Consider the following 56154-nt stretch of genomic DNA (forward strand, 5'->3'; position numbering starts at 1 on the left):
CTCCCTCCCCCCTTGCGGGGGAGGGTTGGGGAGAGGGGTGAGCCACGAGTCGCGACGGAGAGATTCCGCGCGCTCGCGCCCAACGGCTTTTGGCGCCCGCCTTTGGCCCGATTGCGGGCCCGGGGCCGCGTGTGCTTGATATCGGGCAGGATCAGTCACGCGGACCACGATGCGGCTTGCACTCTTTGCCGATATTCATGCCAACCGGCAGGCCTTCGCCGCCTGCCTGGATGCCGCGCGGGCGCGCCGGGCCGAGCGGCTGATCTGCCTCGGCGATATCGTCGGCTACGGCGCCGATCCCGAATGGGCCGTCGACACGGTGACGGACATGGTCGCGAAGGGCGCAATTGCAGTACGCGGCAATCATGACAATGCGATCGGCGTTCCCAGCGACAGCATGAATGCCGACGCGCAGGCTGCCATCGACTGGACCCGCAGCCGGCTCAGCGGCGAACAGAAGGCGTTCCTCGCGGGCCTGCCGATCATGCGCGAGGAGGACAATCGCCTCTACGTGCATTCCGAGGCCTCTGATCCCGCGAAGTGGCGCTATGTCCGCGACACGTCAGATGCCGCGCGCAGCCTGATGGCGACCGAATTGCAGATCACGTTCTGCGGCCACATCCATCGTCCCGGTCTCTACTCGATGTCTTCGACCGCGAAGATGACGAGCTTCGTCCCGACCTCGGGCGTCGCCGTGCAATTGCTGACGGGCCGGCGCTGGCTTGCGGTGCTCGGCTCGGTCGGTCAGCCGCGCGACGGCGATCCCGCCGCGTCATTTGCGATGTTCGACACCGCGAGCCGCGAGATCACCTATCACCGCGTGCCCTACGACGTTGCGACCGCGGCGGCGCGGATCAAGGCGGGCGGCCTGCCGGTCTGGCTCGCCGACCGTCTGTCGCTCGGCAGGTGACGCCGGTGGCGGCGCTGACGATGCAGGCCGGCGCCGAGCTCGATGGCTTCACCATCGGCGAGCGGGTGCACCGCGGCGGCATGGCCACGCTGTGGACCGTCACCCATCCCGGCATCAGCGTGCCGCTGCTGATGAAGGTGCCGTTGACCTCGGAGGGCGAGGATCCGGCCGCGATCGTCAGCTTCGAGATGGAGCAGATGATCCTGCCGCGGCTGTCGGGGCCGCACGTGCCGGCCTGTTTCGGCACCGGCGATTTCGAGCGCCAGGCCTACGTGGTGATGGAGCGCGTCCCCGGCCAGACGCTCTACAAGCGGCTCGACGCCCTGCCGTTGCCATATGAGGAGGTAAGGGTGATCGGCGGCAAGGTCGCGACCGCGCTCGCCAGCCTGCACCGGCAGAATGTCATCCATCACGACATCAAGCCGAGCAGCGTCATGTTCCGCGAGCGCGGCGAGGCTGTGCTGATCGACTACGGCCTCTCGCACCACCAGCATCTGCCCGATTTGTTGCAGGAGGAGTTTCGCCTGCCTTACGGCACCGCGCCCTACATGGCGCCGGAGCGCCTGCTCGGCGTGCGCGACGATCCGCGCAGCGATCTGTTTTCGCTCGGCGTGCTGCTGTATTTCTTCACCACCGGCGTCCGCCCGTTCGGCGAGACCGAAACCCTGCGCGGCATGCGCCGTCGGCTGTGGCGCGATCCGTATCCGCCGCGCGAGCTCAGGCCGGACTATCCGCCCTGGCTGCAGGAAATCGTGCTGCGCTGTCTGGAGATCGACCCCGCGGCGCGTTATCCGACGGCGGCGCAGCTTGCCTTCGATCTCGGCCATCCCGAGCAGGTGAAGCTCACCGCGCGGGCGCAGCGGCTCAAACGCGATCCGCTGCTTGCGGTCTGGCGTCGCCGGTTCAATCTCGGCGCGGCGCCGCCGCAGCCGAAGTCCAATGTCGCAGCGCAGCTCGCATCGAGCCCGATCGTTGCCGTCGCGCTCGATCTTGGCGAAGAGGCCGAGGCACTGAACGATACCATCCGCGTCACTGCCGAGCAGGTGTTGTCGACGTCGCCGTCGGCGCGGCTCGCCTGCGTCAATGTGCTGAAGCTCAATCGCCTCGCGATCGATCGCACCCTCGACGAGCAGGGCCAGAACAAGCATGTCGACCGTCTGGTGGCGCTGCAGCACTGGGCTCGGCCATTCAAGCTGGATGAGAACAGGCTGACCGTGCATGTGCTGGAGGCGATCGATCCCGCCTCCGCCATCCTGGAATTCGCTGCCGTCAATCTGGTCGACCACATCGTCATCGGCGCGCGGCAGAACTCGATGCGGCGCGCGCTGCTCGGCAGCGTATCCTCGAAAGTCGCTGCGGAGGCGCCATGCACGGTGACCGTGGTGCGGCCGTCGCGGCTGACGCCGCAAGCAGACGGCGATGAGGCGGCGGACGCGGTCACGCCGCCCGCAGTATTTTAGCTTCGCCGGATAATCAGATCGCTTCGCCGCGCGCCTCGGCCGCCGCATGGCGGATCGCGGCGATGTTGGTCTTGTAGGCCTCGACCGTGCCGCCCTTGAACACGGCAGAGCCCGCGACAAAGGCGTTGGCGCCGGCGGCGGCGAGCTGGCCCGCGACGTCGGGCGCAACGCCGCCATCGACCTCGATGTCGATCGGACGGCCCGCGACCATCGCCCTGACGTCGGAGATCTTGCCGATCGCCGAGCGGATGAAGGCCTGGCCGCCGAAGCCGGGATTGACCGACATGACAAGCACGAGGTCGATCAGGTCGAGCACATATTCGATTGCGCTCGCCGGCGTGGCCGGATTGAGCGAGACGCCGGCTTTCTTGCCCAGCGCGCGGATCGCCTGCAACGAGCGATGCAGATGCGGGCCGGCTTCGGCATGCACCGTGATGTGGTCGCAGCCCGCCTTGGCAAAGGCCTCGAGATAGGGGTCGCAGGGCGAGATCATCAGATGGGCGTCGAAGATCTTCTTGGTGTGCGGCCGCATCGCCTTGATGACGTCGGGGCCGTAGGAAATGTTCGGCACAAAATGTCCGTCCATCACGTCGAGATGGATCCAGTCGGCGCCGGCCTGGTCGACGGCGCGGACCTCCTCGCCGAGCTTTGAGAAATCCGACGCCAGGATCGACGGAGCGATAACGAGGGGACGCGGGGTGAATGACTGAGTCATAGCGCAGTTCCGAAAGACTTCAGGGGGCGACGGGTGATCCCGCCTAACATGCACAGGCGCGGCGGGCAATGCGAGCCGACGGCGTCTCCGAGCGGGAAAATTCTGCCGTCGGCGGCAGCTCTTGCCGGGTGTGCAGAGCCCGTATCGATACGCCAAGGCCTGGTTTTATTGGGTTTTTGCCATGGCACACCCTTTGCTCAGCCACTGATCAGCGTCTGAGCCGCCAGGCGCGGCCTTGTTGGAGTATTGCCATGTTATTTGCCATTGGCGCTGCGTCATCCGCCATCGATCTTTTGAGCTCGCTGATGTCGTCGAAGTCGACGACCCAGACCGGCAGTTCCAGTCAGGGCAGCCAGTCGACCGGGCTGTTCGCCCCCTCGGCCACGACGTCGACCAGCAGCAGCACCAGCGCCGGATCGGGCTCTACCACCCAGCAGATTTCGCCGCAGACCATGAGTGCGCTGCTCGACGCGCAAAGCCAGACGCAGGCCACGGCGTCGACCAGCACGGCTTCGACCGGCGCGACGTCGACCAGCCGGTCGGCTGCGCTGAAGGACCTGTTCTCGCTGATCGACGCCGACGGCAACGGCCAGATCACCAAGACGGAATTCGAGAAGGCGCTCGGCGCCGGCGGCACCAACGTCGCGCAGGCCGACGACGTGTTCTCCAAGCTCGATAAGAACGGCGACGGCAGCGTCAGCCTCGACGAGATGTCGCAGGCGTTGCAGGGCCACAAGGGCGGCGGCCATCACCGCCACCACATGGAAACCGGCTCGAGCGATGGATCCGGCTCCAGCAGCGGCTCGGGCGGATCGAGCTCCGATCCCTTGATGCAGGCGCTGAACGGCGCCACCTCGACGTCGGTGACCAACAGCGACGGCTCGACCACGACGACGACGACCTATGCCGACGGCTCCAAGGTGTCGATGACGACGCCGGCCACGGCGTCCACCACCAGCAGCACGAATTCGTCCTCCGCCGGCAACAAGGCGACCTCGTCGTACAACTTCATCGAGCAGCTGATCCAGCGCCAGTCGCAGGCGATCTCGGCGCAGGCTTCGTCGTCGCTGTCAGTCAGCGCCTGAGGCGAGACTGGCAATTTCCGTCATTGCGAGGAGCGGAGCGACGAAGCAATCCATCTGTCCACGATGGATTGCTTCGCTTCGCTCGCAATGACGTCAGCGCGATGATCTAACCGAATCGATCCTGCCAGCTCGGCAGTGCGCCGGGGAAGGGCAGCGCGGTCGCTGAATGGACGCCGCGTGCGATCGCGCGCGCCACCGTATTGGCCGCGATCGCTCCGAGCTTGGTCAGGCCGAACAGCGGATCGACCGGCTTGGCGCCGGTCGCCGCGGCAAACACCACATCGCCATCGAGCGGGGCGTGCACCGGATAGATCGCGCGCGCCATGCCGGTCTGCGCGATCATCGCAAGCCGCCGCGCCTGCGGTTTTGTCAATTGCGCGTCGGTCACGACCACGACCAGCGTCGTGTTCTCGGCCGCCGTTGCGTCAGCGCCGCCCTTCAGTCGCGGCTTCAGCATGTCCGGCGTGAACGCCGGCGGCAGGCCACGTCCGCCGAACTCGCCGCCGATCTCGAACGGCGCCGCCCAGAACCACGGACCGTTGCCGACCGTGACGGTGCCGACCGCGTTGACCACCGCAAGCGCTGCGACCTTGACGCCGTCGTCGGTCGTGGCCGACGCCGACCCGAGCCCGCCCTTCAGATTGACAGTGGTCGCGCCCATGCCGGCGCCGACGCTGCCGAGCGCGAAGTCATCGGCGGCCGCGTTCGCCGCGGCATAGCCGAGATCGCGATAGGGCGGGAAGCGCCCCCATGCCTTGCTGCCGCCGTTGAGCAGATCGAAGCAGATCGCGCCCGGCACGATCGGGATCACCGCGTCGCGGATGCGGAAGCCGCGGCCGCGCTCGGCAAGCCAGGCCTGCACGCCGCCGGCCGCATCGAGCCCGAGCGCGGAGCCGCCGGACAGCGTAATGGCGTCGACCGCCTCGACGACATTATGCGGGGCAAGCAGTGCGTCCTCGCGGGTGCCGGGACCGCCGCCGCGGACATCGATCGAGGCGACCGCCGGCCGCTCGAACAGGATGGCGGTGACCCCGGAGGCGATCACGGTGTCGTCGGCGTGGCCGACGCTGACGCCGGCAATATCGGTGAGAAGGTTTTTCACGATGCGTCCATCCGCCTGCCGTCCGATCGATCCGGTATAGCAGCCGCGGCGGATGCATCAACCGTCGCTCGCGCGTGAGCCGCGACTTGCGGTATGACTTGCAGGCATCAGCTCAAAAAAACGCCCCGGCGAACCGGGGCGTTTCGTTTCTCTGATCGCATCAGGCGCGAGAGGCTCAGGAGCCCTTCGGATTGATCTCGGTGTAGTTGCCCTTGGCGTCCCACTTGTAGACGACATAGTCGATCGCCTTGATGTCGCCCTTGGCATCGAAGGCCATCTTGCCGAGCACGGTGTCCCACTCGCCGGCCTTGATGGTGTCCATCACCTTCTTGGCGTCGGTGGTGCCGGCCTTGGCGACGGCCTGCGTCCACACCTGCATCGCAGCGTAGGTGTAGAGCGTGTAGCCCTCGGGATCGATGTTCTTGCTCTTGAACTTCTCGACGATCGCCTTCGCGGTCGGCTTGTTGCGCGGATCGGGACCGAAGGTGAACAGGGTGCCTTCGGCGGCCGGGCCGGTGATCGAGGCGAACTCCTTGTCGTTCATGGCGTCGCCCGCCATCAGCACGGTCTGCAGGCCCTGGTCGCGCATCTGGCGCAGGATCAGGCCGGCTTCCTGATGGTAGCCGCCGACATAGACCAGATCGATGTTGTCGCGCTTCAGGCGCGAGACGATCGAGTTGAAGTCCTTGTCGCCCTTGTTGTAGGACTCGAACATCTTCTCCTGGAAGCCGGCCTTGTTCAGCGCCTTCTTGGTCTCGTCGGCGAGGCCTTTGCCGTAGGTGGTCTTGTCGTTCAGGATCGCGACGTTCTTGCCCTTGTAGTTCTTCATGATGTAGTCGGCGGCGACCAGACCCTGCTGGTCGTCACGGCCGCAGACACGCGCCACGTTCCAGAGCTTGCGTTCGGTGAACAGCGGGTTTGTCGAGGCCGGGGTGATCTGCAGCACGTTGGCATCGGCATAGGCCTCGGAGGCCGGGATCGACGACGACGAGCAGAAATGGCCGGCCACGAACGGGATCTTCGACGAGCCGATCTTTTCCGCGATCGAGCGCGCCTGCTTCGGGTCGCAGGCGTCGTCGTCGGCTTCCAGCGCGAGCTTCTTGCCGAGCACGCCGCCGGCGGCGTTGATGTCGGCGACCGCCTGTTCGGCGCCGTTCTTCATCTGCCGGCCGAAAGCGGATTCGGAGCCCGTCATCGGGCCCGCGACTGCGACGGTGATGTCTTGCGCGAATGCGCTCGCCGATAATGCGAACGAAGCGCCCAATGCCAGGCCGATCAGCTTCAGTGATTTCATGAGACGTCCCTCGTGGTCGTTGCCTCTTGCGGAAGGGCCCGGCACGCCGGGCCCCAAAACCGCCGGCATTCTCGGCTGATTTTGCAGCGAAGTCACCGGCAATTTTCAGGCAAATCGACGCTGCATTAGCCGCGGCGGCCGCCTTCCAGATAGGCGGCGCGGATTTCCGGGCGCTGCAGCAATTCGGCGCCGGTTCCTGCCAGCGTGATCAGGCCGTTGACCATGACATAGCCGCGATGGGCGAGCTTCAGCGCGTGGTTGGCGTTCTGCTCGACGATCAGCACGGTGAGGCCGTCCTGCCGGTTCAGTGTGCGGATGGCATCGAAGATCTGCCGCGCGATCAGCGGCGCGAGGCCGAGCGACGGCTCGTCCAGCATCAAGAGCCGCGGCCGGCTCATCAGGGCGCGGCCGATCGCCAGCATCTGCTGCTCGCCGCCCGACAGCGTGCCGCCGCGTTGTGCGACGCGCTCCTTCAGGCGCGGAAACAACGCAAACACGCGGTCCAGCCCAGCTTCGCGCTCGGCTTCCGTGCATTCGGTGGCGTCGGCGCCCATCTGCAGGTTTTCCGCGACGCTCATGCGCGGAAAGATCCGGCGGCCCTCGGGCGATTGCGCGATGCGCAGCCGCGCGATCTCGTGGGTCGGCACGCCGGTGATGTCGTGGCCATCATATTCGATGGTGCCGGCGCGGGCGCGCGGCCGGCCGAAGATCGTCATCATCAGCGTCGACTTGCCGGCGCCGTTGGCGCCGATCAGCGCGACGATCTCGCCGGCATTGATCTCGACGTCGACGCCCTTCAGCGCCTCGATCTTGCCATACGCCGCGCGCACGCCGCGCACCGCGAGCAGGGGTGTGGTTGCCTGCGCCGCGCTCACGTGCCGCTCTCCATCACGGCGATCGCCTCTTCCTCGTCGGCGCCGAGATAGGCGGCGATCACCTTGGGATCGTCGCGCACGGCCTGGGGTGTGCCCTCGGCGATCTTGACGCCGTAGTCCATGACCACGACGTGATCGGAGATCTCCATTACGACGGACATGTCATGCTCGATCAGCAGGATCGAGGTGCCCTGTTCGTTGCGGATCGACAGCAGCAGCTCGTTGAGCCCGCCGCTCTCGCGCGCGTTCAGTCCGGCTGCCGGCTCGTCGAGGCAGAGCAGGGCGGGCTCGGTGCACATCGCACGCGCGATCTCGAGCCTGCGCTGGTCGCCGTAGGGCAGATTGCCCGCGGCATCGTCGGCGCGGTCGAGCAGCCCGACGCGGTCGAGCCAGGCCCGCGCCAGATCGATCGCGCGGCGTTCCGCCTCGCGCCATGACGGCAGGCCGAGCAGGCCTAGCACGGTCAGGCCCGAGGCGCGCATCAGCGCGTTGTGCTGGGCCACCATCAGATTCTCCAGCGCGGTCATGCCGGGAAACAGCCGGATGTTCTGGAAGGTGCGCGCCACCTTGGCCTGCTTGGCGATGCGGAAATCGTTCAGCCGCTCGAGCTGGATGGTGCGGCCGTCGTCATGGGCGAGACGGATCGCGCCGCCGCTCGGCCGGTAGAAGCCGGTGATGCAGTTGAAGACCGTGGTCTTGCCGGCGCCATTCGGCCCGATCAGCGCGGTGATCTTGCGCCGCTCGGCGGTGAAGGAGAGCTCGTTGACCGCGATGATCCCGCCGAAGCGCATCATCAGGCGGTCGACGGTGAGAATGGGATCGCCGCTCATCCGTGGCCCTCCTTGACGAGGTCGGACGAGATCGCCTGGTTGCGCTCCAGGAACACGGTCGGCGCGCGATGGCCGATCAGCCCGCGCGGCCGCCAGATCATCAGCAGCACCATCGCGATGCCGAACACCAGCATGCGGTATTGATCGAGGCCGCGGAATAGCTCGAATCCGCCGATCATGGTCAGCGCTGCCAGCGCGACGCCAAGCTGCGAGCCCATGCCGCCGAGCACGACGATCGCCAGCACCAGCGCCGATTCCTGGAAGGTGAAGGATTCCGGGCTGATGAAGCCCTGCCGTGTGGCGAAGAACGCGCCGGCGAAGCCGCCGAACATCGCACCGGTCGCGAACGCCGTCAGCTTGGTGGTCGTGGTGTTGATGCCGAGCGCGCGGCAGGCGACCTCGTCCTCGCGCAGCGCCTCCCAGGCGCGGCCGATCGGCAGCCGCCGCAGCCGGATCGTCACCCAGTTGGTGAGCAGCGCCATCGCCAGGATCAGGTAGAACAGGAACACGAGGCGATGGGTCGGCGAGAACTCGATGCCGAGCCTGGCGGCGAGTCCGCTGTCGCTGTTGTCGAGCGGAATGCCGAACATGGTCGGGCGGGGAATTCCCGAGACCCCATTGGGACCGCCGGTCAGGCTCTGCCAGTTGATGATGACGAGGCGGATGATCTCGCCGAAGGCGAGCGTCACGATCGCGAGATAATCCCCGCGCAGCCGCAGCACCGGAAAGCCGAGCAGCACGCCCCAGAACGCCGCCAGGATGCCGGCGAGCGGCAGGCAGACCCAGAACGACAATCCGAAATTGGTCGCAAGCAGCGCGTAGGAATAGGCGCCGACCGCATAGAAGGCGACATAGCCGAGATCGAGCAGGCCGGCGAGGCCGACCACGACGTTCAATCCCCATCCCAGCATCACATAGGTCAGGACCAGGATCGAGAGGTCGAGAATGTAGCGCTGGTCATAGAAGATCACCGGCACCAGGAAAGCGAACACCAGCAGCGCCGGCGCCAGCCAGCGGCCGGCGAACGACATCGCTGACTGCACCGGCTTCGGAACGAGGCTGTCCTTGTCGATCGGCCCCCACCATTGCCGCAGCAGCTCGACGATGATGCTGCCGCCGAACACCGTGGCGACGAGGGCTGCGAGGTCGCCGAACCGCGTCCAGTAGATCAGGCCGCCTTGCGGTCCGGCCTCGGTGCGCACGCCGATCATCAGCGAGAACAGCACCAGCGCGACGAGCGCGCTGATCAGGGCTTTCTTGAGAATGAAGGCGCCGCCCGAGGGCTGCGCGGCATGCGAGGGGCGGGCTGAGGTCGCGCTCACGAAGTGCCTGTCAGACTTTTTCGACTTCGGGACGGCCAAGCAGGCCGGTCGGCATGAAGATCAGCACCACGATCAGGATCGAGAACGCGGCGACGTCCTTGTACTCCACCGAGAAATAGGCCGACCAGAATGTCTCGATCAGGCCGATCGCAAGCCCGCCGAGCATGGCGCCCGGCAGCGAGCCGATGCCGCCGAGCACGGCGGCGGTGAACGCCTTGATGCCGGCGACGAAGCCCATGAAGAAATCGACCAGGCCGTAATACAGCAGGTACATCATGCCGGCGACGGCGGCGAGCGCGGCGCCGATCACGAAGGTCATCGAGATAGTGCGGTCGACGTCGACGCCGAGCAGCGCGGCCATGGTCTGGTCCTGCTCGCAGGCGCGCATGTCGCGTCCGAGCCGCGTGCGCGAGACCAGCCAGGTGAACAACGCAAGCACCACGATGGTGGCGAGCACGACCATGATCTGGATGTTGGAGAGCTGAACGGCGAAGCCCTGCGAGCCCTCATGCAGCGTGTAGCCGCCGGTGATGATCGGCGGCACCGGTTTGACGCGCGCGCCCTGCGACACCTGCGAGAAGTTGGTCAGCACGAACGACATGCCGATCGCCGACAGCATCGGCGCCAGCCGGAACGAATGCCTCAGGGGTCGGTAGGCGATGCGCTCGATGGTCCAGCCATAGAGCGCTGTGATCGCCATCGAGACCAGCAGCACGATCAAGAGGATCAGGGGGATCGCGGTGAGGCCCAGCGACACCAGCACCAGGAACGAGATCAGCGCGATGAAGCCGCCGATCATGAAGATGTCGCCATGGGCGAAGTTGATCATGCCGACGATGCCGTAGACCATCGTGTAGCCGATGGCGATCAAGCCGTAGATCGAACCGAGCACGAGGCCGTTGATCAATTGCTGGGCGAAATAATCCATGCGCTGCCGTTAGTCCCCACTTCGCTCGAAAACGCTACGTCGCGAGTGACGCGGCGAGGGCCCCCGGCAGCCTGATCCGTCGCGTCGTGTCATTTTCTAACAGCGGAACCCCGGCGGCGGCAACAGCGTGGCAGCAGCAGAAAGGGCTTGTACATAACTACTTTGGCGGGTGCGGTTCCGATGTCACAGAGGCGACACGTGGCTGCCTTGCAATGATCACGCCGGAACCCATGTTCCCCAAGCAACTGCGCTCCTGGCGCGCGCGTTGTCCCCAGCTTCATGAAAGCAAAGGGAGTACCCGCATGAGCAATCAGAACCAGAAGCCGGGCCAGCAAGGCCAGAAGCCTGGTCAGAAGCCGGGCCAGCAACAGCAGGGTGGCGGGCAGAAGCCCGGCCAGCAGCAGCAGGATCCGGGCCGGCAGGGCCAGACCCCTGATCCGGAGCGCTAGTCCCGAGACGTAGAGCAAGCAACGTCAGCAAGCGACGTCAGCAGGAGCAGTTCCAGAAGGGTCTCGCCGCAAGGCGGGACCCTTCTTTCTTGCGCCGTTTTGGCACGGCGCCGACCGTTCCCCCGACCATCCCCAAGCCGGCTAATCCCCAGCTCGATTAAGGTAAACAAAGGGTTTAAATTGCTGCCGGCAATCGATCGGCGTTACCTCGCAGGCTGAACCGTCGCCGACCTGAATGGCGCCGGAGAGAGACGGGAAGCGGCAATGTCGAACAACTGGCGGATCAGCTCCTTCAACGGCGCGCTGCTTGCGGCCTATTTCATTCCGGTCTGGACCATCATCGCCTTCAGCATCATGGTATCGCCGATCCACGGCCTCTATGAGCGGCCGAGCGTGTCGATCGCGCTGTATGCGAGCGACTATCTGCACCTCTCGAAGATTGCGACGGTACGGCTCGCATGGCTCCTGGCGCTGGCGCGGATCACCGTGGTTGCGTTCTTCGCGGTCTTCCTCGCGATGACGGCCTTTTCGCCGCTGCGCAAGAACAGCGACGGCAGCGACGAGGCGCTTGCGGTCGCGCTCTGCCTCGGCAGCGTGCTGAGCTTCGCCAGCATGATGATGGCCTCCAGGGTCGGCGAGATCGAAGCGCTGCGCATGCATGCAGCCGAGCTTCTGATGCTGCTCGGCACCGCGATCGTGATGCTGTTCGAGACGTCGCCGAAGCGGGCCCCCGAGGCACCCGTTGCCGAGGCGGGCGCGCCGACCGGCGAGCTATCCCTTCAGCAGCCCTAGTTCGGCAATGATCGCGCCGGCTTCCTTGACGGCGTGATTGGCGGCGGGCACGCCGCAATAGATCGCCTGCTGCAGCAGGATCTCCTTGATGTCGTCGGGCGTGAATCCGCCTTCGGCGAGCGCCGCGCGCACATGCAGGCGGAATTCGTCCCACTGGCCGAGCGCGACCATGGTGCCGATCACAAGCACGCGGCGGGTGCGATGATCGAAATGCGGCCGGGTCCAGATGTCGCCCCACGCATAGCGCGTGATCAGGTCCTGGAAGTCGGTGTTGAACGCGTTGCGGTTCTTGATCGATTTGTCGACCCATTCATTGCCGAGCACCTTCCGGCGCTGGGTCATGCCGTCGTCGCGGCGCTGATTGTCGTCCATGGATGTCTCCTCTCGTCATTGCGAGGAGCGAAGCGACGAAGCAATCCATGTCTCGGCAGGCGGTGACATGGATTGCTTCGCTCCGCTCGCAATGACGTCCATTGCTGCTTGCGTTTAACGTTGCGTCAGGAAACCGACCACGGCCTCGGTGAAGGCGTGCGACTGCTCGACATTGGAAATATGTGCGGCATCGAGCAGCGTCATGCTCGCGCCGGGAATGCCGCTGCGGATCATCTCGCCCGCCGACACCGGCGTCGCCATGTCCTGCTTTCCAGCGATCACCAGGGTCGGGCTCTTGATTTTGGGCAGCAGCGCGCGCTGGTCGAGCGTCGACAGCGCCTCGCAGCAGGCGAGATAGCCCTCGACAGGAGAGGCGATCAGCATCGCCTTCATGCGCGCCGTGATCTGCGGCTCGCGCTCGCGGAAGTCGGCGGTCAGCCAGCCCGCGATCACGGTGTCGGCGACGGCGGCGATGCCACCTTCCTTCACCGCCTTGATCCGATTCAGCCAGTTGGTCGGATCGGGATAGTAGCAGGCGGTGTTGGCGAGGATCAGCTTGCCGAACCGCTCAGGCGCATTGGCGCCGAGCCATTGCCCGACCATGCCGCCCATCGACAGGCCGCACCAATGCACCTTCTCGATGTTGAGGTCGTCGAGGATCGCGAGCACGTCGCGGCCGAAGCGCTCCATCGAGTAGGGGCCCGCCGGCACGCCAGACTTGCCGTGACCGCGGCGGTCGTAACGGATGACGCGGAACATCTGCGTCAGCGCCGGCATCTGCGGCTCCCACATCTGCAAGGTGCAGCCGAGCGAGTTCGACAGCATCAGGGTCGGTCCGCCGTCGCGGCCGTCCACCTGGACGTTGAGCAGGCACCCGTCGGCGTTGATCATCGGCATCGTCTTGTCCCTCTCGTCATCCCGCTATTTGTCCAGTGAAGCCAGCAGGCGGTCGATCAGGGCCTGCGAGGCGCCCTGATAGGCCATCGGCTCGAACAGTTCCGCGATTCGCTTGGCGTCAAGATGCGCGGTGACCTTCGCATCCGCCGACAGCACGTCGCGCAAGTGCTTCTTGTCCGCGATCGCCTGCTTGCTCGCGGCTTCGATCAGATGATGGGCGTCGCTCTTGCCGATCTTGTCGGCGAGCGCAAAGGTGACGGCTTCTGCCATGATCAACCCATGGGTCGCATCGAGATTGGCGCGCATCCGCGCCTTATCGACCTCGAGCCCTTCGGCGAGATCGACTGTCACGGCGAGCGCGCCAGAGGTCACCAGCATCAGGCTCGGCAAGGTCGGCCATTCCGCATGCCACGGGCCGGCGCTGCGCTCATGGTCCTGGACCTGTGCGGCAAGGATCGTTGCGGCGAGGTTCGGCGCCATGGTCGCAACTCCCAGCGCGCTCGCGGCGGCGACCGGATTGCGCTTGTGCGGCATGGTGGACGAGCCGCCGCGGCCGGCGCCTGCGGGCTCGAAGGCCTCGCCGACATCGGTCTGCATCATCAGCGAAACGTCCCGCGCTATCTTGCCGCAGCTGCCGGCGAGAATCGCGAACACCGACGCCGCTTCCGCGATGCGGTCGCGGTGGGTGTGCCAGGGCGCATCGGGCAAGGGCAGGTCGAGCTCTTTCGCCAGCGCTGCGGCGACCGGAAGTCCCTTGTCGCCGAGTGCGGCGAGCGTGCCGGCGGCACCGCCGAATTGCAGCGCCAGCGTTGCGCGACGCAACCGTTGCAGTCGCTTGCGCGAGCGATGCAGGGCTGCGGCATATTCGGCGAGCTTCAGTCCGAACGGCATCGGCAGCGCATGCTGCAACCAGGTCCGCGCCACCATTGCGGTGTTGCGATGGGCGCGGGCGAGGCCGGCAAAACCCGCAACGGCACGGTCGAGGTCGGCGAGTAGTGCATCGATGCCGGCGCGCAGCGACAGCATGGTCGCGGTGTCGATGACGTCCTGGCTGGTTGCGCCCCAGTGCACGTAGCGCGCGGCCTCGACATCCGCCTTGGCGACATCAGCGGTCAGGGCCTTCACCAGCGGGATCGCCAGATTGCCGGATCGCGTCGCGGCATCGGCCAGCGCGGCGAGGTCGAATGATTCGGCTTTGCAGGCCGCGGCAATCGGTCCTGCGCTCGCCGCGGGAATCACGCCGCAGGCCACCTCGGCGCGGGCCAGCGCGGCCTCGAAATCCAGCATGTTCTGCAGCGTGGCGCTATCGTCGCACACCGCGCGCATCGCGGCGCTCGACAGCATCGGCGCAAGCAGGGGAGAAATGGCTGTGCTCATGGCGCGCGACCTAACCACTCCCGGGCGTCGCTGCCAATGCCCCGGCGCTGCCGTCATTTTCGGCAGTGTGGATCGCGCGATTTCGTGAACTGCGAGCTAGGCTTGCTGCGGTTGCGAATATGCATCGCTCATCCTCCGAAGGTGCCCTTTCCTTTGCGCCTCGGCTGCTTTACTTGGGGGAAAAGGTTCTTAGCGATCGAGGAGGTCCCCCATGGCCATGACAATGACCGGCGAAGTCCAGCTTGCAGCGCCGCGCCAGGCTGTCTGGGACAAGCTCAACGATCCGGAAGTGCTGAAGGCCTGCATTCCCGGCTGCGAAGAGCTGGAGAAGACCGATGAAGGCGGCTTCCGCGCCACTGCCAAGATGAAGGTCGGCCCGGTCTCGGCCCGCTTCAAGGGCAAGGTTACCTTGAGCGATCTCGATCCGCCGAACGGCTACAAGATTTCGGGTGAAGGCGAGGGCGGGGTCGCCGGCTTCGCCAAGGGCGGCGCCACCGTGGGCCTGGCCGACAAGGATGGCGGTACGCTTCTGAGCTACAACGTGGAAGCGCAGATCGGCGGCAAGCTCGCCCAACTCGGCCAGCGCCTGATCAACGGCGCCGCCAAGAAGCTGGCCGATGAATTCTTTGCAAATTTTGCAAAGGCGGTGCAGGGTTAGCCTGCTTTCCGGCTGGACTACCTGAGTCCGGCCAAGTCTTCCCGCTATGTCCTGGATGGGTGGCTCGAAAGGTTGCCCATCGCGGGGCGCGCCCATATTATGCCGTCTGGAATGATTTTAAACCGCCTGCTTCGCCGATATGCGGCGAGGCAGATAAGAGAGTGCTGATGGCCAAGATTTCAATGATCGTGAACGGCAACCCCGTTAACGCCAACGTCGACCCCCGTACCCTTCTGGTCCAGTTTCTGCGCGAAAATCTGCGGCTGACCGGTACGCATGTCGGCTGCGACACCTCGCAGTGCGGCGCCTGCGTCGTGCACCTGGACGGCAAGGCGGTGAAGTCCTGCACGACGCTTGCGGTGATGGCCGACGGTCATGAGGTCAAGACCATCGAGGGGCTGGCTGCCGACGGTGCGCCGCTGCACCCGATGCAGGAGGCCTTCCGCGAGCATCACGGCCTGCAATGCGGCTTCTGCACGCCGGGCATGATCATGACCGCGGTCGACCTGGTCCATCGCAAGGGCCACGAGCTCTCCGACGAGGTGATCCGCGAGGAGCTGGAAGGCAATCTCTGCCGCTGCACCGGCTACCAGAACATCGTGGCTTCGATCGCCGCCGGCGCCAAGGCGATGGCGAAGTCGGATCTAGCTTAATCAGCCATTCGTCGCGATTTGCGATCAGGACATTCCAATGTACGAATTCAAATATCATCGTCCCGGCACCGTGCGGCAGGCCGCCAATCTGCTGGTGAAGAACGAGGACGCCAAGCTGATTGCCGGCGGTCACACGCTGGTGCCGGTCATGAAGCAGCGGCTGGCAAGCCCGCCGCATCTGGTCGACCTCTCCCACATCGAAGGTCTCGACACGATCGAGATGAAGGGCCGCTCGCTGGTGATCGGCGCCACCGCCAAGCACGCCGAGGTCGCGAACTCTGCGATCGTGGGCGAGGCGATCCCGGCGCTGGCCGAACTTGCCGGCCTGATCGGCGATCCCGCCGTGCGTCACCGCGGCACCATCGGCGGCTCGCTCGCCAACAACGACCCGACCGCCGACTATCCGGCCGCGGTGCTGGCGCTGGGCGCCACCATCGTCACCAACAAGCGCCGCCTCAAGGCCGAGGAGTATTTCCAGGGCCTGTTCTCGACTGCGCTCGAGGCCGACGAGATCATCACCAAGGTGATGTTCCCGCTGCCGAAGAAGGCGGCCTACGTCAAGTTCCGCAACCAGGCCTCGCGCTATGCGTTGGTTGGTGTGTTCGTGGCCAAGCGTCCGTCCGACGTGCGCGTCGCGGTCACCGGTGCGGGCTCCGACGGCGTGTTCCGCGTCTCCGCGTTCGAGGAGGCCCTGAAGAAGCGCTTCTCGCACAAGGTGCTCGACGGCATCGCGGTTCCCCCCGAAGGGCTGAACAGCGACCTGCACGGCAGTGCCGAATACCGCGCGCATCTGATCGGCGTTCTGACGCGCCGGGCGGTGGAAGCCGCCAACGCCAAGGACTAGATCCAGGGACTAGATCCAAGGGACTAGATACGACCTAGGGCCCAAGGATTAGATCCAAGGCGTGATGTTGCTAACCCCTGTTCGAAGACTGGCTGTTCCATGAGTGCATCGGCGTTACCTACCTCCGTCGATGCGCTCGAGGAGCTATTGACGTCGCGCGGCTATCTCGCCGAACGGTCGCTCGCGACCGTGACCTATCTGGCGCTGCGCATGGGCCGGCCGCTGTTCCTCGAAGGCGAGGCCGGCGTCGGCAAGACCGAGATCGCCAAGGTGCTGTCGGCGGCACTGGGTCGCAAGCTGATCCGCCTGCAATGCTATGAGGGCCTCGACGTCGCCTCCGCCGTCTATGAGTGGAGCAGCGCGGCGCAGATGATCGCGATCCGCCTTGCGGAAGCCTCCGGCGATACCGATCGCGACCAGCTCGCGAGCGACATCTTCGCCGAGCGCTTCCTGATCAAGCGGCCGCTGCTGCAGGCGCTCGAGCCCGACGTCGCGGGGCCCCCGGTGCTGCTGATCGACGAACTCGACCGCGCCGACGAGGCATTCGAGGCGTATCTTTTGGAAATCCTCAGCGACTTCCAGGTCACCATCCCCGAGCTCGGCACCGTGAAGGCGCCGGCGCCGCCGATCGTGATCATCACCTCGAACCGCACCCGCGAGATCCACGACGCGTTGAAGCGGCGCTGCCTCTATCACTGGGTGGACTATCCCACGGCCGACCGCGAGCTTGCGATCGTCAAGTCGCGGGTGCCGAACATCTCCGCAAAGCTGTCGCAGCAGGTCGTCCGCTTCGTGCAGGCGCTGCGCAACCAGGATTTCTACAAGTCGCCGGGAGTCGCCGAGACCATCGACTGGGCCACCGCGCTGTCCGAGCTCGATGCCCGCTCGCTGACGCCGCAGGTTGTCGGCGACACGCTGGGCGCACTGCTCAAGTATCAGGACGACATCGCGCGCATGCAGGGCGATGCGTTGCAGAAGACATTGAAGGAAGCGACGAGCGAGACGTAAGTCGCGCCCGTCGTAACAGCATTCGTCATTCCGGGGCGATGCATAGCATCGAACCCGGAATCTCGAGGTTCCGGGTTCACGCTTCGCGTGCCCCGGAACGACAGGGTACAAGCGATGCCGATCAACCACCTCGCGCCTCCGACCGGCCACATGGCCGACAACGTGATCGGCTTTGCCCGCGCGCTGCGGGCGGCCGGGCTGCCCGTCGGGCCGGGCTCGGTGATCGATGCGCTCGACGCGTTGCAGCTGATCGAGGTCGGCAACCGGCTCGACTTCTACGCCACGCTGGAGGCGATCTTCGTCAAGCGCCATGAGCATGCGCTGATCTTCCGCCAGGCCTTCATGCTGTTCTTCCGCGCCGCCGAGGAGTGGAAGAGCATGCTGGATTCGGTGCCGCTGCCCGACCACGCCAGGAAGAAGCCGCCGCCAGCCTCGCGTCGGGTCCAGGAGGCGATGGCGCAGCCGGCGAAGACCGAGGAGCGGCCGCAGGCCCAGGAGCAGGAGCTGAAGCTCTCGGTCTCCGACAAGGAGATTTTGCAGAAGAAGGATTTTGCGCAGATGACCGCGGCCGAGATCGCCGAGGTGACGCGCGAGATCGCCAGGATGCGGCTGCCGCAGGCCGAGCTCGTCACCCGCCGCTACCAGCCGGACGCGCGGGGACTGCGGCTCGACATGCGCCGCACCGTGCGCAACTCGCTGCGCACCGGCGGCGAGATCATCGATATCAGGAAGCTCGGCCGGATCGAGAAGCCGGCGCCGATCGTGGCGCTGCTCGATATCTCCGGCTCGATGAGCGAGTACACCCGTCTGTTCCTGCACTTCCTGCATGCCATCACCGACGCCCGCAAGCGGGTCTCGGTATTCCTGTTCGGCACCCGCCTGACCAATGTGACGCGCGCGTTACGGGCGCGTGACCCTGACGAGGCGCTGGCGAGCTGCACGTCCTCGGTCGAGGACTGGGCCGGCGGGACCCGGATCGCGACCTCGCTGCACAGCTTCAACCAGCTCTGGGCCCGCCGGGTGCTCGGGCAGGGCGCCATCGTCCTCCTTATATCCGATGGACTAGAACGGGAGGCGGATGCCAAACTGGCCTTCGAGATGGACCGTTTGCACCGCTCCTGCCGCCGCCTGATCTGGCTCAATCCGCTGCTGCGCTATTCGGGCTTCGAGGCTAAGGCGCAGGGCATCAAAATGATGTTGCCCCACGTTGACGAATTTCGCCCGGTGCATAACTTGACGTCCATCAAGGGCTTGATCGGGGCGCTGTCGTCTCCGCCGCCGGCGCACCACCGCAGCCTGATCCGTTCCGTAGCCTAAGAAGCCTGACCCGATAGCAGGAGGCCACCATGCTGAACCGCGACGAAGACATCCTGCAGGCCGCCGAGACCTGGCAGAAGCAGGGCCATGGCGTCGCCCTCGCCACCGTGGTCGAGACCTGGGGCTCGGCGCCGCGCCCGGCCGGCTCGAGCCTCGTCATCAATGACGATGGCACGTTCCTAGGCTCGGTCTCCGGCGGCTGCGTCGAGGGCGCAGTGGTCACTGAGGCGCTCGACGTGATCGCGAGCGGCCAGCCCAAAATGCTCGAATTCGGCGTCGCCGACGAGACCGCCTGGAATGTCGGCCTGTCCTGCGGCGGCACCATCCGCGTGTTCGTCGAGAAGGTCGGCTAGCCGTGAAACTCGAGATCCTGAAAGAGTTGAACGTCGAGCGTGCCGCGCGCCGTCCGGTCATCATCGTCACCGACACCGCCAATGGCGATCAGCGCCTGGTCAAGGCCGCCGACATCGCCGCCGATCCGCTGCGCGCCGAACTTTCAAAGCAGCTGCGGATGGGTAAGAGCGGCAATGTCGAGGTCGGGGATAAGAAGCTGTTCCTCAACGTCTACGCGCCGACCGCAAAGCTCGTGATCATCGGCGCGGTCCATATCAGCCAGGCGCTGGCGCCGCTGGCGCGCTCGCTCGACTATGACGTCACGGTGGTCGATCCGCGCACCGCGTTTGCGAGCCCCGAGCGTTTCCCCGACGTGCCGCTGGTCGCCGAGTGGCCCGACGTCGCGCTGCCGCCGCTCAACGTCGATCGCTACACCGCGTTTGTCGCGGTGACGCATGATCCGAAGATCGATGATCCGGCGCTGCTGCACGCCTTCGACCGCGACTGCTTCTATATCGGCGCACTCGGTTCGCGAAAGACCCATGCCAAGCGTGCCGAGCGGCTGCGCGCGCAGGGCGCAAAAGACAGCGACATCGCGCGCATCCACGCCCCGATCGGGCTCGACATCGGCGCGGTGTCGCCGTCGGAGATCGCGGTTGCGATCATGGCCGAGATCACCGCGCAGCTGCGTCTGCCTCCCAAAGAAAAAGAAGAAGCGGCATGAAGTTCGGTCCCGCCAGTCCGGCCGACGCGATTGGCGGCGTCACCGTGCATACGCTCCGCCAGGGCACGCTGGTGCTCAAGAAAGGCACCACGATCGGCCCGGATGAGGTTGAGGCGCTGACCAAGGCCGGCGTCAAGGAGGTCGTCGTGGTGCGGCTGGAGGAGGGCGACGTCTCCGAGGACGTTGCGGCCGCAAGCATCGCGCAGGCGGTGGCGGGCGAGGGCGTCAATGTCGAGCGCGCCTTCACCGGCCGCGCCAATCTGTTCGCGGCACGCCCCGGCGTGCTGGTGGTCGACCGCGCCGCGGTCGATCGCATCAACGGCGTCGACGAGGCCATCACCTTCGCCACCCTCGCGGCATACAAGCCGGTGGTCGAAGGCGAGATGATCGCAACCGTCAAGCTGATCCCGTTCGGCGTCGAGGGGCGCTTGCGCGATGCCGCCGTCGCAGTCGCCGGCAAGGACACGCTGCGGATCGCGCCTTACGTGATCAAGAAGGTCGGCGTGGTCTCGACGCTGTTGCCGGGCCTCGCACCGAAGGTGATCGACAAGACGCTGCGCGTCACCGCCGAGCGTCTGGCGCCGGCCGGTGCGACAATCATTGCCGAGCGCCGCGTGCCGCATGACGAAACCGTGCTCGCAGGTGCGATCAAGGAATTGCTCGGCTTGGGAGCCGAACTCGTCATCGTCTTCGGCGCCTCGGCGATCGCCGACCGGCGCGACGTGATCCCCGCGGCGATCACCGAGATCGGTGGCGCGATCGAGCATTTCGGCATGCCGGTCGATCCCGGCAATCTGCTCTTGATCGGCAGCGCCGGCGGCGTGCCGGTCCTGGGCGCGCCGGGCTGCGCGCGCTCGCCGGTCGAGAACGGCTTTGACTGGGTGCTGATGCGGCTGCTCGCCGGCATCAAGGTGACGCGGTCGGATCTCACCGGCATGGGCGTCGGCGGCCTGCTGATGGAGATCGTGACGCGGCCGCAGCCGCGCACCGTGCCCGACACCGAAGGCAACCGCAATGTCGCGGCGATCGTGCTCGCCGCCGGCCGCTCGACCCGGATGGGCGGCCCCAACAAGCTGCTTGCCGAGCTCGACGGCAAGAAGCTCGCGCGTATCGTCGCCGAGCAGGCGCTGGCCTCGAAAGCCTCGGAGGTGATCGTGGTCACCGGGCATCAGGCCGATCTGGTCGAACAGGCGCTCGATGGCCTCAAGGTCAGGTTCGTCCGCAACCCGGATTTCGCCGGCGGCATTGCCAGCTCGGTGAAGGCAGGCATCTCGGCGGTCTCCGACGGTGCCGACGGCGCGGTCGTCTGTCTCGGCGACATGCCGCTGATCGATGCCGGGCTGATCGACCGTCTGATCGAGACTTTCGCGCCCGATCGCGGCCACCTGATCGCGGTCCCCGTCAGCGAGGGCCGCCGCGGCAATCCGGTCTTGTGGTCGCGGCGCTTCTTCAGGGAATTGATGACGCTCGACGGCGACATCGGCGCACGCCATCTGATCGCCAAGCACGCGGAGGTGGTCGCGGAGGTCCCGGTCGAAGGCAACAGCGCCTTCCTCGACATCGATACGCCGCAGGCGCTGGAAGCCGCGCGGCGCAACTAGCTCTATCCGCCGTCGTCCCGGCGAAGGCCGGGACCCATTACCACCGAAGGTGGTTGTTGCGCGACGTGGGGCCACAGCTTCTTTCAACAACTCTATCCTGTGGTTATGGGTCCCTGCTTCCGCAGGGACGACGGGTGGATAGAACTCGTCTCAACCCGTCATTCACCATCTAGCAACGACCCCTGCGTACAGTCCGCGCCGGACTTTGGGGGATTTCCGCTTGATCATTTCGACCGCCGCCGCGCAGCGTCGCGCGCTGACGATTCTCGTCCTGACATTGCTGCTCGGCGCCACGCGTTTCTCGGTGGAAACCTTCGTCCCCAAGGCGCACGCGGCCGGCGCGTTCGCGGTCGGCAAGTGCGGGGCGTATGGCCAGGCCTACGACTATACGGCGGAAGGTGCGGCGCGTGCCGCGGCGCTGAAACAGTGCAAGGGCGACTGCACGACGGTCACCATGAAACGCGCCTGTGCCGCGCTCTCGATCGACATGAAGAATCCCTGCGGCGCGCATGGCTATGCGGTGGCGCCAAAGATCTCTGGCTCGCTCAATGCCGCCACCCGCAAATGCTACGAATATGGCGGCAAGGAGTGCGTGATCCGCGCCTGGGCCTGCGACGCCAAGGGGTAGGCGCGGGCGGCGTGCCAGCGACCAAGGCGTGTAGTGCGCGCTGGTACAGGCTACGCTGCTTGCGCTTGCGGGAAACGAACGTCAGGGTTTGACGGGCAGATGAGGGATGCTTCGCCGGCACTGGCGGTTGCCCTCATCCCGCGGATACACTGTACCCATGCAGTTCGACACCAAGATCGCGGTCGTGATCCGCACCGACCTGGAAGTCTGGCAGAAGCTCAACGTGGCGTCCTTTCTTGCCGGTGGCATCGCAGCTAGCTTTCCCGAATGCATCGGCGAGAATTACGAGGACGGGTCAGGGACGAAGTATCTCTCCCTGATCGGCCAACCGATCCTGATCTACGGCGCCGACGGGCCTGCGCTTTCGCGGGCGCTGGAGCGCGCGCTGGCGCGCGACGTGCGACCCGCGCTCTACACCGAGGATATGTTCAAGACCACGCATGATGCCGCCAACCGCGAGGTGGTGAGGGCGGTCGCGCGCACCGACCTCAATCTGGTCGGCCTCGCCTTTCGCGCAGAGCGCAAGGTGGTCGACAAGGTCCTCGACGGGTTGAAGTTTCATACATAGCGCGCTCTCTCTCGTCATTCCGGGGCTCGCGCTACGCGCGCCCGGAATGACGAAGGGGCGCGGGGCAACGAAGCCGCAAGACCACGCCCGCATGCCTGGTGACGGGCATCATCCGGAAATGGGACGCGGTGATTTGATCGCGCTCAAGCCAGCGAACAGCAACCTTTCGTAAGGGAATGCGCTGCTCGTATTCGAATTGACAATGACTGACCAGTCAGTCATAATTTGGCATGACCAAGCGCACTCAAAAGACGACCCGCACCCAGCCCGCCAAACGCCGGACCACGATCCGCGCTGCGGCGGCGAGGATCCCGAAGGTGACCTCGGCGGAGCTGGCCGAGCCGAAGCCGCCGGCGAACCGCGCCGGTAAATCGGCGGAGCGGCGCGCGGCGATTATCGAGGCGGCGATGGATGAGTTCATCGCGCGCGGCTATGCCGCGGCGCGGCTCGACGACGTCGCCAAGCGCGCAGGCGTCGCCAAGGGAACGCTCTATCTCTACTTCAAGGACAAGGAGACGATGTTCGAGGAGCTGATCCGCACCGCGCTGGTGCCGCTGATCAGCCGCATGACCGCGCTGCCCGCCATCACCGGTCCGGTGCGCGACGCGGTGGAGGGATTTGCCGAGACCTTCATCCGCGAGGTCGTCTCCACCCGGCGCGGCGACATTATTCGTTTGATCGTGTCGGAAGGGCCGCGCTTTCCGGCGATCGCCGATTTCTATTTCCGCGAGGTGGTGTCGAAGGGCCTGACCGGCATGAAGGCGCTGGTCCAGCTCGCGATCACGCGCGGCGAGATCAAGCATCGCGAGCTCGGAGACTTTCCGCAGCTGGTCGTCGCACCGGCCATCGTCGCGGTGATCTGGCAGAGCCTGTTTGCCCGGCACGCGCCGCTCGATGGGCTCGCGATGTTCAAGGTTCATCTCGATCTGATCTTCGGCGAACGGAGGAAGACATGACCGCGTCGCGCCTGATGAAGCTCGTGACAGCCGTTGCGCTGGCGGCGGCGCTGGCGGGTTGCAAGGAGAAGCGCGATCCAGGCTTCCAGGGCTGGGTCGAGGCCGACATGATCTTTGTCAGCCCCGACGAATCCGGCCGCGTCATCAAGCTCAACGTGCGCGAGGGCGACGAGGTCAAGCCCGGCGATCTGCTCTATTCGGTCGACGACGATCTGCAACGCGCCGATCTCAACCAGAACAACGCGACGCTCGCGAATGCCCAGCAGAGCTATGACCGCGCGGCCTCGCTGCGCGGCACCGGCGCCGGCACCCAGGCCAACCTCGATTCCGCGGTCTCCGCGCTGCGCGTCGCGGAGGCACGCGTCGTCACCTCGCAGACAAGGCTCGACCGCCGCAAGGGCTTTGCGCCGATCGCGGGCTCGATCCAGCAGATCTATTTCCGCGAGGGTGAGATGGTGCAGGCGCAGCGGCCGGTGCTGTCGATCATGCCGCCCGGCAACATGAAGCTGCGCTTCTTCGTGCCGGAGACCGAATTGCCGAAGCTCGCGCTCGGCGACGAGGTCAAGGTGACCTGCGACAATTGCGCGGCCGATCTCACCGCCAAGATCTATTTCATCGCCACCACGGCGGAGTACACGCCGCCGGTCATCTACAGCCTCGATGAGCGCAACAAGCTGGTCTATCTGATCCAGGCGCGGCCGAGCCGGCCCGATGTGCTGCGGGTCGGCCAGCCGATCAGCATCTACCTCAATCCCAAGACGCCGGTGGCGGATCGCAGATGAACGACTCCCCGACCAGCGCGCGGTCCGACGCACCCTCCATTGCGATCGATGTGAAGGGTCTGACCAAATCGTTCAGCGGACGTGAGGTGGTCCATGACCTGTCGATGCAGGTCAAGCGCGGCGAAATCTACGGCTTCCTCGGCCCCAACGGCAGCGGCAAGACCACGACCATTCGCATTCTCTGCGGCCTGCTGACACCAGACAGCGGCGAGGGCAGCTGCCTCGGCTACGACATCCGGCGCGACGCCGACAAGATCAAGCGCAAGGTCGGCTATATGACCCAGCGCTTCAGCCTCTACCAAGACCTGTCGGTGCGCGAGAATCTGGAATTCGTGGCGCGGCTCTACGGGATGCCCGATGCGCGCGGCGCTGCGCGCGACACGATCGCACGCATCGGGCTGAAGGGCCGCGAGGAGCAACTCGCCGGTGAACTGTCCGGCGGCTGGAAGCAGCGGCTCGCGCTCGGCGCCTGCACGCTGCCCAATCCGCAATTGCTGCTGCTCGACGAGCCGACCGCCGGCGTCGATCCCAAGGCGCGCCGCGATTTCTGGAACGAGATCCACGCGCTCGCCGCCGAGGGCCTGACCGTGCTGGTCTCGACCCACTACATGGACGAGGCCGAGCGCTGCCATGAGATTGCTTACATCGCCTATGGCCATCTCCTGGCGCATGGCACTGTCGACGAGGTGATCGCGAAGTCCGAGCTGTCGACCTGGTTGGTCACGGGCGAGGATTTCAACGGGCTGATGGCCGAGCTCAACGGCAAGCCGGGCGTCGACATGGTGGCGCCGTTCGGCACCAGCCTGCACGTCTCCGGCCGCGACAAGGCGGCGCTGGAGACCGCGATTGCGCCCTACCGCGGTGATTCGAAGTGGCACTGGCAGGCGGGCGAGCCGTCGCTCGAAGACGTCTTCATCGATCTGATGGGGCGCTCCAGAGATAATTTCCAGGGATGACTTCCGATGAGCGCAACGGAAACGATCCAGAACGGTGAGGAGAGGGAGCCGGCGTTCGGCTTCTGGCGGCGCAGCTATGCGATGCTGGTCAAGGAATTCATCCAGCTTCGCCGCGACCGCGTCTCCTTCGCCATGATTATCATCATCCCGGTGATGCAGCTCCTGTTGTTCGGCTTCGCCATCAACACCACGCCGCGTCATCTTCCGACCGCCGTGCTGTTGCAGGAGGATTCCGACCTCGGGCGCTCGATCCTGAAGGCGATGGAGAACACCTCCTATTTCCGCTTCACGCGCGAGGTGCATACGGTCGAGCAGCTCGATGAGCTGCTGCAATCCGGCAAGGTGCTGTTCGGCGTCGAGATCCCGCGCGGTTTCGAGCGCGCGGTACGGCGCGGCGACAAGCCGGCGCTGCTGGTTGCGGCCGATGCCACCGACCCCGTGGCGTCGGGGACCGCGCTCGGTACGCTCGGGACGCTGGTGCAGTCGGCGCTGGCGCACGACCTGCATATCGGTGCTCCCCCGGAGATGCCATTCGAGATCCGCGCCCATGCCCGCTACAACCCGGCGGCGGAATCGCGGCTCAACATCGTGCCCGGCCTGGTCGGGACCATTCTCACCATGACCATGCTGATCTTCACCGCGCTGTCGGTCACGCGCGAGATCGAGCGCGGCACCATGGAAAGCCTGCTGTCGATGCCGATCAAGCCGGTCGAGGTGATGTTCGGCAAGATCATCCCGTATGTGATGGTCGGCTTCATCCAGGCCGGGCTGATCATCGGGATCGGCGTGTTGCTGTTCGGCGTACCGGTGCTCGGCAGCCTCACATTGCTGGGGCTGCTGACCACCCTGTTCATCACCACCAACCTGTCGATCGGCTATACGTTCTCGACCATCGTGCAGAACCAGCTGCAGGCCATGCAGCTCTCGATGATGTTCTTCCTGCCGAGCATCCTACTCTCCGGCTTCATGTTTCCGTTCGCGGGCATGCCGGTCTGGGCGCAATATATCGGCGAGGGCCTGCCGCTGACCCATTTCATTCGCATCGTCCGCGCCATCATGCTGAAGGGCGCGGCGATGCCGAACCTGCGATACGACACCATCGCACTGGTCGCCCTGATGCTGTTCGCCATGACCATCGCCGTGACGCGCTTCCGCCGCACGCTCGATTGAGGCTAGTATCGATGCGACGACTGAACGCCATTCCGGGGCGATGCGAAGCATCGAACCCAGAATCTCGAGATTCCGGGTTCGCTTCGCGCCCTGGAATGACAGGGGTTAGCTATTGACGGAATTTTCAGACAAGGAAAACGCCGCGGCTGACACGACCGTGTCCGCCGATTTCCACCATGCGCTGATGCGCGAGGTGATGACCACCGAGCTGCTGCGCGTCAAGGTGTTGATCGGCACCGCCGTCATGCTCGGCGCCATCAGCCTGCTGGTGTATCTGTTCGCGCCGGAGGCGGTCAGCCGGGTCTGGCACGGCAACCTCAGCCCGGTCTACATATTCTACGTGACCGGTCCGCTGATCCTGTTCGAGATCTGGGTGCACGGCGCGATCACCTGGTACATGCGCAAGGACCGCGACCTGCCGGTGATCCGGCGCTACATCGGCGTGCTGGTCGAGACCTCGCTACCGACCGTGGTGCTGGCGCTGCATATCGACAGCATGGGACGCCAGGAGGCGCTCGGCTTCGTGGCGCCGCTGATCTATTTCGTCTTCATCATTCTCTCGACGCTGCGGCTCGACTTCTGGCTCTCGACCTTCACCGGCTTCGTCGCGGCGACCGAGCTGTTCTACATGGCGGTGTTCTTTCACGCGGCCGATGGCGTCGCGGCCGATCAGGGCATCTACTATCACGCCGCGCGCAGCACGATCATCCTGATCTGCGGCGTGCTGGCCGGGGCGGTCGGCCTGCAGTTGCGACGGCAGTTCGCCGCCAGCATTGCCGCTGCCACCGCGCGCGATCGCATCACCAATCTGTTCGGCCAGCACGTCTCGCCGCAGGTGGTCGAACGCCTGATGACGGAGGGCGCGAGCACCGGGAGCGACATTCGTCGCGTCGCGGTGATGTTCGTCGATTTCCGCAGCTTCACCGCCGGCGCGCGCACGCGTTCGCCGCAGGAGGTGGTGGATCGGCTCGACGGCGCCTTCGCGGTGCTGGTCGATATCCTCGACCGCCACGGCGGCATCGTGAACAAGTTTCTGGGCGACGGCTTTCTCGCGCTGTTCGGCGCGCCGTTCGAGGCGGGCGATGCGGCGCATCAGGCGGTCGCTGCCGCCCGCGAGATGCTGGCGGCCAACGAACGCACCAACGCGGCGTCGAGCTGGCCGCTGCGCATCGGCATCGGCGTCCATGTCGGCGAGGTCGTCGCCGGCAATATCGGCTCGCCGCGGCGCAAGGAATACACCGTGATCGGCGACACCGTGAACTTCGCCGCGCGGCTCGAGGCGCTCAACAAGGAGCTCGGCTCGCAATTCCTGATCTCGGCTGCCGTGCGCGATGCGCTCGGCGACGACTGCAAGGACGCCGTTTCGCGCGGCGAGATCCCGGTGCGGGGTTACGAGCACCCGGTGCCGGTCTGGCAATTGGGATAGGCCGTAACATCATGAGGTGTAAGGTATCTAGGTAGCTATTGACGCGCTGTCATCTACTCATATAGATGACTATATGAATTCGGCTCTCGACGACCGCCTGCCGCGCTACCAGCGTCTCCGCGACGATCTCGCGGCGCGCATCAACCGCAATGAATGGCGTCCGGGGGATCCGATCCCGTCGGAGGCCGAGCTCGGGGCGCATTACGGCGTCGCGATCGGCACCGTGCGCAAGGCGATCGATCAGCTCGTCAGCGACGGCGTGCTGGAGCGCCAGCAGGGCCGCGGCACCTTCGTGCGGCGCGCGCGGTTCAATTCCTCGCTGTTCCGCTTCTTCCGCTTCCAGTCCGAGAGCGGCGAGCGCCGCGTTCCGCAAAGCCGCATCCTGCGGCGGAAGACGATGCCGGCGACAACAGCGGTGGCGTCTGCGCTGCGTATCGGCGTCGGCGAGCCCGTCATCAGCCTGTCGCGCTTGCGTTTGATCGACGACGTGCCGCTGCTCGCGGAGGAGATCTGGCTCGAGAGGTCGCGCTTCGAGGCGATCCTTGCGCTCGCGACCTCCGAGTTCGGCGACTTGCTGTATCCGCTCTACGAGGATCGCTGCGGCCAGGTCGTGGTCTCCGCCGATGAAATCCTCACCGTCGAGATCGCGAACGAGATGCAATCGCGCCTGCTGCGGCTGGAAGCCAACGCGCCGCTGATCATGATCGAGCGCCTTGCCTTCGATCTGGAGCGGCGGCCGATCGAATGGCGCCGCTCACGCGGGCCGGCGGATCGCTTCCGCTACCACGCCGAGATCAGGTGAGCGCGGCAATCAAATAAAACAACACAAGACATTTCAGGGAGGAATGATGGCAAACTGGTACAGCGAATGCTCGCCGCTCGAACGGCGCACCTTCTGGGCAAGTTTTGGCGGCTGGGGCCTCGATGCGCTCGACGTCCAGATGTTCAGCCTCGCGATTCCGGCGCTGATCGCAGCGTTCGGGATCAGCAAGGCCGATGCCGGTCTGCTCGGTTCGGTCACGCTGTTCTTCGGTGCGTTCGGCGGCTGGCTCGGCGGCGCACTCGGTGATCGCTTCGGGCGAGTGAAAGCGTTGCAGATCACGGTCGCGACCTTTGCGCTTGCGACCTTCGCTTGCGCGTTCGCGATGAGCTACACCCAGCTCCTGGTCCTGAAAGCGATCCAGGGCGTCGGCTTCGGCGCCGAATGGGCCTGCGGCGCGGTGCTGATGGCCGAGATCATTCGCGCCGAGCATCGCGGCAAGGCGCTCGGCGCGGTGCAGAGCGCCTGGGCAGTCGGCTGGGGCGCGGCGGTGCTGCTCTCGGCGTTGGTCTTCACCTATGCGCCGGCCGAGATCGCCTGGCGTATCCTGTTCGCGGTCGGTTTGATCCCGGCGCTCTTGATCCTGTACATACGCCGCGGATTGAAGGAGCCGCCGCGCGCCGCATCGCGTGCGGGCGAGCCGCCGTTCTTCGCGACACTCGCCGGCATCTTTCACCGCGACGTGCTGCGGTCGACTTTGATCGGCGGCCTGTTCGGCATCGGCGCCCATGGCGGCTACGCGGCGCTGACGACATTCCTCCCGACTTATCTCCGCGAAGTGCGGCATCTTTCGGTGCTCGGCTCCAGCGCCTATCTCGCCGTGATCATCGTCGCCTTCTTCTGCGGCTGCGTGGTCTCAGGGATCATCAGCGACCGGATCGGACGGCGGGCGAACGTGACGCTGTTCGCCGCCGCCTGCGTCGTGACGGTGCTGGTCTACATCTTCGCGCCGCTCTCCAATTCGCAGATGCTGGTGCTTGGCTTTCCGCTCGGCTTCTTCTCGGCGGGCATTCCCGCCAGCATGGCGGCGCTGTTCAGCGAGCTCTACCCGGCGGGCGTGCGCGGCACCGGCGTCGGCTTTTGCTACAATTTCGGCCGCATCGTCTCCGCGGCATTTCCGTTCCTGGTCGGCTACCTCAGCGATCACATCGGCCTTGGTGCGGCGATCGGGATCGACGCGGCGTTTGCCTATTCGCTGGTTCTGGTCGCGGTGCTGATGCTGCCGGAAACTCGCGGCAAGGTTTTCGAGCAGGCCGCCGCCACAAGCGCGTGATGATGAGGAACGATCATGACATCGAAACAAGGGTTGACGCGGCGCCAGTTTGCCGCGGGCGTAGCCGCCGCGTTGTCGCCATGCGGATTGGCGAGCAGAGTGAGGGCTGAGGTGCCGCAACTGGCGATCGATACCCACGCCCACGTTTTCCATCGCGGGCTGAAGCTCGCGCCGGGCCGCCGCTACGCGCCGGACTACGACGCGCCGCTCGCGCTCTATCTGCAGCAGCTCGATCAGAACGGCATCACCAATGGCGTCCTCGTGCAACCGAGCTTTCTCGGCACCGACAATTCCTATCTGGTGGAATGCCTGAAGGCGACCAATGGTCGTCTGCGCGGCATCGCCGTGGTCGATGCCGCCGTCACAGCAGATGAGCTGCGCGCGTTCGATCGCGCCGGCGTGGCCGGTATCCGCCTCAATCTGGTCGGCCAGACGCTGCCCGATCTGACGTCGGGTGAGTGGACGGCGCTGCTGGCGCAGATCAGGGCGCTCGACTGGCAAGTCGAGATCCAGCGCAACGCCAGCGATCTTGCTGTGCTCGCGCCAAGATTGCTCGACCAGGGCGTGAAGGTCGTGCTCGATCATTTCGCCTTGCCCGATCCAAAGCTCGGCATCGACGATCCCGGATTCCGGTCGGTCCTCAAGCTTGGCACGACGCGAAATGTCTGGGTCAAGATCTCGGCGCCGTATCGCAACGGCGCCGTCGGCGAGGCATTCGCCAAGCAGGCCTATCCGTTACTGCGCAATGCCTATGGCGTCGATCGGCTGCTGTGGGGCAGCGACTGGCCGCATACCCAATTCGAATCGACGCAGGGTTACGCCAAGAACCGCCAATTCCTCGACGAGCTCGTCACCGATGCCGGTGAGCGCGCGCGTGTGCTCGCATCACCGCGCGAGGTGTTTCGGTTCTAGCTCGCGGGCGATTGTACCGAGTGCTCTGATGGGCGTCATTGCAGCTGTGTTACGATGATGCCATCGGTCGCGGATGACCGGAGCACAAGGACACGCAAGATGCAGCGGCGCTATATCACTGTCGACGTTTTCACCGACCGCGCCTTCGGCGGCAACCCGCTCGCCGTGGTGCTCGACGCCGAGGGGCTGTCGACGGCGCAGATGCAAGCGATCGCGACCGAGTTCAACTATTCCGAGACGACCTTCGTGCTGCCGCCGCAGGACAAGGCCAACGACGCCCAGGTTCGCATCTTCACGCCGGTCAGAGAACTGCCGTTTGCCGGACACCCCAATGTCGGCACCGCCTTCGTACTGGCGCAGCTTGCGAAGGAGCCGAAGCCGCGTCTGGTGTTCGAGGAGAAGGCGGGGCTGGTGCCGGTCGATATCGCGCGAGACGGCGGCAGGGTCGTCGCCACCGAACTGACCGCGCCGCAGCCGCTGTCTCGGCTGGCGCAATTCTCCGCCGAGGAGGTCGCGAGCCTGATCTCGCTCACGGCAGACGATGTCAGGACGGAGCGTCAAGCCCCGCAGGTGGTCGGCGTGGGAACGCCGTTCCTGGTCTTCGAGGTTGCATCGCGAGATGCGGTGCGGCGGGCAAAACCCGATGCGGCGGCGTTCGGCCGCTTCTTCCCGCGCGACGGCGCATTCTCTGCATACTTCTACACGCGCGATGTCCCCGCCGCGGAGCAGCCTTGCGACATACAGGCGCGGATGTTCTTTCCGGGATCAAGCGGCCTGATCGAGGACCCCGCCACCGGCAGCGCCACGGTCGCCGCAGCCGCGCTGCTTGCCGCGCTCGATCCACTGCACGACGGCACCCTGAAGCTGACGGTCGGCCAGGGCTTTGACATGGGCCGGCCGAGCCTGTTGCTGACACGGGTGCAGAAGCAGGGCGGCGCAATCACATCCGCGCATGTCGGCGGCGCCTGCGTGCAGATGATGCAGGGAATGCTGAACCTGCGGGGCGCGGAGAGCTAGGGCGTTAAATTCGCGACGTCTGTTATCCCCCTACAGCGAAGGCGCGAGCATTGCACGTGGCCTGAAAAGGGCCATGAGCCGACGTGTCGGCGAGCCTACCTTTTCCTTGGCCTTGGCGCTCGTCGTGGCCCTGAACGGGCGTTTCTCGGAACGCGCGAACCAATCGACGAATTGCTCCGATGTCCGACAGCTCTCCCGGCAGGGCTATCATTGACGTCGGCGCTCGCCTGTCGACCACACGGCGATGTGAACGGCCCACGCCCGGTACCGAAACAAACGGCTTGACTTAAGAGCATATGCACCTATTTTCGCTCCTATAAGAGCATATGCTCTCATATCAACGAAGGAGCGCTGCCATGAGCGAAGCAACTATTCTGGTCAGCGGGGCGACCGGACGAACCGGAGGTGCAGCCGTCGACGAACTGCTCAAGATGGGCAAGACGGTGCGCGCCTACGTGCGTTCCGACGGTGAGCGGGCAGCGGCTCTGAGGCAGCGTGGGGTCGACATAGCTCTCGGCGATTTTACTGATATCGACGCCATTCGCGCGGCCATGGAAGGCATCCAGTCCGCATATTTTCTCCATCCGATCGCGCCGGGAATCATCGGAGCGGCCGCCTATTTCGCGCAGGCCGCGAAGGAGGCCGGCGTCACCGCGATCGTTAATATGTCTCAGATTTCGGCGCGCCGGGAATCGGCAAGCCATGCGGCGCAGGATCACTGGGTTTCGGAGCGCGTGTTCGACTGGTCGGGCGTGGCGACGACGCATCTGCGCCCGACGTTCTTCGCCGATTGGCTGGTCTACCCGCATTTCGGCAAGGAGATCTGGGCAAAGAAGAAGATCGAATTTCCGTTCGAGAACGGGCGCCACGCGCCCATCGCCAGCGACGACCAAGGCCGTGTCATCGCCCACCTCCTGGCCAAGCCAGGAGGTCACGAAGGCAAGATTTATCCGCTGCACGGCCCGATGGAGATGAACCACACCGAAATCGCCGCCGAGATGAGCGAGGTGCTCGGCAGCAAGATCGAATACGCGCCGACGTCGATCGCGGTGTTCAAGGAGAAGATGGAAAAGCTCTACAAGTTTCCTCCGTTCCTGGTGCAGCACCTGGTTGAAGTCGCCCAGAATTATCGCGAGGGCATCTTCTCGGGCACCAACGATGCCGTCGAGAAGATCACGGGAACAGCGCCCCTCACGGTCCGCCAGTTCATCGCGCAGAACCGCGCCGTGTTCGCCTGAGCACGATCGAAGCCAACATCGGGTTTGAAAATGTCCCACCCACAAGCCGAGCGACACCCGTTCCTGGACGACCTGACCGCCGATGCAGAGCTCGTCAGCTCCGTGCTGCGCGGTCCTGTCGCCGGACGCGATGGCATCCGCCGTGTCGTCGACGCCGTCGGAACCTTTTACGCATCACAAACGCCCACCTTTGTGCAGAACGTCGGCTCCCGGCTATTTCTTGAATACGAGGCCGTTCTCAACAGCGGAGAGAAGCTGAGCGCGGCCGTCATCGTCGACCATAACCCGGACGGATCAGTCCCGCGCGTCAGCGTGCGAATGAGCCCGCTTGGCGCAGTGCTCGCACTTGCCACCGGTCTGCGCGAGCGGCTTTCGCAACAGCTACGGCAAGATCTTTTTCTCTGAGTTGAACACAGGCCGGCAGCGCGAATGAGCCGCACTGGCATCCAAATCTGGAAAGGTAGAATGTCATGGATATCAAGAATGCAACCGTCTTCATCACTGGTGCCAATCGCGGCCTGGGTCTCGCCTTTGCACGCGAGGCACGCCGCCGCGGAGCCGCCAAGGTCTATGCGGGCATGCGCAAGACCGATGGATTCAATGAACCCGGCGTCATCCCCGTGAAGATCGACGTCACCGACCCGGCATCGATCGCAGCTGCCGCTGCGTTGGCGGCCGATACGACGATACTGATCAACAATGCCGGCATCGCCGCTCTGATCGACGGGCCTCTGTCGGCCGATGTCGCGGCGCAATCGGCCCGCATGTTCGATACCAACTATTACGGCGTCGTGCGCGTCACGCAGGCCTTCGAACCGATCCTGTCGACGAAGCCGAACGCCGCCATCATCAACGTGCTCTCCGACATCGTGTGGCTGCCACGGCCGATTCTGGCGCCCTATGCCGCGTCCAAGGCGGCGGCCTGGAGCTACACCAACCAGCTCCGCTTTCATCTGCGCGAACGCGGCGTTCAGGTTCTCGGCCTGCATGTCGGGTTCGTGGACACCGACCTGACCAACGGAATTGACGTCCCGAAGGCGAGCCCCGAGGACGTGGTGCGCCAGACCTACGACGCGCTCGCCGCCGGCAAGAGCGAGGTGATGGCCGACAAGGGTACGGCGGTGCTGAAGAGCACGCTTGCGGCCGAGGAGCCGGGCTACATCACGCCGCCGCAAGGATTTTGAGAATATCGCTGCGCGCGCGCCGTGCCTATATTCGCGGCGCGGGCCGCGATGGAAACGAGAACGACAAGGAGTGTTGCCGGTGAACAGGCCTCTGGGAATCGATCAATGCAACTGCTCCGCCATGAGGAAGGCCAACCGGCAGATGTCGCGCTTCTATGATGCTCACCTCGAACCGGTTGGCCTGCGCATCACGCAGTTCCTCACCCTGGCGGCGCTGAACGAACTCGGCAGCGCCGCCGTCAACGCGCTCGCCGAGCAGCTCGACATCGAGCGGACCGCCATGGGCAAGATGGTGGGCTTCCTGGAACGCGACGGCCTCGTTCGGATCCGGCCCTCGCCAACCGATGGGCGAAGCCGCCTGATCGAGCTGACCGATGCCGGCCGCCGTCTTCACGACAAGGCCGCTCCGCATTGGCAGCGTGCCCAGCGAGAGTTCGAGCAGCTGAACGGGGCGAAAAATGTCGCTGTGCTGCGAGGGGCCCTTCGCGACATGGTCGTTGGCGACATCAAGCCGAGCTCATCCGAGGACTGAACGCTGATAACCGATAGCGAGCGCGCGGTCGCGTGTGCGGCTGTCAAAGGCCGACGTCTACGCCTTTATGAGTACACGCCTAAACGTGCGGCGCCGCCAGATTCTCGATCCTGACGCCGTCGCGTTCCTCGATGATCTCGGCGATCCAGCGGCGGTGGCAGTGTTCGTGGTCGCGCTCGTAGCAGAGGATGCAGACCGGGCCGGACTTCTTCACCAGCGCCGACAGCTCGTCGAGCTCCTCCCTGGCCTGTACCGTCTTGAGATGTGCCGAGTAGATCTTGTGCAGCAGGGCGTATTGCCCGCTGCGCGCCGCCTCGCGGCCGCTCTTCGGCGTGCCGAGGCCGCGTAGATGGACGTAGCCGATGCCGCGCTCGTCGAGGCCGGCGGCGAGCTGGGTCTTGGAGAAGCCCGGCCGGCGCGAGGAGGCGATCGCGCGGACGTCGACCAGGAGTTTCACGCCGGCATGCTGGAGCTCGTCGAGCACGGCCTTGGACGGCGTCTGCTCGTAGCCGATGGTGAACAGCTTCCGCGCCTTCGCCATCGGTTCTCGCTCACTTCACCCGTTCGATCAGTTCCATCGCGCCCGCCGGCGCGCGGATCTTGCCCTCGTGGATCACGTAGGCGAACACGTCGCGCGGCGCTTTCTTCGGCGCTGATTTGTCGACCTTCGGCAGGTCGTCGGGCTCGCCGCCGCCGGCCCAGTCCTGAAACCGCTTGGCCCAGGCGTCGAGCTGCTTCGGCGGATAGCAGGTCTTCAATTCGTCATTGCCTTTCTGCAGCCGGGCATAGACGAAGTCGCTGGCGACGTCGGCAATCGCCGGATATTTGCCGTGCTCGGCGAACACCACCGGCACCTCGTGCTCGCGAATGAGCGCGATGAACTCGGGCACGCAAAAGCTGTCGTGGCGCACCTCGACCACATGGCGCAGCGCGCGGCCGTCGAGCTTGCGCGGCAGCAGTTCGAGGAACTTGCCGAAATCGGCGCCGTCGAACTTTTTGGTCGGTGCAAACTGCCAGAGCACCGGCCCGAGCCGGTCCCTCAGCTCCAGCACGCCCGAATCATAGAACCGCTTCACCGAATCGCCGGCCTCGGCAAGCACGCGGCGGTTGGTGGCGAAGCGTGGCCCCTTCAGCGAGAAGATGAAGCCGTCGGGCACTTCGCTGGCCCATTTGCGAAAGCTCTCCGGCTTCTGCGAGCCGTAATAGGTACCGTTGATCTCGATCGAGGTCAGCTTGGAAGCCGCATAGGACAGCTCCTTCGCCTGCGTGAGTTTCTCCGGATAGAACACCCCGCGCCACGGCTCGAAGGTCCAGCCACCGATGCCGATGTAGATGTTGCCTGCGTCTGTCTTGGTCGTCTTGGTGTCTGTCGTCTTGGCGTCTGTCTTGGTCGCCTTGGTGGGAGCTTTGGCCACGACTGCACTCATCGCGAGGAGGGAGGGGATCGAGATTAGTCAAAATAATCGTGATTGGCCAGTTTGCCAGATCTGCGCGGCGATGCTTATCGTGCTCGCCGGTGTTGGCTAGGATGCGGAAAAACGGGAGAACAACAATGCGCATGCTGGTTGCGGCCGCCTTCTTGATCACGTCCTCCGCTGCCATATCGTCTGTTGCCGTATCCTCTGTCGCGATGGCCGATGAGGTCGACGATGCGCACAAGCTCGCGATCACCGGTCGCGATGCCTACTGGAATTGTCTCGCCCGCGAATATCCCCGCGACAGCAACAAGACGATGTCCGACCAGGAGTTCACCTCGCTGATCGCCAATGTCTGCCCCTCGGAGCGGCAGAACTTCCGGGTGTCGCTGATCGACTTCCTGTCGCTGCAGTTTCCGAAGCAGGATGCCGATGCCAACCTGACCACCGCCAACCGCGCGATCGAGCTGGCGCAGAAGGACATCGTGACCGCCTTCGTCAGGCGCAAGGCCGCGGCGAAATAGGTTCCCGAATCCTGTTGCGGCCGACCGATTTTTGATATCAATCCGCGCAGGCGAGGGGATGATCGGCATGCGCTCACAATCGACGGCAGGCTTCTTGGGCGCAGTGGTCGCAGCCATCGCGCTGGCGGCGGCGTTCATCTATGGGCCGTCGCCCAGCCAGCTCCGTAACCCGACCCAGCCCGCCGCAGCTCAGCCGCAGGCGGCTCCTGCCGCTGAGGCCGCACCAGCGGCCCCGGTGCCGCGCGGCCCGGTGATCCGGGAGGTCCCGAACAATTAGCGCCAAGACGCTGACGCCAAGACCTGACGCCAAGACCTGGCGCCGAGACGCTCACACCAGACGCCTTCCAGAGCGCCCCTTGCAGACCACCCCCTTGCGGACCGCATGGGGGCTTCCTATCTAGCCCCTAACGGCGACGTTGCAGCTTAAGGGCTCCGGCGCTGGGACGACCACGACAATGTCGGCTGCGCCGGATGTACGCGCGCCCCCTTGTTCGTGGTCGTTGGCATTTTCAGGGGTATTTTGCCCCGTTTTCCCGCTTTCTGAGAGAGCGTACGGGCCGGCCTGCCTTGGCAGGGGCGGAGGCTGCGGCTATACGCTGGCGCTCATGAATGACGCCATCAAGCCGGGCCCCGAAACCTCGTCGCAGGCAGCAAGTTTGCCGCAGCTTTCGGTGGTCGTCCCGACCTTCAACGAACGCGACAACGTCACGGTACTGTACCGTCGGCTCGATGCGACCCTGAAGGACGTGTCCTGGGAGGTCATCTTCGTCGATGACAATTCGCCCGACGCCACCTGGGACGTGGTGCGTGCGCTGGCGCGGAAGGATTCCCGCGTGCGCTGCATCCGTCGAATCGGCCGGCGCGGCCTGTCCGGCGCCTGCATCGAGGGCATCCTGGCCTCGAGCGCGCCCTATGCCGCCGTCATCGATGCGGACCTGCAGCATGACGAAACCCAGCTCCCGAAGATGGTGGCGCTGCTGCAGAGCGGCGAGGCCGAGCTCGTGGTCGGCAGCCGCTATATCGAGGGTTACAAGGCCGAAGGCTTCAACAAGCAGCGCGCCGGCGCCAGCGCCTTCGCGACCGAGATCGCCCGCCGCGCGCTGAAGGTCGAGATCGCCGATCCCATGAGCGGCTTCTTCATGATCCGCCGCGACCGCTTCGAGCAGCTCGCACCGCAGCTCTCGACCCAGGGCTTCAAGATACTGCTCGATGTGGTGGCGACCGCGGAGGGCAAACTGCGCGCGGTCGAAATTCCCTACACCTTCGGTGCGCGCCAGCATGGCGAGAGCAAGCTCGACTCGATGGTCGCGCTCGACTTCCTCGGCCTGGTGCTGGCGAAGCTGACGAATGATCTGATCTCGCTGCGCTTCATTCTGTTCGCAGCCGTCGGCGGGCTCGGCCTGGTGGTGCACCTGATGGTGCTGTTCATCGCGCTTGAACTGTTCAAGGCGCCGTTCCCGGAGGCCCAGGCCGCCGGCGCGATTGTCGCCATGACCAGCAACTTCATCCTCAACAATTTCCTGACCTACCGCGATCAGCGGCTGAAGGGCTTCGGCATCCTGCGCGGCCTGCTGCTGTTCTATCTGGTCTGCAGCGTCGGCCTGCTGGCCAATGTCGGCGTCGCGTTCTCGGTCTACGACCAGGAGCCGATCTGGTGGCTTGCGGGCGCGGCCGGCGCGCTGATGGGCGTGGTGTGGAACTACGCGATGTCCGGGCTGTTCGTCTGGCGCAAGCGATGACGGTGGCATGAACCCGAACGAGGCGCGGCTGGCGGGGAATACCGCTCTCGCGGTGTGCGCGCTGGTCGGCTTGCGGCTGGCCGCCGCCGCATGGACGCCGCTCACCTTCGACGAAGCCTATTACTGGATGTGGTCGAAGGCGCTCGCCGGCGGCTATTACGACCATCCGCCGATGGTCGCGGTCGTGATCCGGCTCGGCACCATGATCGCGGGCGACACGGCGTTCGGCGTGCGGCTGGTCTCGATCCTGCTCGCGTTGCCGATGAGCTGGGCGATCTACCGGGCGGCCGAAATCCTGTTCGGTGGCCGGCGCATCGCTGCGAGTGCCGCGATCCTGCTCAATGTCACGCTGATGGCCGCTGTCGGCACCTTGATCGTGACGCCGGACGCGCCGCTGCTGGTTGCGTCGAGCTTCCTGCTGTACGCGCTCGCAAAGGTGCTGGAGAGCGGCCGCGGCGCCTGGTGGCTTGCGGTCGGCGCCAGCGCAGGTCTGGCACTGCTGTCGAAATACACCGCGCTGTTCTTTGGTCCCGCGATCCTGATCTGGCTTGCTGTCGTGCCGAAGCTGCGGCACTGGTTTCTCTCGCCATGGCTCTATCTCGGCGGCATGGTTGCGGCCGGCCTGTTCGCCCCCGTGATCCTCTGGAATGCCGATCACCAATGGGTGTCGTTCATCAAGCAGATGGGGCGCGCCCGGATCGAGGATTTTCGGCCGAACTACATCGCCGAGCTGATCCCGACGCAGTTTGCGTTCGCGACGCCCTTGGTCTTCATCCTCGGCGTGATGGGCCTTTACGCGCTCTACCGGCGTCGTGCCGGCGCGATGCCGGCCCGTGTGCTGGTCGACACGATGTTCTGGACCATCGTCGTCTACTTCAGCTGGCATGCGCTGCATGCGCGGGTCGAGGCCAACTGGTTTGCGCCGGTCTATCCCGCCTTTGCGGTAGCGGCAGCGGTCGCCGCGATTCAGGTGCAATGGGCGCCGCGGCAGCAGCGTACGATCGATTTCTGCCGCCGCTGGGCCGCGCCGGTCGGCGTCGTGCTGTTCGCGCTGCTGATCGTGCAGGCCAACACCGGCATGCTCTCGGGTCACCGCCGCGACGCCACCGTGCGCAGCGTCGGTGTCGGCTGGCAGGAGCTCGCGGACGAGATCGAGGCGGTGCGCGCGCGGACCGGCGCGAGCTGTGTGCTGTCGCCGGACTACGGCACCACCGGCTGGCTTGCCTTCTATCTCCCCAAGGGCACCTGCGTCGCCCAACAGGGCCAGCGCATTCGCTGGGTCAACATGCCGGAGCCGAGCCCCGCGCAATTGTCCGGCAAGCTGCTGTATGTGCATGAGGTCGACCAGGCGATCCCGGTCTCGGTGCGCGACAATTTCGCCCACGTCGAAACGGTGGCCGAGACCAAGCGCATGCGCGGGCCGTTGGTGATCGAGACCTACGCGCTCGATCTGCTTGAAGGCGCCAAGGGCGAGGTCTTCGACCGCTCGCCGCCGCCGGAACTGCAGTAAAATTACCGCCGTTGAATGTCGGATCGTCCGGGTCCGGCTCGTCTTCCAGGGAGCCCGTCAACCACGCGAGGTTCCAACCATGACCAGTTCCGTCCTCAAGCCCGCCGCCGAGCTCGCCGAGACCAATGTCAGGCGCTTTCCCAATGAAAGCGCCGAGTATCGTCGGGCGCGCCAGCAGCTGCTCGTCGAGGAGATCGAGTTGCGTCGTCACATCGAGCGCGTCGCCGAGCTGCGGCGCGCATTGCCGCCGGGCGGCGAGGTGACCAAGGCCTATGCGTTCACCGGTGAGTCCGGCGCGGCGTCGCTCGCCGATCTGTTCGGCAACAAGCAGACGCTCATCGTCTACAGCTACATGTTCGGCCCGCAGCGCGAGAAGCCGTGCCCGATGTGCACATCGTTCATGAGCACATGGGAGCAGAAGCTGCCCGATATCGAGCAGCGCGTGTCGTTCGTGTTCGTCGCGCGTTCGCCGATCGCACGGCTGATCGAGGCGAAGCGGGCGCGCGGCTGGTCGCGTCACAAGGTCTATTCGGATGCGTCGGGCGATTACACGCGCGACTATGTCAGCAAGGATGACAGCGACGTGCCCGGCTACAATGTCTTCACGCGCCACGACGGCACGATCCGTCATTCTGGGCCGGCGAGATGGGCGCGGGCACCATGGACCCCGGCCAGGACCCGCGCGGCGCGCCGGACATGGATCCGCTCTGGACCTTGCTCGACACCACGCGCGAGGGACGCGGCGCCGACTGGTATCCGAAGCTGAGCTATTGAGGAGATGATTCTTGCCCGGTCCCCGCGCGATTACGGGGCGATCGGCAAGGAAATTCTCCCTAGGATTTATCCCGATATGCGGCGGCGGAACCGCGCGCCGGAATGTCCCATCGTGGGACAGAAAGGCCGTTTTGGCGGTCCAATGCCATCTTAAAAAAGCCCTATGCCACAGGCACTTCCCGCGTTGCAGGGGATCGCATCCGGTTAAGTCGCATTTAACTAAAAGTCGCCTTAATGGCCGTCTGTGCCCCCGCGCGACGTTGAGCCGAACACCGTTCGACCACGCGTCGAGTGAGGGACAAAGGTGGACCTGTTTTGAGCGCCGGGCGTATGGGTACGAGTACAAGTGCGTATGTTCTTGGGGCACCGAGCCGCAAGAAAACCTCCCGAAAAATTCTCCCACAGCATTTCCTCGGCAGTGCCGCGGTGGCGGGGCTGGTGCTTGGCTGTGCCTGGACCGTCTACGCCAACATCTTTGCGGCGGGCGTCTATCCGTCAGTGGGCAATGCGTCGTTTGATGCGCCGGTGGTGAAGCGGCCCGTGGCCGCCGCCGCACGGCCGACACCCGCGTTCAACGAGGTGTTCGCGTCGCTGACGCCGGCGCCGGTGGCTCCCGCCAAGACCGAGGTTGCCAAGACCGAGGTGGCCAGGACCGAGGTGGCCAAGACCGAGGTGGCGAAGTCGGAAGCGCAGGCACCTTCGCTTATGTTTAACGATCGGTTTGCGGCTGCCTCGCCCGAGGGCGTGGCCTCCAGCGTCGTGGCCGACGCCGCATCGCAGATCGATCCGATCAAGCAGGCCGCCGCGCCCAAGGCCGCTGAAGCGGCGAGGGCGGTCGCCAGCGCGGAGCTCGCCGAAACATCGAAGCCGCTGCCGGCGCCGAAGTCGGTGGAGACCGCCAGGAAGCAAGCCGCCGCCAATTTGAAGGTGGCGCTCAACGATCCCGCTGCCAATGTGCAGCCCAAGGGGGCCGAGAAGGCTTCCGAGCCGAAGCCCGCCGAAGCCAAGCAAGCTGCGAAATCCAGCGGCGTCCGCGACATGGCTGCGCGCGCCAAGGCCGCGGTGATGTCGATCGCGTCGAGCGAGCGAGCGACCATGGTCGAGAAGCTGTGGGGCAAGCGCGAGTCGGGCGGCGGGCTGCTCTCGTTCGCTTCGGCCGACGCCAATGTGACCGGCAGCATCCCCTCGACGCTGGACCAGAACCCGATGCTCGGCGGCTCGCCGCCCTATGACCGCCAGACCGCGGTGTACGACATCTCCGCCAAGACCGTGTATCTGCCCGACGGCACGCGCCTCGAAGCGCATTCGGGCCTCGGCTCGAGGCTGGACGATCCCAGGTCCTCGCACATGAAGATGGTCGGCGTGACACCGCCGCACATCTACGAGCTCAAGCCGCGCGAAGCGCTGTTCCACGGTGTGCCGGCGCTGCGGCTCAATCCGATCGGCGGCGAAGGCAAGATCTTCAACCGCGACGGTCTGCTCGCGCATACCTTCATGCTCGGCCCGAACGGCGACTCCAACGGCTGCGTCTCGTTCAAGGATTACTACGCGTTCCTCGACGCCTACCGTAACAAGGGCATTCGCCGCCTCGCGGTGCTTGCGCGGGTTCAGTAAGGCGGAGCGGTCAGCTCGCAGGCATCCCGCGGCTGCGGCCTGACGTCTAGAACTAGGTGCCATTGTCGCTATACTGCGCTGATCCAGGGCGAGTCCAAGCTCGACAACGGTTCCGGTGCAAAGCGAACATGTCTCCGACGCCCCCCATCGAGACCCCGCCGCCGATCACGACCGAAGCGTTTGTCGACGCCGCTGCCGCCGTTGCTCGTCTCGAAGAGATCTACGAGCGCAACACCGGCTTCCTGCGCAATCGCTTCGAGGCCTATGTCAACGGTGCTGCGATCACGACGCGGGTGCGCGCGCATTATCCGTTCGTCCGCATCACGACCTCGTCGCATGCGAGGCTGGATTCGCGGCTTGCCTACGGCTTCGTTGCGGGACCTGGGATCCACGAGACCAGCGTCACCCGGCCGGATATTTTCCGGACCTATCTCACCGAGCAGATCGGGCTCCTGATCAAGAACCATGGCGTGGCGGTCGAGATCGGCGAGTCCAGCGAGCCGATCCCGATCCATTTCGCCTACCGGCGGGACATCAATATCGAGGCGGCGCTGACCATCGCGGACAGCTCGGCGTTCACGCGGTCGCTGCGCGACATCTTCGATACGCCCGATCTCGCCGCAATGGACGATGCGATCGCCGACGGAACGTTCGAGCTGACGCCGGGCACTCCCGAGCCGCTTTCCCTGTTCCGCGCCGCGCGGGTCGATTACTCGCTGCGCCGGCTCTATCACTACACCGGCACCGATCCCGAGCACTTCCAGAACTTCGTGATCTTCACCAACTACCAGTTCTATGTCGATGCCTTCGCGCAATCGAGCCTGCAGCGCCTCGCCTCGGGTGAGGAAGGCCTCGAGTCGTTCGTCGCACCCGGTAACGTAATCACGCGTAACGCGCTGGCAGGCGGCGGCACGACCGGGGCCGCATCGGAGCGCATCCCGCAGATGCCGGCGTTTCATCTCGTCGAACCCGGTTATCGCGGCATCACCCTGATCAATATCGGAATCGGTCCGTCCAATGCGCGCAACATCACCGATCACGTCGCGGTGCTGCGGCCGCATGCCTGGCTGATGATCGGGCATTGCGCCGGCTTGCGCAATACGCAGCGGCTCGGCGATTACGTGCTCGCCCACGGCTATGTCCGCGAGGATCACGTGCTCGACCACGAGCTGCCGCTATGGGTGCCGATCCCCGCACTTGCGGAAATGCAGGTCGCGCTCGAGGAAGCGGTCGGTGAAGTCACCGGGTTCACCGGCTTCGAGCTCAAGCGGCTGATGCGCACCGGCACTGTTGCGAGCGTCGACAACCGCAATTGGGAGATCAGCGGACCGCAGGTGATCCGGCGGATGTCGCAGTCGCGCGCCGTCGCGCTCGACATGGAATCGGCCGCGATCGCCGCCAACGGCTATCGCTTCCGCGTGCCCTACGGCACGCTGCTGTGTGTTTCGGACAAGCCGCTGCATGGCGAGATCAAGCTGGCGGGCATGGCGAGCGAGTTCTATCGCCAGCGCGTCGGCCAGCATCTTCAGATCGGGCAGAAGGCGCTGGAGCGGCTCAAGCAGCAGGAATCCGAACGCCTCCATTCGCGCAAGCTGCGCAGCTTTGCCGAGGTCGCATTCCAGTAACGTTGCGCGGGGGCCCGGGGCGATCACGCCGCGATGCTCTTCCACAGCTGCATCTCGGTGCCGATCGCGGCCTTGACCTGCGGCCGTCCCTGAATGCGTGAGAGATAGGCTGCCAGTGGCGGCCATTCCGCGACGTCGACACCGGCGGCGCGGAGCAGCAGCAGGGCCCAGGCGAGGTGCGCGTCCGCGACCGTGAAGCGGTCCCCGACCAGAAATTCGCGGTGCGTGAGATGCGCTGACGGCACCGACAGGATCTGGCCGATCCTGGCACGCGGTTTGGCGAGCGATGCGTCGTCCTTGTACCAGAAGGTCGGGAACAGAAAGCCCTTGTGGATCTCGGTGCCGATGAAGCTCAGCCACTCCTGCAGGCGGTAGCGATCCGGATGGCCCGGTTGCGGCGCGAGGCCGAGTTCGGGCTTGAGGTCCGCGATGTATTGCAGGACCGCCGCGCTCTCCGTCAGGTGTTCGCCGTTCTCGAGCACCAGCACCGGTACCGCGCCCTTCGGTGCGACCGCGCGGAAGTCGCCATCGTCCTCCAGCACCTTCTTGGTCCAGAGATGGACGAGGTGATAGCGCGCCTCGATCCCGGCTTCCATCAGTGCCATGCGGCTGGCCAGTGAGCAGGCCATCGGCGAGAAATAAAGCTGGAGCATGGCGATGTCACTCAAGCGAGGGCGTTGCCGCGGGCGATGATCGCGAAGCGGTCCGACAGTTCGGCGAGCGCGACGTCGTGAATGAGTTTTGCGGCAATCGTGCCGCCGGTGCCGTCGGGCAGGTCGCGGGTGGCGCAGCTGTCGGCATCGATGGTGGTGCGGTAGCCGAGATCGAGCGCGGCGCGGGCGGTCGAGCTCACGCACATATGCGTCATGAAGCCGGCGAGCACCAGCTCCCTGCGGCCGGTCGCGGCAAGCTGCGCATTGAGATCGGTGCCGGCGAATGCGTTCGGCAATTGCTTCTCGATCACGATCTCACCCGGCCGCGGTGCCAGCGGCGCGACGATCGCACCACGCTCCGCGGCACGATCGAACAGGCTTCCCGGCGATCCCTTGTGCGCGATGTGGATGATTTTGGCGCCGCTTTCCCGCGCGCGACCGAGCAGTGCGGTGGCCCGCGCGATAGCCGGGCCGGCGTCGGGCAAAGCGAGGGGACCGGCGAGATATTCGTTCTGGATATCGATCAGCACGAGGCAGGCATCGCCGAGGCGGGGCGGGGTGAGGTCGATACCGGCAAGCTGCATCAACGTTTTGGCGACGGTCATGGTCGTGAGATCTCCGGCGGATGTGTCTTTCGAAAATATAGCCGCGGACGGGCCTGCCGTTATGCAGGGATATTGCAGCGGTGGCTGCGCTATTGCAGGCAGGCCGGATGCGATGTAGCCTGACGCCATGAACTGGGACGACCTTCGCATCATCGCGGCCGTCAGGGACGAGGGCACCTATGCCGGCGCCAGCGCGCGGCTGCGGATCGACGAGACCACCGTCGGCCGCAGGCTGGCGCGGATTGAGCGCGCGCTCGGCCTGCGGCTGTTCGAAGCGGCCGACGGCGTCCGCAGGCCGACCCGGCAGTGCGACGTGGTGCTCGCGCACATCCAGGCGATGGCGGCGCATGCCGGGGAGATCGGCCGGATCGGTGAAAGCCTGCCCGGCCCGGTCGGCCGGCTGCGGATCGCCTCCACCAATGCGATCGCGGAGGAAGTGCTGGCGCCGCGCACCAGCGCGTTCCTGCGCGCCCATCCGGGCCTGACGGTGCAATTCCTGACGTCAAGCGACAATGTGAAATTCTCGCGCTGGGAAGCCGATCTTGCGATCCGGCTGCGCAAGCCCGACAAGGGCGACTTCGCGATCTCGAAGCTCGCCGAAGTCAGGCTGTATTTCTTCGAGCCGGCGGCGACGGCGGCGGGAGAGCCTGTGACATGCGCGTATCCCGACGAGCTCGGCGCAATTCCGGAAATGCAGTTCCTGCGCGGGAAGCGACTTCGCGCGCGCTGCGTCACCGACAATGTCCGCATCATCCACAAGCTGATCCAGTCGCATCATGCAGTCGGCGTGCTGCCGGAGCACAGTTGCGTCGAACTGCTGACCGACCGCCGTCTGCGCGCCACGCCGTTGCCGAAGCGGCGCGACGTCTGGCTCCTGGTGCAGAACCATCTCAAGCGCGACGCGGCAACGCGCGCCACCATCGACTGGCTGCGTGTCTGCTTCCAGGACGTCGCGCGCAGCGGGTGAGGGAGATGGGCTTACCTCCTGTCATTTCCCGGTGCGCAATTGCGCACCTGAGGGCGGCGCGCAGCGCCGAGCCCGGAATCCTCCGCACGTTGTGCGGCCTGATGGATTCCGGGTTCGTGCTTCGCACGCCCCGGAATGACGAGGTGAGTTTGTGGTTGCCTCAGCGCCGCCCCGTCATGAAAAAATCACACGCGACCCTCTTGCAACCCGGGCGTGCTTCGTCTATTAGCCCGCTCCTTCGCTTCGGCCATGGGTTCGGGCTCGCTGAGATCCCGACTGGCGCGTGCCGCTCTGCGGTGTCGTGTTCCGCTGAAATGAAGATCACGAGAATGAAGCTCATGGGCGAGCGTCGGGGCTGAAACCCCGAAGGTACCGGTTCGAATCCGATCTTCTCACAAAGGATAGCTCAGTTAGGTAGAGCAGGTGACTCAGAATCATCGTGTCGCGGGTTCAACTCCCGCTCCAAGCGCTCCGTTCAGCCTGAAAAGCTGATACCTCTGAAGGGACCGGACGCGCGCTTCAGTCGCAGTCCGGCCGTTCTGCCGCAAGGCTCTTCGTCCGAACATCGACACTGTGAGACCGGCTTTGCGCCGCGGTGGATACCGCTTGCGCTGATGCCGGGTGGCTCCGCACGGCCGCGCGACTTTTGTCGCGCGAACGTGCGCGTGCGCCCGTCGTCACGCAAGCTGAAGCCACGGCCCGCTTGGCTGACAGGAAGCCGCGTTCGCGTCCTCACGTCCTTTGCAAGATGAAACCAGCTTTCAGGCCCATGGGCCTGAAGCAACGATGGAGGCGTGCCAATGACCTGGCATATCTTGACGACCAAGTTGACGGTGAAGGATGGCGAGCGCGCGTTGCTGACGCGCGACGGCCGGCTCGAGCAGGTGCTCGCGCCCGGACGTCACCGCCTGTTCGATCCCCTGCATGAGCTGAAGGCCGAGCTGTTCAGCGTCGTGCGGACCGAATTTCCCGCGGATCGCTACGCGGTGATCAAGGCCGCGCGTCCCGATCTGGCCGATGAGCTGTTCGAGGCGATCGAGACCAAGGCAAACGAGATCGCGATCGTCAGCCTCGACGGCCGTCCCGTTCAGCTGATGACGCCCTGGCAGACGCGCGTGTACTGGAAGGTCGCGACGTCGGTCGAGGTCGAGCGCATCGATGTGACGAGCGATCCCCGCGTCACCGCACGCCACCTCGCGATGATCCAGCCCAACCGGGCCGGCGTCATCACCGAGGCGGTGGTCGAGAACCACGAGGCCGGTCTGCTCACGGTCGAGGGCAAGCTGGTCGAGCGGCTCGCGCCCGGCCGGCACGCGTTCTGGATTGCGGGCCGCAAGATCGAGGTCAAGCGCCTCGACCTGCGTCCCCAGGCGATCGAGATCACGGCGCAGGAGATGCTGACCAAGGATCGCATCGCGCTGCGCGTGACGCTGACCGCATTCCGCCGGATCGTCGATCCCGAGCGGGTCGTGGCAACGGTGCCCGACGTGGATGCGTGGCTGTATCGCCTGGTGCAGTTCGCGATCCGCGAGGCGGTGGCCGGTCGCACGCTGGACGAAGTGCTGTCTGCGAAGACGGCGCTCGACGAGGAGCTTCGCGACTACGTCCGCGCGCGTGTCGCGGATGGTGGTGTCGAAGTCACCGAACTCGGCGTGAAGGACGTGATCCTGCCCGGCGAGATCCGCGAGCTGGTCAACAAGGTGGTGGAGGCGGAGCGGGTGGCGAAGGCCAACCTGATCCGCCGGCAGGAGGAGACCGCGGCGACGCGTTCGCTCCTGAACACCGCCAAGCTGATGGAGGAGAACCCTCTGCTGCTCCGGCTCAAGGAGCTGGAGTCGCTCGAGCGTCTGGTCGAGAAGGTCGGCCGCATCGACCTGCACGCGGGCGAGGGCCAGGGCCTCGATGCGCTGCTGACCAAGCTGGTCCGCCTCAAGGCGCCCGAGAGCGCATAAGACAGAAGGGCCGCCCACGGGCGGCCCTTCGAGTTTTGGAGTGATGTTGATCGGCGCGTTTCGCAAATCTATCCTTCGTCATTCCGGGCTCGCGCGCCCCCGGAATGACAGGGGGAGGAGGAGCTCAGATCGCGGCCTTCAGATTGGTGAAGGCGTCCTGGACGAATTTGGTGAGTTGGCGCTTGCCGCCTTGCTCGAGCCAGGCGTCGACGGCGATGCGCAGTGCGCCGCTCGAGGCCATCGCGACGAGACGGAGGCGGTCGCGGCGGTCCTTGCCCGGCCATAGTTCGCAGAGTGCCTCGTAGACGATCCGTTCGCGGTGCAGATCGTTCCTGGGTCGGCGCGAGCTCAGCACTTCGCTCTCACGGATCAGGCGCGATATCGCCATGGTTCGCGACGTCTGGAAGTGGGCGGACATTTCCAGCAGCGCCTCGCGGACGACGTCGATCGGTGCGCCGGCCGAGGCGTGATCGCGGATCGACGCCCTGAGCGCGTCGTCATAGCCTGAGATATGTGCGAGCAGGATCTCGTCCTTGCTCCTGAAATAGTAGAAGAAGGTCCTGCGCGAGATGCCGGCCGCCGCCGCGATCTCGTCCAGCGTCGTGGCCTCGTATCCATTGGCCAAAAACAGCTCCATGCCGACATCGGTGATGCGTTGCAGCGTCTGGCGACGATTGCGCTCGCGCAGGCCTTCGCCTGCAGGCGTCCGGGACTTCGTCAATGTGTCGGGCATCGGCCGCTTCTCTCATGAACAGGCAATCAGGGCAAAAGCACTTCGTGGCCTCGGAGGCGCGCGGCCGTCGGCGTTAACGCGCAGAGCAGCGCGACGAGACATGCGTCTTTCGGTCGCGCGCCGGCGGTCACGCCATAAAACCGCCCAACACGATAACTACACCTAGTGTAATAATTACACTAAGTGTAATTCAGTGGTGCCCCAATGACAACCTGCTCGCGCGTATGCCGGATCAAGCGGATTCCGGCGGCAAACGGATTCGTGAGCGGGCGGGGGGCGCAGCTCCGTGGCTGGGCCGCGGCGAACCTGCTCGGTCTGCTGGTCTCGGGCTGCGCGACCGCGACGCTGGATCAGGCCGGCTCGCTCCGCTCCTACGACAACATGGTGCAGTCGGACGGAATGCTGACCCGTTCACAGCTGCGCGTGAGCAAGGAAGAGGTGCTGGCGGCGAAGACGGTCAGGATCATTCCCACCGTGTTCTCCGAGAAAACGCCGGCGCCGTTCACGCCCGCGCAACGCAGGCTCGTCACCAACGCCGCCGACCGTGCGTTGTGCGCGGGCCTCAGCGAGCGCTTCTACGTGGTTGCGTCGGAGCCGGCCGATCTGACCGTGCAGGCCGTCATCACGCATGTGGTGCCGACTGATCCCACCGCTGTCGGCGTCTCCAAGGGCGTATCGGTCGCGAAGACGATTCTGTTGCCCGGCGTGCCCGTACCCGTTCCGCGCATTCCGGTCGGGCTCGGCAGCCTGTCGCTTGAAGCCGAGGCGCGCGATTCTGCCGGGCAGCAAAAGGCGGCGATGGTCTGGGGCCGCGCTGCCAATGCTTTCGATACCGGGCGGATGTCGGAGGAGGGCGATGCGTACGGCCTCGCGGCATCGTTCGGCGGCGATTTCAGCCAGATGCTGGTCACCGGCGTGACGCCGTTCGGCGGGGTGCCATCGATGCCCTCGATGCAGCGGCTGGGCTTCCTGCTCGGCGGCGCGCCGAAATATCGGGCATGCGAAGCATTCGGGCGCGCGCCGGGCCTCATCGGCATGGTCGGAGACAGCGCGGGCGTGCCGCCGGACTGGACCGACAAGGGGCCGGTTGCGGCGCGGACGGAGTGAGCCTGCGGGCACGCGTACGAATGTTCGCGTGCACAGGGCTGTAACGGAACACCGCCGTGGCACAATTTGCTGCTCCGGACTGACTGCCTAAAGACAGAAGGTGCCAGCACAGACAGATTGCGCTAACGTCTGTTCGCCGTGGTCCATTCGGCCAGCCGTCAACCCGTCGGTGAAGCCAATGCAGCAGATTGCGGAATGGCTCGGGAAGCTGGGGCTTGGGCAATACGCGCTGCGTTTTGCCGAGAACGGCATCGACGTAAGTGTTCTTCCCGAATTGACGGATGAAGACTTCGACAGGCTTGGAGTCCTGCTCGGCCATCGCCGCAAGATGCTGCGCGCGATCGCCGATTTAAATCAAGCCGAACTGATCGCCGCGCCGGTTTCATCGCACGATGCCGAGCGACGCCATCTCACCGTGATGTTCTGCGACCTGGTCGGCTCGACCGCCTTGTCGGCGCGCCTCGATCCTGAGGACATGTGGGAGGTGATTCGTGCCTATCGCGCGGCCTGTGCGCGGGTGATCGCAACATATGACGGCGTCGTTGCCAGATTTATCGGCGATGGGATCCTCGCATATTTCGGCTCCCCCCGAGCGCACGAAGACGATGCGGAGCGCGCAGTGCGCGCCGGCCTCGACGTCATCGCCGCGATCGGCAAGCTGGAGACCCGCGCTGACGAGGGCGTCGCGGTGCGGATCGCGATTGCGAGCGGGCTTGTCGTGGTCGGCGACCTCGTCTCCGGCGACGCGTCGGAGCAGCAGGCGCTGGTCGGCGATGCGCCGAATGTCGCTGCGCGGTTGCAGGGCCTGGCGGAGCCGGGTGTGGTCGTCGTCGCCGCTTCGACCCGCCGATTGCTCGGCAATCTCTTCACGCTTCGCAACCTCGGTCGCCGCGAAGTCAAGGGCATCTCCGAACCGATCGCGGTGTGGGCAGTCGAAGGCGAGCCGGCATCGGAGAGCCGTTTCGAGGCAGTGCGGACCGCGCGTTCGATCGGCTTCGTCGGCCGCAAGGCGGAGATCGAATTTGCACTGTCGCGCCAGCAACTGGCGTGGCAGGGCCGGGGCCAGGCGTTGCTGATATCGGGCGAAGCCGGGATCGGCAAATCGCGGATCGTGGCAATGCTCTCCGACAGCCTCGCACCGGCGACACACCGCCGTGTGCGGTATCAGTGCTCGCCCTATCACACCAACAGCGCGCTGCACCCCTTCGTCGCACAGCTCGAGCGTGCCGCCGGCATCAGGCCGGATGATCTGCCGGAGCGGAAGCTGGACAAGCTCGAAGGCATGCTGGCGCTCGGGACGCAGCAATTGCCCACCGTCACTCCGCTGATCGCGGCGCTGCTGTCGATCCCGACAGGCGACCGCTATCCGCCGCTCGGCCTCAGTCCGACGCAACAGCGGCGGCAGACATTTGCAGCGCTGCTCGACCAACTCGAGGGCCTCGCCCGGCAGCAGCCGGTGCTTGTCGTCTGCGAAGACATCCACTGGGTAGACGCCACGTCGCTCGAACTGTTGGACCTTGCGGTCGACCGGATCAGGGGGCTTCCGATCCTCATGCTGATGACGTTCAGGCCCGAGTTCGAACCGCCCTGGGCGGGCTTGGCCAATGTGAGCCTGCTGCGGCTGGATCGGCTCGACCGACAGGACACCCGCGCGCTTATCGAGCAGGTGACTGTCGGCCGGTCGCTGCCGGGCGAGATGATGACACAGATCGTCGAGCGGACGGATGGTGTCCCATTGTTCGTCGAGGAACTGACCAAGATGGTCATGGAGTCGGGGCTGCTCGTCGAGAATGCCGGGCGCTACCGCCTCGACAATCCGCTGCCACCGCTCGCGATCCCGGCGACACTGCAGGACTCGCTGATGGCCCGGCTCGACCGCCTGGCGCCGGTCAAGGAGGTGGCGCAGATTGGCGCGGCGATCGGCCGTGAATTCTCGTATACACTGCTCCGCAGTGTGGCCGGGCGCGATGATCTGACGCTTGCGGCCGCGCTCGCCCAGCTCGAAGAGGCGGAGTTGCTGTTGCGCCGGGGCACGCCGCCGGATGCAAGCTACAGCTTCAGGCATGCATTGGTCCAGGAAGCGGCTTACGAGAGCCTGCTCAAGAGCCGCCGGCAACTGCTCCACAAGCAGATCGGCGATGTGCTGCGCGCCAGGTTTGCCGAGATCGCGGAGATCGAGCCGGAAGTCGTTGCGTATCATTTCACCGAGGCAGGGCTCGGCCAGACTGCACTGGCTTGGTGGCGCAAAGCCGGTCAGCAGGCGCTGAAGCGTTCGGCCTATTGCGAGGCGATCGCACATCTCGGCAAGGCGGTCGCCATCGCCGACGAACTTCCCGATGAGCCGGGCCGGATGATCGGTCGGCTCCATTTGCAAATCGCCTATGGCCGCGCACTGCGCGGCAGTCTGGGGCACAGCGCCCCCGAGACGGTGGCCGCCTGGACGCGCGCCCGGCAGTTCGCCTCTGACATCGATGATCCGATCGAGATGGCGCCGATCCAGTCGGGCCTCTTCAACGCCTGCTTGACCCACGGCGAGCTCGCGCCGATGCGCGAGTTGGCGGAGGCCATCATGGGTGCGGCGGAACGGCATCCGGATTCGCCGGTGGCGACGATCGTCGCGCACTGGACCAGCGGGGTGACCTCGTGGTTCGCGGGCGAGTATCTAGACGCGGGCGTCCATCTGGAGCAGGCGTTCGCGGCCTATACGACGGAGTCCAATCCGGCAACCTTGAAGGCATCGACGCTCGACCTGCCGTTCGTCATCATGCGATTTCTGGCGCTCGTGCTCTGGCCGCGTGGCGAGATCGATCGAGCCCGACAGCTCGCGGGCGAAGCGGTGAGCGTTTCCGGTGAACAGCGCGCGCTCGCGCGAGCCAATGCGCTGGTTCACAAGGCTGTTTTCGACGGGCTGTGCGGCAGCCGGTTGCGGCAGACCGAGACGATCCTCGCGTTGGGACTGGCTCAGGATCACACCATGCCGCTGTATGTCGCCGCCGGCACCTATCTCAATGGTTTGGCGAAGTGGCGCGCCGGCGACTTGGCGGCGGGTCTCGCGGAGATGCAGCGCGGCTGGACGTTGCTTCACGAGAACGACTGCTACCTCTGTGATCCCTTCTGGGGCTTGCAGATCGCGGTGGCGAACGCGGAGGCCGGGCATGTCGAGGCGGGACTCGACATCGTCAACGAGCTGATCGACGCGACGGAGCAATCCGGGCAGCACTGGCTGGACGCCGAGCTATACCGCGTGCTGGGCGAGCTGCGGTCGCGTCGCGACACCCCCGACATTCCCGGCGCCGAGGAGGCCTTCCACCGCGCCATTGATATTGCGCGAAGGCAGCAGACGAGGACTTTCGAACTGCGCAGCACGTTGGGACTCGCGCGGCTTTGCAGCCGCAGCGGCCGGGCAGACGAGATGTCTCAATTGTTGTCACCGGTGCTCGCCAGCTTCGATGCGGCGCTCGATCTTGCCGAAATCGGCGACGCACAGGAGCTGCTCAAACAAGCGCGTTGGCGACCTGACCACCGCTCGCGCGTGTCTTGACCGGCGACGCATTGGAGCGGTCAGACGCGTCGGGCGCGGCGCTTGCGGGGTTCGAAAACTGGAACTCTCGGGTTCCCGAAGTTTTACGGTGCGACCATGCGCATTTTGCTGTTGCGTCCGGCGGCGCATTTGCATCTAACTATTTCGGATCGTGTCGCAGGGAATTCCACCGCGCGGTCAAGTGTTTGGAATTTGTTGTGGCCTGTGTTTGAGTGAGTTTGCTGTGCGACCCTACATCACGAGTTCCCGCAGGTGAGCATTTCCGGCGGAAGTCGTAATCGTCTTCTCGCAACATTGTCGCCTGCGGATTTGGACCTCCTGAGGCCCGAGCTGGAGATTGTCGCGCTCGAACAGGATGAGATCCTGGCGCGCGCCGGCGACGAGATCGACTACGTCTTCTTTCCCCACAGCGGGGCGATCTTGTTGATGATCGACATGGCGGATGGGCACACGGTCGCGACCGGTGTGGTCGGAAACGAAGGGGCCGTGGGCAGCCTTTCGGTGCTCGGAGCGTCACCGTCAGGCATCACCGCAGTCGTCCGTGCTGCTGGTACGGCCTCGCGAGTTCCCGCGTCGCGCTTTCATGCCGCTTTCGGCCGCAGTCCCGGGATCCGGCAGGCGATCCAAAAGCACGTCAGAGCGATGCTGATCCAGTTTCAGCTTGGCTCGGCCTGCAATGCACTCCACCCGGTCGAGGCGCGGATGGCGCGCTGGCTGCTCCAGCTTCGCGAGCGCGTCGACAGCGACGTCCTCCCGTTGACCCAGCACGCACTGTCGCAAATCCTGGGCGTGCGGCGAACAACGGTGACGTTGCTGATGGGCAATCTGCGCAAGCGCGGTGCGATCAGGTCCGAGCAACGAGGCCGGATCGAGATCGACCGGGCGCGGCTGGTAGCGGCGGCGTGCGAATGCCATCGCGTCATGCGTCTTGAGGCCGAGGAGATATTCTCGGGTGACAAGGCTCGAGCTCGGGGAATGGCTCCGGGCGACGATCCCCGCATCTCGGAAATCGAGGCGGACGACACCGTGTGAGCGCGTTCCCGGCGCGGTCAGCTTGCTCGCCGACGATCGCGCTTCCGCGCGGAGGAGGCTGCCGCCTCGAGCTTCGCAATCTCGCGCAGCACCTGCGCCGTCTCGCGCAATTCATTGCGCTTTGGGCCCGGCTTCAGCCGTCGTGCTTCATGGAGAAAGTCCTTGGCCTGCAGCAGCCAGGCAGACGTTTCCGTTGAGTTCTGCGCATGCGCCATGGTGTCCCTCCATCGCGATCATCGAGAGTGGTGGCCGGTATCAGGCCGGTGAACCGGCGCTGCGGCGTCGCCGCACGCGGATGCTCGGCTCGTCGACCCAGGCGTCCCCCGCAAACCAGGCATGATCGGCGCGGCAAAATGGGCAAGGGGTGCGCGAGAAGAACACCGTACTGCGTCGAAAGCTCTCGCGATCGGTTTTGATCCCGGTGGAAATCGCGTGCCCGGTCTGCGGACATTTGACCATGACCATGCCCATGTGAGCCTCCCTCCCATATTTTTTTGCTCTTGCAGAAAAGCTCCGGCCGGTTGGATTGGCCTCAGCTCGGTGCGGGGTAGTTGGGGGCATCGCGCACCTGCGGCGGTTGACAGAGCATTGGGCAGTGGGGGCTGCATGCTCGTCACTGGGCTTTTCCAACCGGCCAGATCCCTCCTCAAACGAATCCTCGATGTGAGTTGAACGCCGCTTCTTCAGGCGGCTTGGCGAAGCACCTCGGCAAATCGTTTCCTGGCGGGTTCGCGGGCTTTCGTCGCGATCGCCTGGTCGAACAGGTGGCTCGACAGCGGCATCTCGAAGAGACGCGTGCCCTTCACGGTGACTTTCATTTGGCTTTCGCTCACCGCACAGCCTCCCTCTCAAGCGCAAGCATTCTCCGCAACGCTTGCCCGCGTCACGGGAGCTGACGCTCCGTGCTCGATTCAGATTTTTGAGTGAACTTCGAACCTGTCCCAAGCTTACTGTGCGGGACGAGGCCGAGACTGTCGGTTCGGTTTGCGACTCTCGGCGATAATTTTTTTGAGAATGTCAACCCGAACTAACATGTGTTTATGGGGAGTGCTGTGCATAAGTGAATGCTGCCGTAAGCCGCAGCGTGCCTTCTCCGGCGCGAGGTCGCTCAGAACGCCGACATCGAGCGAGCGCGCCGCAACAAGTGTTCGGCCGGATGCCGCAAACAAAAACCCCGGCATCGCTGCCGGGGCTTTGCATTTCGTGGCTTGCCTAAAGTGGCTGGACTTAGAAGTCCATGCCGCCCATGCCGCCGCCCGGAGGCATTGCGGGGCCGCCGGCGTTCTTCTTCGGCAGCTCGGCAACCATGGCTTCCGTGGTGATCAGCAGCGCGGCAACCGAGGCTGCGTTCTGGA

General features: G+C 65.3%; 58 protein-coding genes, 2 tRNA genes and 1 pseudogene (1 of these 61 only partly in view). 42 read left to right on the forward strand and 19 right to left on the reverse strand.

Annotated features, from left to right (window positions below; translation table 11 throughout):
• The first annotated feature begins 169 nt into the window (after positions 1-169).
• Positions 170-910: a metallophosphoesterase family protein gene (locus H8A92_RS16320; protein WP_229196730.1), complete on the forward strand. Its 741-nt coding sequence runs from the start codon at positions 170-172 to the stop codon at positions 908-910.
• 20 nt (positions 911-930) lie between these two features.
• A complete protein-coding gene (locus H8A92_RS16325) occupies positions 931-2370 on the forward strand; it encodes a serine/threonine protein kinase (RefSeq protein ID WP_229196780.1) in 1440 nt (479 codons plus the stop codon).
• 13 nt (positions 2371-2383) lie between these two features.
• Here H8A92_RS16325 and rpe read toward each other — a convergent pair whose 3' ends face one another.
• A complete protein-coding gene (gene rpe / locus H8A92_RS16330) occupies positions 2384-3085 on the reverse strand; it encodes a ribulose-phosphate 3-epimerase (RefSeq protein WP_028339914.1) in 702 nt (233 codons plus the stop codon).
• A gap of 251 nt (positions 3086-3336) precedes the next feature.
• On the opposite strand from rpe, the gene H8A92_RS16335 reads away from it, so the two are divergent.
• Positions 3337-4170, forward strand: a complete 834-nt coding sequence (locus H8A92_RS16335; RefSeq protein ID WP_229196731.1) for an EF-hand domain-containing protein — start codon at positions 3337-3339, stop codon at positions 4168-4170.
• A 106-nt stretch (positions 4171-4276) separates the two neighbouring features.
• Here H8A92_RS16335 and H8A92_RS16340 read toward each other — a convergent pair whose 3' ends face one another.
• The 6 genes from H8A92_RS16340 to H8A92_RS16365 form a co-directional block, all read right to left on the reverse strand.
• Positions 4277-5272: a P1 family peptidase gene (locus tag H8A92_RS16340; protein ID WP_229196732.1), complete on the reverse strand. Its 996-nt coding sequence runs from the start codon at positions 5270-5272 to the stop codon at positions 4277-4279.
• 175 nt (positions 5273-5447) lie between these two features.
• Positions 5448-6566 (reverse strand): branched-chain amino acid ABC transporter substrate-binding protein, encoded by a 1119-nt coding sequence (locus H8A92_RS16345; RefSeq protein ID WP_229196733.1) that lies wholly within the window; start codon positions 6564-6566, stop codon positions 5448-5450.
• Between the two features lie 125 nt (positions 6567-6691).
• A complete protein-coding gene (locus H8A92_RS16350) occupies positions 6692-7441 on the reverse strand; it encodes an ABC transporter ATP-binding protein (RefSeq protein WP_229196734.1) in 750 nt (249 codons plus the stop codon).
• Complete coding sequence (locus H8A92_RS16355; protein ID WP_229196735.1) at positions 7438-8271, reverse strand: ABC transporter ATP-binding protein; 834 nt, start codon at positions 8269-8271, stop codon at positions 7438-7440. The genes H8A92_RS16350 and H8A92_RS16355 overlap by 4 nt, the downstream gene beginning before the upstream one ends.
• The gene (gene livM, locus H8A92_RS16360; protein WP_338026546.1) at positions 8268-9593 is read right to left on the reverse strand and encodes a high-affinity branched-chain amino acid ABC transporter permease LivM; all 1326 of its coding nucleotides are present in this window, start codon (positions 9591-9593) and stop codon (positions 8268-8270) included. Before livM ends, H8A92_RS16355 begins: the two co-directional genes overlap by 4 nt.
• A gap of 10 nt (positions 9594-9603) precedes the next feature.
• A complete protein-coding gene (locus H8A92_RS16365) occupies positions 9604-10521 on the reverse strand; it encodes an ABC transporter permease subunit (protein WP_018272404.1) in 918 nt (305 codons plus the stop codon).
• Between the two features lie 302 nt (positions 10522-10823).
• Between H8A92_RS16365 and H8A92_RS16370 the strand changes: the two genes are divergently transcribed.
• On the forward strand, positions 10824-10970 hold the full coding sequence (locus tag H8A92_RS16370) for a hypothetical protein (RefSeq protein ID WP_165445976.1): 147 nt from the start codon (positions 10824-10826) through the stop codon (positions 10968-10970).
• A gap of 264 nt (positions 10971-11234) precedes the next feature.
• Entirely contained in the window at positions 11235-11762 is a 528-nt protein-coding gene (locus H8A92_RS16375; protein ID WP_229196736.1) for a hypothetical protein, read from the forward strand.
• Here the strand turns inward: H8A92_RS16375 and H8A92_RS16380 are convergent.
• From H8A92_RS16380 to H8A92_RS16390, 3 genes are all read right to left on the reverse strand, one after another.
• Positions 11742-12134 carry a carboxymuconolactone decarboxylase family protein gene (locus H8A92_RS16380; protein WP_016840410.1) on the reverse strand — a complete coding sequence of 131 codons (393 nt, stop codon included), beginning with the start codon at positions 12132-12134 and terminating at the stop codon, positions 11742-11744. The two genes, H8A92_RS16375 and H8A92_RS16380, sit on opposite strands and share 21 nt — an antisense overlap.
• Positions 12135-12248: 114 nt before the next feature.
• Positions 12249-13031, reverse strand: a complete 783-nt coding sequence (pcaD, locus tag H8A92_RS16385) for a 3-oxoadipate enol-lactonase (RefSeq protein WP_229196737.1) — start codon at positions 13029-13031, stop codon at positions 12249-12251.
• A 24-nt stretch (positions 13032-13055) separates the two neighbouring features.
• Positions 13056-14408: a 3-carboxy-cis,cis-muconate cycloisomerase gene (locus H8A92_RS16390; RefSeq protein ID WP_229196739.1), complete on the reverse strand. Its 1353-nt coding sequence runs from the start codon at positions 14406-14408 to the stop codon at positions 13056-13058.
• A gap of 211 nt (positions 14409-14619) precedes the next feature.
• On the opposite strand from H8A92_RS16390, the gene H8A92_RS16395 reads away from it, so the two are divergent.
• The 23 genes from H8A92_RS16395 to H8A92_RS16505 all read left to right on the forward strand — a co-directional run bounded on the left by H8A92_RS16395 (position 14620) and on the right by H8A92_RS16505 (position 35008).
• Entirely contained in the window at positions 14620-15066 is a 447-nt protein-coding gene (locus H8A92_RS16395) for an SRPBCC family protein (protein ID WP_016840413.1), read from the forward strand.
• A 167-nt stretch (positions 15067-15233) separates the two neighbouring features.
• Positions 15234-15719, forward strand: a complete 486-nt coding sequence (locus H8A92_RS16400; protein WP_016840414.1) for a (2Fe-2S)-binding protein — start codon at positions 15234-15236, stop codon at positions 15717-15719.
• A 37-nt stretch (positions 15720-15756) separates the two neighbouring features.
• Entirely contained in the window at positions 15757-16563 is an 807-nt protein-coding gene (locus H8A92_RS16405; RefSeq protein ID WP_229196740.1) for an FAD binding domain-containing protein, read from the forward strand.
• 99 nt (positions 16564-16662) lie between these two features.
• Complete coding sequence (locus H8A92_RS16410) at positions 16663-17571, forward strand: AAA family ATPase (protein ID WP_229196742.1); 909 nt, start codon at positions 16663-16665, stop codon at positions 17569-17571.
• A gap of 114 nt (positions 17572-17685) precedes the next feature.
• A complete protein-coding gene (locus tag H8A92_RS16415) occupies positions 17686-18888 on the forward strand; it encodes a vWA domain-containing protein (protein ID WP_229196744.1) in 1203 nt (400 codons plus the stop codon).
• Positions 18889-18917: 29 nt separating this feature from the next.
• Positions 18918-19241, forward strand: coding sequence for an XdhC family protein (locus tag H8A92_RS16420; protein WP_021077800.1), 324 nt, complete (start codon positions 18918-18920; stop codon positions 19239-19241).
• A gap of 2 nt (positions 19242-19243) precedes the next feature.
• Entirely contained in the window at positions 19244-19945 is a 702-nt protein-coding gene (locus H8A92_RS16425; RefSeq protein ID WP_229196745.1) for an XdhC family protein, read from the forward strand.
• The gene (locus H8A92_RS16430) at positions 19942-21546 is read left to right on the forward strand and encodes an NTP transferase domain-containing protein (RefSeq protein ID WP_229196746.1); all 1605 of its coding nucleotides are present in this window, start codon (positions 19942-19944) and stop codon (positions 21544-21546) included. The genes H8A92_RS16425 and H8A92_RS16430 overlap by 4 nt, the downstream gene beginning before the upstream one ends.
• Before the next feature lie 277 nt (positions 21547-21823).
• Entirely contained in the window at positions 21824-22174 is a 351-nt protein-coding gene (locus tag H8A92_RS16435) for a DUF4189 domain-containing protein (protein WP_420831331.1), read from the forward strand.
• Between the two features lie 157 nt (positions 22175-22331).
• Positions 22332-22742, forward strand: a complete 411-nt coding sequence (locus H8A92_RS16440; RefSeq protein ID WP_229196747.1) for a DUF2000 family protein — start codon at positions 22332-22334, stop codon at positions 22740-22742.
• A 230-nt stretch (positions 22743-22972) separates the two neighbouring features.
• Entirely contained in the window at positions 22973-23698 is a 726-nt protein-coding gene (locus H8A92_RS16445) for a TetR/AcrR family transcriptional regulator (protein ID WP_229196748.1), read from the forward strand.
• Positions 23695-24480 carry an HlyD family secretion protein gene (locus H8A92_RS16450; protein ID WP_229196749.1) on the forward strand — a complete coding sequence of 262 codons (786 nt, stop codon included), beginning with the start codon at positions 23695-23697 and terminating at the stop codon, positions 24478-24480. Before H8A92_RS16445 ends, H8A92_RS16450 begins: the two co-directional genes overlap by 4 nt.
• Positions 24477-25436: an ABC transporter ATP-binding protein gene (locus H8A92_RS16455; RefSeq protein WP_229196750.1), complete on the forward strand. Its 960-nt coding sequence runs from the start codon at positions 24477-24479 to the stop codon at positions 25434-25436. The genes H8A92_RS16450 and H8A92_RS16455 overlap by 4 nt, the downstream gene beginning before the upstream one ends.
• A 6-nt stretch (positions 25437-25442) precedes the next feature.
• Positions 25443-26606 carry an ABC transporter permease gene (locus H8A92_RS16460; protein WP_229196751.1) on the forward strand — a complete coding sequence of 388 codons (1164 nt, stop codon included), beginning with the start codon at positions 25443-25445 and terminating at the stop codon, positions 26604-26606.
• A gap of 112 nt (positions 26607-26718) precedes the next feature.
• Positions 26719-28032, forward strand: a complete 1314-nt coding sequence (locus H8A92_RS16465) for an adenylate/guanylate cyclase domain-containing protein (protein WP_420831330.1) — start codon at positions 26719-26721, stop codon at positions 28030-28032.
• Positions 28033-28105: 73 nt separating this feature from the next.
• Positions 28106-28834, forward strand: a complete 729-nt coding sequence (locus H8A92_RS16470; protein ID WP_229196752.1) for a GntR family transcriptional regulator — start codon at positions 28106-28108, stop codon at positions 28832-28834.
• A 46-nt stretch (positions 28835-28880) separates the two neighbouring features.
• On the forward strand, positions 28881-30125 hold the full coding sequence (locus H8A92_RS16475) for an MFS transporter (protein WP_229196753.1): 1245 nt from the start codon (positions 28881-28883) through the stop codon (positions 30123-30125).
• A gap of 15 nt (positions 30126-30140) precedes the next feature.
• Complete coding sequence (locus tag H8A92_RS16480; protein WP_233285478.1) at positions 30141-31037, forward strand: amidohydrolase family protein; 897 nt, start codon at positions 30141-30143, stop codon at positions 31035-31037.
• 99 nt (positions 31038-31136) lie between these two features.
• Complete coding sequence (locus H8A92_RS16485) at positions 31137-32054, forward strand: PhzF family phenazine biosynthesis protein (protein WP_229196754.1); 918 nt, start codon at positions 31137-31139, stop codon at positions 32052-32054.
• 356 nt (positions 32055-32410) lie between these two features.
• Positions 32411-33292 (forward strand): NmrA family NAD(P)-binding protein, encoded by an 882-nt coding sequence (locus H8A92_RS16490; protein ID WP_229196755.1) that lies wholly within the window; start codon positions 32411-32413, stop codon positions 33290-33292.
• A 30-nt stretch (positions 33293-33322) separates the two neighbouring features.
• On the forward strand, positions 33323-33697 hold the full coding sequence (locus tag H8A92_RS16495; protein ID WP_229196756.1) for a hypothetical protein: 375 nt from the start codon (positions 33323-33325) through the stop codon (positions 33695-33697).
• A gap of 65 nt (positions 33698-33762) precedes the next feature.
• The gene (locus tag H8A92_RS16500) at positions 33763-34476 is read left to right on the forward strand and encodes an SDR family oxidoreductase (protein WP_229196757.1); all 714 of its coding nucleotides are present in this window, start codon (positions 33763-33765) and stop codon (positions 34474-34476) included.
• A 121-nt stretch (positions 34477-34597) separates the two neighbouring features.
• A complete protein-coding gene (locus tag H8A92_RS16505; RefSeq protein ID WP_165446095.1) occupies positions 34598-35008 on the forward strand; it encodes a MarR family winged helix-turn-helix transcriptional regulator in 411 nt (136 codons plus the stop codon).
• Between the two features lie 79 nt (positions 35009-35087).
• Here H8A92_RS16505 and H8A92_RS16510 read toward each other — a convergent pair whose 3' ends face one another.
• A complete protein-coding gene (locus H8A92_RS16510; RefSeq protein ID WP_229196758.1) occupies positions 35088-35549 on the reverse strand; it encodes a DUF488 domain-containing protein in 462 nt (153 codons plus the stop codon).
• 10 nt (positions 35550-35559) lie between these two features.
• A complete protein-coding gene (locus tag H8A92_RS16515) occupies positions 35560-36423 on the reverse strand; it encodes a DUF72 domain-containing protein (RefSeq protein WP_229196759.1) in 864 nt (287 codons plus the stop codon).
• Positions 36424-36560: 137 nt separating this feature from the next.
• Here H8A92_RS16515 and H8A92_RS16520 point away from each other — a divergent pair, with 137 nt between their 5' ends.
• The 7 genes and pseudogenes from H8A92_RS16520 to H8A92_RS16550 all read left to right on the forward strand — a co-directional run bounded on the left by H8A92_RS16520 (position 36561) and on the right by H8A92_RS16550 (position 44209).
• Positions 36561-36947, forward strand: coding sequence for a hypothetical protein (locus H8A92_RS16520; RefSeq protein ID WP_229196760.1), 387 nt, complete (start codon positions 36561-36563; stop codon positions 36945-36947).
• A gap of 67 nt (positions 36948-37014) precedes the next feature.
• Positions 37015-37224 carry a hypothetical protein gene (locus H8A92_RS16525; RefSeq protein ID WP_229196761.1) on the forward strand — a complete coding sequence of 70 codons (210 nt, stop codon included), beginning with the start codon at positions 37015-37017 and terminating at the stop codon, positions 37222-37224.
• A gap of 328 nt (positions 37225-37552) precedes the next feature.
• On the forward strand, positions 37553-38686 hold the full coding sequence (locus H8A92_RS16530; protein ID WP_229184179.1) for a glycosyltransferase: 1134 nt from the start codon (positions 37553-37555) through the stop codon (positions 38684-38686).
• Between the two features lie 7 nt (positions 38687-38693).
• Complete coding sequence (locus H8A92_RS16535) at positions 38694-40196, forward strand: glycosyltransferase family 39 protein (protein WP_229196762.1); 1503 nt, start codon at positions 38694-38696, stop codon at positions 40194-40196.
• 79 nt (positions 40197-40275) lie between these two features.
• Positions 40276-40970, forward strand: a pseudogene (locus H8A92_RS16540) (DUF899 family protein).
• A 426-nt stretch (positions 40971-41396) separates the two neighbouring features.
• Entirely contained in the window at positions 41397-42584 is a 1188-nt protein-coding gene (locus H8A92_RS16545; protein WP_229196763.1) for a tlde1 domain-containing protein, read from the forward strand.
• A 128-nt stretch (positions 42585-42712) separates the two neighbouring features.
• Positions 42713-44209 carry an AMP nucleosidase gene (locus H8A92_RS16550; protein WP_229196764.1) on the forward strand — a complete coding sequence of 499 codons (1497 nt, stop codon included), beginning with the start codon at positions 42713-42715 and terminating at the stop codon, positions 44207-44209.
• Between the two features lie 23 nt (positions 44210-44232).
• Here H8A92_RS16550 and H8A92_RS16555 read toward each other — a convergent pair whose 3' ends face one another.
• Together H8A92_RS16555 and H8A92_RS16560 are read right to left on the reverse strand one after the other, a co-directional pair.
• The gene (locus tag H8A92_RS16555) at positions 44233-44862 is read right to left on the reverse strand and encodes a glutathione binding-like protein (protein WP_229196765.1); all 630 of its coding nucleotides are present in this window, start codon (positions 44860-44862) and stop codon (positions 44233-44235) included.
• 11 nt (positions 44863-44873) lie between these two features.
• Positions 44874-45467, reverse strand: coding sequence for a cysteine hydrolase family protein (locus H8A92_RS16560; RefSeq protein WP_229196766.1), 594 nt, complete (start codon positions 45465-45467; stop codon positions 44874-44876).
• Between the two features lie 127 nt (positions 45468-45594).
• Between H8A92_RS16560 and H8A92_RS16565 the strand changes: the two genes are divergently transcribed.
• From H8A92_RS16565 to H8A92_RS16580, 4 genes are all read left to right on the forward strand, one after another.
• The gene (locus H8A92_RS16565) at positions 45595-46434 is read left to right on the forward strand and encodes a LysR family transcriptional regulator (protein ID WP_229196767.1); all 840 of its coding nucleotides are present in this window, start codon (positions 45595-45597) and stop codon (positions 46432-46434) included.
• A gap of 324 nt (positions 46435-46758) precedes the next feature.
• Positions 46759-46830 (forward strand) — tRNA-Phe (locus H8A92_RS16570).
• Positions 46831-46833: 3 nt separating this feature from the next.
• Positions 46834-46900: transfer RNA gene (locus H8A92_RS16575), tRNA-Leu, on the forward strand.
• A 334-nt stretch (positions 46901-47234) separates the two neighbouring features.
• Positions 47235-48386 carry a slipin family protein gene (locus tag H8A92_RS16580; RefSeq protein WP_229196768.1) on the forward strand — a complete coding sequence of 384 codons (1152 nt, stop codon included), beginning with the start codon at positions 47235-47237 and terminating at the stop codon, positions 48384-48386.
• 124 nt (positions 48387-48510) lie between these two features.
• Here H8A92_RS16580 and H8A92_RS16585 read toward each other — a convergent pair whose 3' ends face one another.
• The gene (locus H8A92_RS16585) at positions 48511-49119 is read right to left on the reverse strand and encodes a TetR/AcrR family transcriptional regulator (RefSeq protein ID WP_229196769.1); all 609 of its coding nucleotides are present in this window, start codon (positions 49117-49119) and stop codon (positions 48511-48513) included.
• Positions 49120-49380: 261 nt separating this feature from the next.
• On the opposite strand from H8A92_RS16585, the gene H8A92_RS16590 reads away from it, so the two are divergent.
• The 3 genes from H8A92_RS16590 to H8A92_RS16600 all read left to right on the forward strand — a co-directional run bounded on the left by H8A92_RS16590 (position 49381) and on the right by H8A92_RS16600 (position 54799).
• A complete protein-coding gene (locus H8A92_RS16590; protein WP_229196771.1) occupies positions 49381-50226 on the forward strand; it encodes a DUF3313 domain-containing protein in 846 nt (281 codons plus the stop codon).
• Positions 50227-50404: 178 nt separating this feature from the next.
• Positions 50405-53767, forward strand: a complete 3363-nt coding sequence (locus H8A92_RS16595; protein WP_229196773.1) for an adenylate/guanylate cyclase domain-containing protein — start codon at positions 50405-50407, stop codon at positions 53765-53767.
• 252 nt (positions 53768-54019) lie between these two features.
• A complete protein-coding gene (locus tag H8A92_RS16600; protein ID WP_229196774.1) occupies positions 54020-54799 on the forward strand; it encodes a Crp/Fnr family transcriptional regulator in 780 nt (259 codons plus the stop codon).
• 17 nt (positions 54800-54816) lie between these two features.
• Here the strand turns inward: H8A92_RS16600 and H8A92_RS16605 are convergent, their stop codons facing one another.
• The 4 genes from H8A92_RS16605 to groEL all read right to left on the reverse strand — a co-directional run.
• On the reverse strand, positions 54817-55014 hold the full coding sequence (locus H8A92_RS16605; protein ID WP_163160026.1) for a hypothetical protein: 198 nt from the start codon (positions 55012-55014) through the stop codon (positions 54817-54819).
• Positions 55015-55054: 40 nt separating this feature from the next.
• Positions 55055-55270 carry a hypothetical protein gene (locus tag H8A92_RS16610; protein ID WP_076858594.1) on the reverse strand — a complete coding sequence of 72 codons (216 nt, stop codon included), beginning with the start codon at positions 55268-55270 and terminating at the stop codon, positions 55055-55057.
• Positions 55271-55482: 212 nt separating this feature from the next.
• Positions 55483-55632, reverse strand: a complete 150-nt coding sequence (locus H8A92_RS16615) for a hypothetical protein (RefSeq protein ID WP_229196776.1) — start codon at positions 55630-55632, stop codon at positions 55483-55485.
• 394 nt (positions 55633-56026) lie between these two features.
• Positions 56027-56154: part of a chaperonin GroEL coding region (gene groEL, locus H8A92_RS16620; RefSeq protein ID WP_229196778.1), annotated on the reverse strand (this coding region is incomplete at its 5' end). 924 nt of the annotated region lie beyond the right edge of the window; the window shows 128 of its 1052 annotated nt.

It is taken from the genome of Bradyrhizobium acaciae (genome assembly GCF_020889785.1).
GTDB lineage: Bacteria > Pseudomonadota > Alphaproteobacteria > Rhizobiales > Xanthobacteraceae > Bradyrhizobium > Bradyrhizobium acaciae.

Bases quoted from the DNA above. Each gene is read 5' to 3' on its own strand.
- H8A92_RS16455 (WP_229196750.1), top strand. From the start codon at position 24,477: ATGAACGACTCCCCGACCAGCGCGCGGTCCGACGCACCCTCCATTGCG.
- H8A92_RS16510 (WP_229196758.1), bottom strand. From the start codon at position 35,549: ATGGCGAAGGCGCGGAAGCTGTTCACCATCGGCTACGAGCAGACGCCG.
- H8A92_RS16460 (WP_229196751.1), top strand. From the start codon at position 25,443: ATGAGCGCAACGGAAACGATCCAGAACGGTGAGGAGAGGGAGCCGGCG.
- H8A92_RS16380 (WP_016840410.1), bottom strand. From the start codon at position 12,134: ATGGACGACAATCAGCGCCGCGACGACGGCATGACCCAGCGCCGGAAG.
- H8A92_RS16450 (WP_229196749.1), top strand. From the start codon at position 23,695: ATGACCGCGTCGCGCCTGATGAAGCTCGTGACAGCCGTTGCGCTGGCG.
- H8A92_RS16565 (WP_229196767.1), top strand. From the start codon at position 45,595: ATGAACTGGGACGACCTTCGCATCATCGCGGCCGTCAGGGACGAGGGC.
- H8A92_RS16520 (WP_229196760.1), top strand. From the start codon at position 36,561: ATGCGCATGCTGGTTGCGGCCGCCTTCTTGATCACGTCCTCCGCTGCC.
- H8A92_RS16370 (WP_165445976.1), top strand. From the start codon at position 10,824: ATGAGCAATCAGAACCAGAAGCCGGGCCAGCAAGGCCAGAAGCCTGGT.
- H8A92_RS16335 (WP_229196731.1), top strand. From the start codon at position 3,337: ATGTTATTTGCCATTGGCGCTGCGTCATCCGCCATCGATCTTTTGAGC.
- H8A92_RS16395 (WP_016840413.1), top strand. From the start codon at position 14,620: ATGGCCATGACAATGACCGGCGAAGTCCAGCTTGCAGCGCCGCGCCAG.
- H8A92_RS16320 (WP_229196730.1), top strand. From the start codon at position 170: ATGCGGCTTGCACTCTTTGCCGATATTCATGCCAACCGGCAGGCCTTC.
- H8A92_RS16445 (WP_229196748.1), top strand. From the start codon at position 22,973: ATGACCAAGCGCACTCAAAAGACGACCCGCACCCAGCCCGCCAAACGC.
- rpe (WP_028339914.1), bottom strand. From the start codon at position 3,085: ATGACTCAGTCATTCACCCCGCGTCCCCTCGTTATCGCTCCGTCGATC.
- H8A92_RS16410 (WP_229196742.1), top strand. From the start codon at position 16,663: ATGAGTGCATCGGCGTTACCTACCTCCGTCGATGCGCTCGAGGAGCTA.
- H8A92_RS16560 (WP_229196766.1), bottom strand. From the start codon at position 45,467: ATGACCGTCGCCAAAACGTTGATGCAGCTTGCCGGTATCGACCTCACC.
- H8A92_RS16430 (WP_229196746.1), top strand. From the start codon at position 19,942: ATGAAGTTCGGTCCCGCCAGTCCGGCCGACGCGATTGGCGGCGTCACC.
- H8A92_RS16475 (WP_229196753.1), top strand. From the start codon at position 28,881: ATGGCAAACTGGTACAGCGAATGCTCGCCGCTCGAACGGCGCACCTTC.
- H8A92_RS16550 (WP_229196764.1), top strand. From the start codon at position 42,713: ATGTCTCCGACGCCCCCCATCGAGACCCCGCCGCCGATCACGACCGAA.
- H8A92_RS16585 (WP_229196769.1), bottom strand. From the start codon at position 49,119: ATGCCCGACACATTGACGAAGTCCCGGACGCCTGCAGGCGAAGGCCTG.
- H8A92_RS16500 (WP_229196757.1), top strand. From the start codon at position 33,763: ATGGATATCAAGAATGCAACCGTCTTCATCACTGGTGCCAATCGCGGC.
- H8A92_RS16400 (WP_016840414.1), top strand. From the start codon at position 15,234: ATGGCCAAGATTTCAATGATCGTGAACGGCAACCCCGTTAACGCCAAC.
- H8A92_RS16345 (WP_229196733.1), bottom strand. From the start codon at position 6,566: ATGAAATCACTGAAGCTGATCGGCCTGGCATTGGGCGCTTCGTTCGCA.
- H8A92_RS16530 (WP_229184179.1), top strand. From the start codon at position 37,553: ATGAATGACGCCATCAAGCCGGGCCCCGAAACCTCGTCGCAGGCAGCA.
- H8A92_RS16495 (WP_229196756.1), top strand. From the start codon at position 33,323: ATGTCCCACCCACAAGCCGAGCGACACCCGTTCCTGGACGACCTGACC.
- H8A92_RS16390 (WP_229196739.1), bottom strand. From the start codon at position 14,408: ATGAGCACAGCCATTTCTCCCCTGCTTGCGCCGATGCTGTCGAGCGCC.
- pcaD (WP_229196737.1), bottom strand. From the start codon at position 13,031: ATGCCGATGATCAACGCCGACGGGTGCCTGCTCAACGTCCAGGTGGAC.
- H8A92_RS16535 (WP_229196762.1), top strand. From the start codon at position 38,694: ATGAACCCGAACGAGGCGCGGCTGGCGGGGAATACCGCTCTCGCGGTG.
- H8A92_RS16490 (WP_229196755.1), top strand. From the start codon at position 32,411: ATGAGCGAAGCAACTATTCTGGTCAGCGGGGCGACCGGACGAACCGGA.
- H8A92_RS16525 (WP_229196761.1), top strand. From the start codon at position 37,015: ATGCGCTCACAATCGACGGCAGGCTTCTTGGGCGCAGTGGTCGCAGCC.
- H8A92_RS16365 (WP_018272404.1), bottom strand. From the start codon at position 10,521: ATGGATTATTTCGCCCAGCAATTGATCAACGGCCTCGTGCTCGGTTCG.
- H8A92_RS16555 (WP_229196765.1), bottom strand. From the start codon at position 44,862: ATGCTCCAGCTTTATTTCTCGCCGATGGCCTGCTCACTGGCCAGCCGC.
- H8A92_RS16325 (WP_229196780.1), top strand. From the start codon at position 931: ATGCAGGCCGGCGCCGAGCTCGATGGCTTCACCATCGGCGAGCGGGTG.
- H8A92_RS16480 (WP_233285478.1), top strand. From the start codon at position 30,141: ATGACATCGAAACAAGGGTTGACGCGGCGCCAGTTTGCCGCGGGCGTA.
- H8A92_RS16405 (WP_229196740.1), top strand. From the start codon at position 15,757: ATGTACGAATTCAAATATCATCGTCCCGGCACCGTGCGGCAGGCCGCC.
- H8A92_RS16610 (WP_076858594.1), bottom strand. From the start codon at position 55,270: ATGGGCATGGTCATGGTCAAATGTCCGCAGACCGGGCACGCGATTTCC.
- H8A92_RS16485 (WP_229196754.1), top strand. From the start codon at position 31,137: ATGCAGCGGCGCTATATCACTGTCGACGTTTTCACCGACCGCGCCTTC.
- H8A92_RS16355 (WP_229196735.1), bottom strand. From the start codon at position 8,271: ATGAGCGGCGATCCCATTCTCACCGTCGACCGCCTGATGATGCGCTTC.
- H8A92_RS16420 (WP_021077800.1), top strand. From the start codon at position 18,918: ATGCTGAACCGCGACGAAGACATCCTGCAGGCCGCCGAGACCTGGCAG.
- H8A92_RS16595 (WP_229196773.1), top strand. From the start codon at position 50,405: ATGCAGCAGATTGCGGAATGGCTCGGGAAGCTGGGGCTTGGGCAATAC.
- H8A92_RS16415 (WP_229196744.1), top strand. From the start codon at position 17,686: ATGCCGATCAACCACCTCGCGCCTCCGACCGGCCACATGGCCGACAAC.
- H8A92_RS16580 (WP_229196768.1), top strand. From the start codon at position 47,235: ATGACCTGGCATATCTTGACGACCAAGTTGACGGTGAAGGATGGCGAG.
- H8A92_RS16605 (WP_163160026.1), bottom strand. From the start codon at position 55,014: ATGGCGCATGCGCAGAACTCAACGGAAACGTCTGCCTGGCTGCTGCAG.
- H8A92_RS16470 (WP_229196752.1), top strand. From the start codon at position 28,106: ATGAATTCGGCTCTCGACGACCGCCTGCCGCGCTACCAGCGTCTCCGC.
- H8A92_RS16375 (WP_229196736.1), top strand. From the start codon at position 11,235: ATGTCGAACAACTGGCGGATCAGCTCCTTCAACGGCGCGCTGCTTGCG.
- H8A92_RS16505 (WP_165446095.1), top strand. From the start codon at position 34,598: ATGAGGAAGGCCAACCGGCAGATGTCGCGCTTCTATGATGCTCACCTC.
- H8A92_RS16440 (WP_229196747.1), top strand. From the start codon at position 22,332: ATGCAGTTCGACACCAAGATCGCGGTCGTGATCCGCACCGACCTGGAA.